The sequence below is a fragment of the Streptomyces sp. NPDC003077 genome (assembly GCF_040611095.1).
In the GTDB taxonomy this organism is placed as follows: domain Bacteria; phylum Actinomycetota; class Actinomycetes; order Streptomycetales; family Streptomycetaceae; genus Streptomyces.
Genome location: NZ_JBEXNM010000012.1, coordinates 1 through 55,792 on the forward strand (window position 1 = coordinate 1; position 55,792 = coordinate 55,792).

53 protein-coding genes (1 of these 53 cut by a window edge) are annotated in these 55,792 nt (G+C 71.2%); 22 read left to right on the forward strand and 31 right to left on the reverse strand.

The genetic code is table 11. From position 1 onward, the window contains the following. Positions 1-176: 176 nt before the first annotated feature. Both recO and ABZX96_RS11015 read left to right on the forward strand, forming a co-directional pair. Positions 177-923 (forward strand): DNA repair protein RecO, encoded by a 747-nt coding sequence (recO, locus tag ABZX96_RS11010; protein WP_355541393.1) that lies wholly within the window; start codon positions 177-179, stop codon positions 921-923. Between the two features lie 70 nt (positions 924-993). Continuing rightward, the gene (locus ABZX96_RS11015) at positions 994-1,812 is read left to right on the forward strand and encodes an isoprenyl transferase (protein ID WP_355541396.1); all 819 of its coding nucleotides are present in this window, start codon (positions 994-996) and stop codon (positions 1,810-1,812) included. A 120-nt stretch (positions 1,813-1,932) separates the two neighbouring features. Here ABZX96_RS11015 and ABZX96_RS11020 read toward each other — a convergent pair whose 3' ends face one another. The 4 genes from ABZX96_RS11020 to ABZX96_RS11035 all read right to left on the reverse strand — a co-directional run bounded on the left by ABZX96_RS11020 (position 1,933) and on the right by ABZX96_RS11035 (position 5,252). Then, positions 1,933-2,358 (reverse strand): Fur family transcriptional regulator, encoded by a 426-nt coding sequence (locus ABZX96_RS11020; protein ID WP_355541399.1) that lies wholly within the window; start codon positions 2,356-2,358, stop codon positions 1,933-1,935. A gap of 215 nt (positions 2,359-2,573) precedes the next feature. Then, complete coding sequence (locus ABZX96_RS11025; RefSeq protein WP_355541402.1) at positions 2,574-3,467, reverse strand: metal ABC transporter permease; 894 nt, start codon at positions 3,465-3,467, stop codon at positions 2,574-2,576. A gap of 1 nt (position 3,468) precedes the next feature. After that, complete coding sequence (locus tag ABZX96_RS11030; RefSeq protein ID WP_355541405.1) at positions 3,469-4,251, reverse strand: metal ABC transporter ATP-binding protein; 783 nt, start codon at positions 4,249-4,251, stop codon at positions 3,469-3,471. A gap of 14 nt (positions 4,252-4,265) precedes the next feature. Continuing rightward, the gene (locus ABZX96_RS11035; protein ID WP_355541408.1) at positions 4,266-5,252 is read right to left on the reverse strand and encodes a metal ABC transporter substrate-binding protein; all 987 of its coding nucleotides are present in this window, start codon (positions 5,250-5,252) and stop codon (positions 4,266-4,268) included. 154 nt (positions 5,253-5,406) lie between these two features. On the opposite strand from ABZX96_RS11035, the gene ABZX96_RS11040 reads away from it, so the two are divergent. Further along, the gene (locus ABZX96_RS11040; protein WP_355541411.1) at positions 5,407-6,789 is read left to right on the forward strand and encodes a glycine--tRNA ligase; all 1,383 of its coding nucleotides are present in this window, start codon (positions 5,407-5,409) and stop codon (positions 6,787-6,789) included. A 188-nt stretch (positions 6,790-6,977) separates the two neighbouring features. On the opposite strand, the gene ABZX96_RS11045 is transcribed toward ABZX96_RS11040, so the two are convergent. Next, positions 6,978-7,544, reverse strand: a complete 567-nt coding sequence (locus tag ABZX96_RS11045) for a hypothetical protein (RefSeq protein WP_355541414.1) — start codon at positions 7,542-7,544, stop codon at positions 6,978-6,980. 186 nt (positions 7,545-7,730) lie between these two features. Here ABZX96_RS11045 and ABZX96_RS11050 point away from each other — a divergent pair, with 186 nt between their 5' ends. Both ABZX96_RS11050 and ABZX96_RS11055 read left to right on the forward strand, forming a co-directional pair. Continuing rightward, positions 7,731-8,984: a sensor histidine kinase gene (locus ABZX96_RS11050; RefSeq protein ID WP_355541416.1), complete on the forward strand. Its 1,254-nt coding sequence runs from the start codon at positions 7,731-7,733 to the stop codon at positions 8,982-8,984. A gap of 8 nt (positions 8,985-8,992) precedes the next feature. Beyond that, the gene (locus tag ABZX96_RS11055) at positions 8,993-9,628 is read left to right on the forward strand and encodes a response regulator transcription factor (RefSeq protein ID WP_355541811.1); all 636 of its coding nucleotides are present in this window, start codon (positions 8,993-8,995) and stop codon (positions 9,626-9,628) included. 103 nt (positions 9,629-9,731) lie between these two features. Here the strand turns inward: ABZX96_RS11055 and ABZX96_RS11060 are convergent, their stop codons facing one another. The 4 genes from ABZX96_RS11060 to ABZX96_RS11075 form a co-directional block, all read right to left on the reverse strand. Then, positions 9,732-10,313 carry a TetR family transcriptional regulator gene (locus ABZX96_RS11060; protein ID WP_355541419.1) on the reverse strand — a complete coding sequence of 194 codons (582 nt, stop codon included), beginning with the start codon at positions 10,311-10,313 and terminating at the stop codon, positions 9,732-9,734. An 84-nt stretch (positions 10,314-10,397) separates the two neighbouring features. Beyond that, positions 10,398-11,405, reverse strand: a complete 1,008-nt coding sequence (locus tag ABZX96_RS11065; RefSeq protein WP_355541422.1) for an aldo/keto reductase — start codon at positions 11,403-11,405, stop codon at positions 10,398-10,400. A 262-nt stretch (positions 11,406-11,667) separates the two neighbouring features. After that, positions 11,668-12,369: a GAF and ANTAR domain-containing protein gene (locus tag ABZX96_RS11070; protein ID WP_355541425.1), complete on the reverse strand. Its 702-nt coding sequence runs from the start codon at positions 12,367-12,369 to the stop codon at positions 11,668-11,670. A 106-nt stretch (positions 12,370-12,475) separates the two neighbouring features. Next, complete coding sequence (locus ABZX96_RS11075; RefSeq protein ID WP_355541428.1) at positions 12,476-13,198, reverse strand: response regulator transcription factor; 723 nt, start codon at positions 13,196-13,198, stop codon at positions 12,476-12,478. A 307-nt stretch (positions 13,199-13,505) separates the two neighbouring features. Here ABZX96_RS11075 and ABZX96_RS11080 point away from each other — a divergent pair, with 307 nt between their 5' ends. Genes ABZX96_RS11080 through ABZX96_RS11090 form a run of 3 tightly spaced genes read left to right on the forward strand, consistent with a single transcriptional unit; the run spans position 13,506 to position 16,442 of the window. Beyond that, positions 13,506-13,799: a circadian clock KaiB family protein gene (locus ABZX96_RS11080; protein WP_355541431.1), complete on the forward strand. Its 294-nt coding sequence runs from the start codon at positions 13,506-13,508 to the stop codon at positions 13,797-13,799. A gap of 2 nt (positions 13,800-13,801) precedes the next feature. Beyond that, a complete protein-coding gene (gene kaiC / locus ABZX96_RS11085) occupies positions 13,802-15,343 on the forward strand; it encodes a circadian clock protein KaiC (protein WP_355541434.1) in 1,542 nt (513 codons plus the stop codon). Further along, positions 15,336-16,442 carry an ATP-binding protein gene (locus ABZX96_RS11090; protein ID WP_355541437.1) on the forward strand — a complete coding sequence of 369 codons (1,107 nt, stop codon included), beginning with the start codon at positions 15,336-15,338 and terminating at the stop codon, positions 16,440-16,442. Before kaiC ends, ABZX96_RS11090 begins: the two co-directional genes overlap by 8 nt. Before the next feature lie 75 nt (positions 16,443-16,517). Here ABZX96_RS11090 and ABZX96_RS11095 read toward each other — a convergent pair whose 3' ends face one another. After that, positions 16,518-17,999, reverse strand: a complete 1,482-nt coding sequence (locus tag ABZX96_RS11095) for an MFS transporter (RefSeq protein WP_355541440.1) — start codon at positions 17,997-17,999, stop codon at positions 16,518-16,520. 102 nt (positions 18,000-18,101) lie between these two features. Here ABZX96_RS11095 and ABZX96_RS11100 point away from each other — a divergent pair, with 102 nt between their 5' ends. Beyond that, on the forward strand, positions 18,102-19,073 hold the full coding sequence (locus tag ABZX96_RS11100) for a helix-turn-helix transcriptional regulator (RefSeq protein ID WP_355541443.1): 972 nt from the start codon (positions 18,102-18,104) through the stop codon (positions 19,071-19,073). Between the two features lie 208 nt (positions 19,074-19,281). Here the strand turns inward: ABZX96_RS11100 and ABZX96_RS11105 are convergent, their stop codons facing one another. Continuing rightward, positions 19,282-20,739, reverse strand: coding sequence for an MFS transporter (locus tag ABZX96_RS11105; RefSeq protein WP_355541446.1), 1,458 nt, complete (start codon positions 20,737-20,739; stop codon positions 19,282-19,284). A 364-nt stretch (positions 20,740-21,103) separates the two neighbouring features. Between ABZX96_RS11105 and dusB the strand changes: the two genes are divergently transcribed. Together dusB and ppdK are read left to right on the forward strand one after the other, a co-directional pair. After that, a complete protein-coding gene (gene dusB / locus ABZX96_RS11110; protein ID WP_355541449.1) occupies positions 21,104-22,231 on the forward strand; it encodes a tRNA dihydrouridine synthase DusB in 1,128 nt (375 codons plus the stop codon). A gap of 570 nt (positions 22,232-22,801) precedes the next feature. Further along, complete coding sequence (gene ppdK, locus ABZX96_RS11115) at positions 22,802-25,540, forward strand: pyruvate, phosphate dikinase (protein WP_355541452.1); 2,739 nt, start codon at positions 22,802-22,804, stop codon at positions 25,538-25,540. 299 nt (positions 25,541-25,839) lie between these two features. Here the strand turns inward: ppdK and ABZX96_RS11120 are convergent, their stop codons facing one another. The 3 genes from ABZX96_RS11120 to ABZX96_RS11130 form a co-directional block, all read right to left on the reverse strand. Beyond that, positions 25,840-26,220, reverse strand: a complete 381-nt coding sequence (locus tag ABZX96_RS11120; RefSeq protein ID WP_355541455.1) for a hypothetical protein — start codon at positions 26,218-26,220, stop codon at positions 25,840-25,842. Positions 26,221-26,440: 220 nt separating this feature from the next. Further along, on the reverse strand, positions 26,441-27,334 hold the full coding sequence (locus ABZX96_RS11125; RefSeq protein WP_355541458.1) for a hypothetical protein: 894 nt from the start codon (positions 27,332-27,334) through the stop codon (positions 26,441-26,443). Between the two features lie 10 nt (positions 27,335-27,344). Beyond that, positions 27,345-27,815: a hypothetical protein gene (locus ABZX96_RS11130; RefSeq protein WP_355541461.1), complete on the reverse strand. Its 471-nt coding sequence runs from the start codon at positions 27,813-27,815 to the stop codon at positions 27,345-27,347. 718 nt (positions 27,816-28,533) lie between these two features. On the opposite strand from ABZX96_RS11130, the gene ABZX96_RS11135 reads away from it, so the two are divergent. Then, the gene (locus ABZX96_RS11135) at positions 28,534-29,601 is read left to right on the forward strand and encodes a winged helix-turn-helix domain-containing protein (RefSeq protein ID WP_355541464.1); all 1,068 of its coding nucleotides are present in this window, start codon (positions 28,534-28,536) and stop codon (positions 29,599-29,601) included. A 111-nt stretch (positions 29,602-29,712) separates the two neighbouring features. Here the strand turns inward: ABZX96_RS11135 and ABZX96_RS11140 are convergent, their stop codons facing one another. From ABZX96_RS11140 to ABZX96_RS11150, 3 genes are all read right to left on the reverse strand, one after another. Further along, positions 29,713-30,549, reverse strand: coding sequence for a carbohydrate ABC transporter permease (locus tag ABZX96_RS11140; protein ID WP_355541467.1), 837 nt, complete (start codon positions 30,547-30,549; stop codon positions 29,713-29,715). 62 nt (positions 30,550-30,611) lie between these two features. Then, a complete protein-coding gene (locus ABZX96_RS11145; protein ID WP_355541814.1) occupies positions 30,612-31,553 on the reverse strand; it encodes a sugar ABC transporter permease in 942 nt (313 codons plus the stop codon). A 32-nt stretch (positions 31,554-31,585) separates the two neighbouring features. Then, on the reverse strand, positions 31,586-32,854 hold the full coding sequence (locus tag ABZX96_RS11150; RefSeq protein ID WP_355541470.1) for an extracellular solute-binding protein: 1,269 nt from the start codon (positions 32,852-32,854) through the stop codon (positions 31,586-31,588). A 355-nt stretch (positions 32,855-33,209) separates the two neighbouring features. On the opposite strand from ABZX96_RS11150, the gene ABZX96_RS11155 reads away from it, so the two are divergent. The 6 genes from ABZX96_RS11155 (at position 33,210) to ABZX96_RS11180 (ending at position 40,043) form a co-directional block, all read left to right on the forward strand. Next, positions 33,210-33,656, forward strand: a complete 447-nt coding sequence (locus ABZX96_RS11155; protein WP_355541473.1) for a hypothetical protein — start codon at positions 33,210-33,212, stop codon at positions 33,654-33,656. An 85-nt stretch (positions 33,657-33,741) separates the two neighbouring features. Next, positions 33,742-35,118 (forward strand): VanZ family protein, encoded by a 1,377-nt coding sequence (locus ABZX96_RS11160; protein ID WP_355541476.1) that lies wholly within the window; start codon positions 33,742-33,744, stop codon positions 35,116-35,118. A 453-nt stretch (positions 35,119-35,571) separates the two neighbouring features. Beyond that, entirely contained in the window at positions 35,572-36,489 is a 918-nt protein-coding gene (locus ABZX96_RS11165; RefSeq protein ID WP_355541479.1) for a hypothetical protein, read from the forward strand. Next, positions 36,479-37,978, forward strand: a complete 1,500-nt coding sequence (locus ABZX96_RS11170; RefSeq protein WP_355541482.1) for a peptidoglycan-binding domain-containing protein — start codon at positions 36,479-36,481, stop codon at positions 37,976-37,978. Before ABZX96_RS11165 ends, ABZX96_RS11170 begins: the two co-directional genes overlap by 11 nt. Continuing rightward, positions 37,975-38,688 carry an ABC transporter ATP-binding protein gene (locus ABZX96_RS11175; RefSeq protein ID WP_355541485.1) on the forward strand — a complete coding sequence of 238 codons (714 nt, stop codon included), beginning with the start codon at positions 37,975-37,977 and terminating at the stop codon, positions 38,686-38,688. The genes ABZX96_RS11170 and ABZX96_RS11175 overlap by 4 nt, the downstream gene beginning before the upstream one ends. Next, the gene (locus tag ABZX96_RS11180) at positions 38,685-40,043 is read left to right on the forward strand and encodes an ABC transporter permease (protein ID WP_355541488.1); all 1,359 of its coding nucleotides are present in this window, start codon (positions 38,685-38,687) and stop codon (positions 40,041-40,043) included. The genes ABZX96_RS11175 and ABZX96_RS11180 overlap by 4 nt, the downstream gene beginning before the upstream one ends. 185 nt (positions 40,044-40,228) lie before the next feature. On the opposite strand, the gene ABZX96_RS11185 is transcribed toward ABZX96_RS11180, so the two are convergent. From ABZX96_RS11185 to ABZX96_RS11210, 6 genes are all read right to left on the reverse strand, one after another. Beyond that, the gene (locus tag ABZX96_RS11185; protein WP_355541491.1) at positions 40,229-40,969 is read right to left on the reverse strand and encodes an alanyl-tRNA editing protein; all 741 of its coding nucleotides are present in this window, start codon (positions 40,967-40,969) and stop codon (positions 40,229-40,231) included. Then, positions 40,962-41,099 (reverse strand): hypothetical protein, encoded by a 138-nt coding sequence (locus ABZX96_RS11190; protein WP_355541494.1) that lies wholly within the window; start codon positions 41,097-41,099, stop codon positions 40,962-40,964. Before ABZX96_RS11190 ends, ABZX96_RS11185 begins: the two co-directional genes overlap by 8 nt. A 55-nt stretch (positions 41,100-41,154) precedes the next feature. Further along, positions 41,155-42,192: a DMT family transporter gene (locus tag ABZX96_RS11195; RefSeq protein ID WP_355541497.1), complete on the reverse strand. Its 1,038-nt coding sequence runs from the start codon at positions 42,190-42,192 to the stop codon at positions 41,155-41,157. 349 nt (positions 42,193-42,541) lie between these two features. Next, positions 42,542-42,796, reverse strand: coding sequence for a DUF397 domain-containing protein (locus tag ABZX96_RS11200; RefSeq protein WP_355541500.1), 255 nt, complete (start codon positions 42,794-42,796; stop codon positions 42,542-42,544). Continuing rightward, positions 42,751-42,939, reverse strand: coding sequence for a DUF397 domain-containing protein (locus ABZX96_RS11205; RefSeq protein ID WP_355541503.1), 189 nt, complete (start codon positions 42,937-42,939; stop codon positions 42,751-42,753). The genes ABZX96_RS11200 and ABZX96_RS11205 overlap by 46 nt, the downstream gene beginning before the upstream one ends. Continuing rightward, on the reverse strand, positions 42,932-43,780 hold the full coding sequence (locus ABZX96_RS11210) for a helix-turn-helix transcriptional regulator (protein WP_355541817.1): 849 nt from the start codon (positions 43,778-43,780) through the stop codon (positions 42,932-42,934). Before ABZX96_RS11210 ends, ABZX96_RS11205 begins: the two co-directional genes overlap by 8 nt. 219 nt (positions 43,781-43,999) lie before the next feature. On the opposite strand from ABZX96_RS11210, the gene ABZX96_RS11215 reads away from it, so the two are divergent. Further along, entirely contained in the window at positions 44,000-44,446 is a 447-nt protein-coding gene (locus ABZX96_RS11215; protein WP_355541506.1) for an ATP-binding protein, read from the forward strand. 66 nt (positions 44,447-44,512) lie between these two features. On the opposite strand, the gene ABZX96_RS11220 is transcribed toward ABZX96_RS11215, so the two are convergent. The 4 genes from ABZX96_RS11220 to ABZX96_RS11235 all read right to left on the reverse strand — a co-directional run bounded on the left by ABZX96_RS11220 (position 44,513) and on the right by ABZX96_RS11235 (position 46,995). After that, a complete protein-coding gene (locus ABZX96_RS11220; protein ID WP_355541509.1) occupies positions 44,513-44,806 on the reverse strand; it encodes a hypothetical protein in 294 nt (97 codons plus the stop codon). Positions 44,807-45,178: 372 nt separating this feature from the next. Beyond that, positions 45,179-45,793, reverse strand: a complete 615-nt coding sequence (locus tag ABZX96_RS11225) for an RDD family protein (RefSeq protein WP_355541512.1) — start codon at positions 45,791-45,793, stop codon at positions 45,179-45,181. Positions 45,794-45,901: 108 nt separating this feature from the next. Next, positions 45,902-46,264, reverse strand: coding sequence for a DoxX family protein (locus ABZX96_RS11230; RefSeq protein ID WP_355541515.1), 363 nt, complete (start codon positions 46,262-46,264; stop codon positions 45,902-45,904). A gap of 161 nt (positions 46,265-46,425) precedes the next feature. Further along, the gene (locus ABZX96_RS11235) at positions 46,426-46,995 is read right to left on the reverse strand and encodes a cupin domain-containing protein (RefSeq protein ID WP_355541518.1); all 570 of its coding nucleotides are present in this window, start codon (positions 46,993-46,995) and stop codon (positions 46,426-46,428) included. A gap of 80 nt (positions 46,996-47,075) precedes the next feature. Here ABZX96_RS11235 and ABZX96_RS11240 point away from each other — a divergent pair, with 80 nt between their 5' ends. Then, on the forward strand, positions 47,076-47,927 hold the full coding sequence (locus ABZX96_RS11240; protein ID WP_355541521.1) for a LysR family transcriptional regulator: 852 nt from the start codon (positions 47,076-47,078) through the stop codon (positions 47,925-47,927). A 238-nt stretch (positions 47,928-48,165) separates the two neighbouring features. Here ABZX96_RS11240 and ABZX96_RS11245 read toward each other — a convergent pair whose 3' ends face one another. After that, a complete protein-coding gene (locus ABZX96_RS11245) occupies positions 48,166-49,101 on the reverse strand; it encodes an oxidoreductase (protein WP_355541524.1) in 936 nt (311 codons plus the stop codon). A 252-nt stretch (positions 49,102-49,353) separates the two neighbouring features. On the opposite strand from ABZX96_RS11245, the gene ABZX96_RS11250 reads away from it, so the two are divergent. Together ABZX96_RS11250 and ABZX96_RS11255 are read left to right on the forward strand one after the other, a co-directional pair. Beyond that, entirely contained in the window at positions 49,354-49,767 is a 414-nt protein-coding gene (locus ABZX96_RS11250; protein WP_355541527.1) for a hypothetical protein, read from the forward strand. Positions 49,768-50,217: 450 nt separating this feature from the next. Then, on the forward strand, positions 50,218-51,204 hold the full coding sequence (locus tag ABZX96_RS11255) for a peptidase (protein WP_355541820.1): 987 nt from the start codon (positions 50,218-50,220) through the stop codon (positions 51,202-51,204). A gap of 305 nt (positions 51,205-51,509) precedes the next feature. Here ABZX96_RS11255 and ABZX96_RS11260 read toward each other — a convergent pair whose 3' ends face one another. From ABZX96_RS11260 to ABZX96_RS11270, 3 genes are all read right to left on the reverse strand, one after another. Beyond that, positions 51,510-52,688, reverse strand: a complete 1,179-nt coding sequence (locus tag ABZX96_RS11260; protein ID WP_355541530.1) for a GDSL-type esterase/lipase family protein — start codon at positions 52,686-52,688, stop codon at positions 51,510-51,512. 469 nt (positions 52,689-53,157) lie between these two features. After that, positions 53,158-55,674, reverse strand: coding sequence for an ABC transporter permease (locus tag ABZX96_RS11265; protein WP_355541823.1), 2,517 nt, complete (start codon positions 55,672-55,674; stop codon positions 53,158-53,160). Next, on the reverse strand, positions 55,674-55,792 hold the 3' end of the coding sequence (locus tag ABZX96_RS11270; protein WP_355541826.1) for an ABC transporter ATP-binding protein. 559 nt of this gene lie beyond the right edge of the window; 119 of the gene's 678 nt are visible here — the last part of the coding sequence; its start codon lies beyond the right edge, outside the window — the gene reads right to left on this strand; the stop codon is at positions 55,674-55,676. Before ABZX96_RS11270 ends, ABZX96_RS11265 begins: the two co-directional genes overlap by 1 nt.

Below are 55,792 nucleotides of genomic sequence, written 5' to 3' on the forward strand. Positions count from 1 at the left end.
TCCGCCGGGGGGCCCCGGGGGTACCCCCCCCCCCGGCCCCCGCCCGCGTTCCCGGGAGCCCGCGCGGGGCTCCCGGAGCGCGAGGCCCGTACGGAATCCCGGAGCGGCCCGACCCGACGCGCGGGAAACCGCCCGCCCCGGGCCGGGTTCGCTCGCGCATACGGGAGAATGGGGCCATGAGTCTGTTCCGCGACGACGGCATCGTGCTGCGCACCCAGAAGCTGGGCGAGGCGGACCGGATCATCACCTTCCTCACGCGCGGCCACGGCCGGGTGCGCGCGGTGGCGCGCGGGGTGCGGCGGACGAAGTCCAAGTTCGGGGCGCGGCTGGAGCCGTTCTCCCACGTCGACGTGCAGTTCTTCGCGCGGGGCGGGGAGCTGGTCGGGCGCGGGCTGCCGCTGTGCACGCAGAGTGAGACGATCGCGGCCTACGGTGGCGGCATCGTGCGGGACTACGCCCGGTACACCGCCGGCACGGCCATGCTGGAGACCGCCGAGCGGTTCACCGACCACGAGGGCGAGCCCGCCGTGCAGCAGTACCTGCTGCTGGTGGGCGGGCTGCGGACCCTGGCGCGCGGCGAGCACGCGCCGCACCTGGTGCTGGACGCGTTCCTGCTGCGCTCGCTCGCGGTGAACGGTTACGCGCCCAGCTTCGACGACTGCGCGAAGTGCGGCCTCCCCGGGCCCAACCGTTTCTTCTCCGTCGGATCGGGCGGCGTGGTGTGCGGTGACTGCCGCGTCCCCGGAAGCGTCGTACCCTCCTCCGAGGCGATCGGACTGCTGAGCGCGCTGCTCACCGGCGACTGGGCGACCGCGGATGCCTGCGAGCCCCGGCACGTACGGGAGGGCAACGGGCTCGTGGCGGCCTATCTGCACTGGCATCTGGAGCGCGGCCTGCGCTCGCTGCGGTACGTGGAGCAGTGACGGCGGCGGGCCACTGCCACCGGCGACAACCATCACAGAACAGAACAGGCACAGAGGAGACGTGGGGCGCATGGCACGACGCGGGTTTCTGGGGCGCAACCGACGCGAGTACGAGACGCCCGAACCGCACCCTTCCGGCGCGCGTCCGCCGAAGATCCCGGGCGAACTGATCCCGAACCACGTCGCGATCGTCATGGACGGCAACGGCCGGTGGGCCAAGCAGCGCGGCCTGCCGCGCACCGAGGGGCACAAGGTCGGCGAGGGCGTCGTCATGGACGTGCTCAAGGGCTGCATCGAAATGGGCGTCAAGAACCTGTCGCTCTACGCCTTTTCCACCGAGAACTGGAAGCGTTCGCCGGAAGAGGTGCGCTTCCTGATGAACTTCAACCGGGACGTCATCCGGCGCCGCCGCGACGAAATGGACGCGCTGGGCATTCGCATCCGCTGGGTCGGCCGGATGCCCAAGCTGTGGAAGTCCGTGGTGCAGGAACTCCAGATCGCGCAGGAGCAGACCACCGAGAACGACGCCATGACGCTGTATTTCTGCGTCAATTACGGCGGCCGGGCCGAGATCGCGGACGCGGCGGCGGCGATCGCCGCGGACGTGCGGGCCGGGAAGCTGGACCCGGCGAAGGTGACCGAGAAGACGGTCGCGAAGTACATGTACTACCCGGACATGCCGGACGTGGACCTGTTCGTGCGGCCGTCGGGCGAGCAGCGCACGTCGAATTACCTGATCTGGCAGAGCGCGTACGCGGAGATGGTGTTCCAGGACATTCTCTGGCCGGACTTCGACCGGCGGAACCTGTGGGACGCCTGCCTGGAATACGCCCAGCGCGACCGCCGCTTCGGCGCGGCTCCGGCGGGCGACCCGGCGGTGGCGCAGTAGACGAAACGGGTGGCGGTTTCCCCCGCACGTGAGTCGTGTACGGGAAACCGCCACCCGGACGGAAATCGGTACCGAAAAGGAAATCGAAACGGGACGGAAATCAGGGCGCGCCCCGTCTCGTCACGACGACTCCGCGGCCTTCGCGCAGTCGCCGCAGGTGCCGAAGATCTCGATGGTGTGCGCGACGTCCTGGAAGCCGTGCTCGGCGGCGATCTGGTCGGCCCACTTCTCCACGGCCGGGCCCTCCACCTCGACGGCCTTGCCGCACGTCCGGCACACCAGATGGTGGTGGTGGTCCTCGGTGCTGCACCGGCGGTAGACGGCCTCGCCCTCGGTGGTCCGCAGCACATCGACCTCGCCGGCGTCGGCCAGGGACTGCAAGGTCCGGTAGACGGTGGTCAGCCCCACCGAGTCCCCCCGGTGTTTGAGCATGTCGTGCAGTTCCTGCGCGCTGCGGAACTCGTCCACCTCGTCGAGTGCCGCAGCCACGGCGGCCCGCTGCCGCGTCGACCGGCCGCGCACCGGAGATCCCGCGCTCGTCGCCACCGTTGCCTCCCTAGGAATTCGGGATGTCCCCCTGCCCATGCGTCCGGCCATTGTGCCAGGAAATGACCGGAACCCGGGTGGGCCGCTTACCACTCCCGTCACATTCGGCGCGATGGTCACGGTTGTCCGGCTGCCGACGGTGCGGTGGCCCGGCCCGCCCGGACGCCGGGCGGGCCCCGGGTCTCCCCGCGCGCCGGGTGGCGTCCGGGGCCCCGTCAGACGCCGACGTCGTCCATGGCGGCGCGGCTGCCGGGGACCTCCAGGGTGCACCGGTCGGGGGCCGCGGCGGCGCTCTTCGCCCGTTTTCTCGCCAGCGGCGCGGCGAGCAGGGACATCAGGGCGAAGACCGCGATGGCCAGCAGCACGATGCTGGCGCCCGGCGGCACGTCCGCGTAGAAGGACACGACCGTGCCGGAGAGGGTGACGAGCACGCCGATGCCGATGGCGAGGGCGAGCGTCATCGCGAACCCGCGGGTGGCCTGCTGCGCCGCCGCGACCGGCACCACCAGCAGCGCGCTGACCAGCAGCAGCCCCACCGCGCGCATCGCGACGGTGACGGTGACCGCGGCGGTGACCGCGAGCAGCAGGTTCAGGGCGCGCACCGGCAGGCCGGTGACCCGGGCGAACTCCTCGTCCTGGCAGACGGCGAACAACTGGCGGCGCAGCCCGAGGGTGATCGCGATGACGAACGCGGCCAGGACGGCCGTGGTCACCACGTCCTCGGTGGAGACGCTGTTGAGCGACCCGAAGAGGTAGCTGCTCAGGTTGGCGGTGGAGCCGCCGGGCGCCAGGTTGATGATCATCACGCCGCCCGCCATGCCGCCGTAGAAGAGCATGGCGAGCGCGATGTCGCCGCGCGCCTTCCCGTAGGAACGGACGAGTTCCATGATCACGGCGCCGAGCGCGGCGACCAGAACGGCCATCCACACCCGCGACGTCTGGAGCAGGAAGCCCAGGGCGACGCCGGTGAGGGCGACGTGGCCGATGCCGTCGCCCATGATCGCCTGGCGGCGCTGCACCAGGTAGATGCCGACGGCGGGGGCGGCGACGCCGACCAGGAGGGCGGCCAGCAGCGCCCGCTGCATGAAGGCGTAGTTCAAGATGTCCATGTCAGGTCAGCAGTCCTGTCCGGACCGGCCCTGCGGCCTGGTCGGCGTGCGGGTGGACGTGGTCGTGGCCGGGGAGGGCATGCTGCCCGACGGCCTCGGGGGGCGGGCCGTCGTGCGTCACGCAGCCGTCGCGGAGCACCACCGCCCGGTCGATCAGCGGCTCCAGCGGGCCCAGCTCGTGCAGCACCAGTAGGACGGTCGCACCGGCCGCCACCTGGGCCCGCAGCGTGTCGGCCAGCACTTCCTGGCTGGCCAGGTCCACGCCGGCCATCGGCTCGTCCATGATCAGGAGTTCCGGGGAGGAGGCCAGCGCGCGGGCGATCAGCACCCGCTGGTGCTGGCCGCCGGAGAGCGCGTCCACCGCGTCCCGGGCCCGGTCGGCCATGCCGACCAGCTCCAGCGCCCGGTGGACCGCCGCGCGGTCCGCCCGCCCCGGCCACTTCAGCTTCGTGCGGGAGAGCAGCCCGGAGGCGACGATCTCGCGGACCGTCGCGGGCACCCCGCCGGCGGCGGTGGTGCGCTGCGGCACGTACCCGACGCGGTGCCAGTCCTTGAAGCGCCGCCGCGGCGTGCCGAACAGCTCCAGCTCACCGGCGGTCAGCGGGACCTGGCCGACGATCGAGCGGACGGCGGTGGACTTGCCGGAGCCGTTGGCCCCCAGCAGGGCCACCACTTCACCGCGGCGCACCTCCAGGTCCACCCCGCGCAGGACCGGGCGCGAGCCGAGGGCCGCGCGCGCCCCGCGCAGGGATATGACGGGTTCGGCGCCGTTGTGCGTATTCATGGTGGGTCCTTCCGTCACTTGGCGCCGAGCGCCTTCCGCAGGGCCGCGAGGTTGGACTCCATGACCTTGAGGTAGTCCGTCCCCTTGGAGTCGTCGGTGATCCCCTCGATCGGGTCCAGCACGTCCGTCTTGACGCCGATGTCCTTGGCGAGCGTCTTCGCCGTCGCCGGGCTGGTGAGCGTCTCGAAGAAGACGGTGCTGACGTGGTGGTCCTTGGCCAGCTTCTGGAGTTCCTTGACGCGGCTGCCGCTGACGTCGCCGGACTCGGGGTCCAGGCCGCTGATGGCCTCCTCGACCAGCCCGTAGCGCTCGGCGAGGTAGCCGAAGGCGGCGTGGGTGGTGATGAAGGTGTCCGAGGACTTGTTCTTCAGGCCGTCGCGGAACGTGGCGTCGAGGCCGTCGAGCTTCTTGACCAGGGCGTCGGTGTTCTTGGTGTAGTCGGCCTTGTGGCCGGGGTCCGCGTCGGCGAACGCCTTGCCCACGCCCTTGGCGACCTGAGCGAAACGGACGGGATCCAGCCAGATGTGCGGGTCGTTGCCGCCGGCTTCGTGGTCATGGCCGTGCTCGTCGTGCCCGGCTTCGTGGGCGTCCCCGGAGCCGTGGGCGTGGCCGTCCACCTCGTCGCCGTGCTTCTCCAGCGTCGTCAGGGAGGCGGCGTCCACGGTGTGGCGGACGCCGGACTGCTCCACGACGCCGTCCACGGCGGGCTGCAGGCCCTTGAGGTAGACGATCACGTCGGACTCGCCGAGGTCGGCGGTCTGCCGGGGGCTCAGCTCCAGGTCGTGCGGCTCGGTGCCGGGGGAGGTCAGGGTGGTGACGGCGACGTGGTTCCCGCCGATCTCCTTCGCCAGGAACTCCATTGGGTAGAACGACGCCGTCACCCGGAGCCTGCCGTCGTTCTTGCCGTCCGCCGCGTCGGTCGAGCAGGCGGACAGGACGGGGACGGCCAGGACGCTGAGCGCGGCGAGCGCCGCGGCGGGGAGGTGACGTCGTACGTTCATGACACTCATTTTCAACAAAACTGGAAACGATTGTCAATTAATCTGATGAGTGAGCTGCGCGACGAAGGGCGCGCCGATACCGATTTGGCCCGGGGGGTACGGCCGCCGGTAACCTGAGTCATTCGCTGTTCGTCGTCGTAATGAAGAGAGCACCGTGGCCGCCGACAAGATCGACACCATCGTCAGCCTGAGCAAGCGCCGTGGCTTTGTATACCCGTGCAGTGAGATCTACGGCGGCCAGCGGGCCGCCTGGGATTACGGCCCGCTCGGCGTCGAGCTCAAGGAGAACATCAAGCGCCAGTGGTGGCGCGCCATGGTCACCTCGCGTGACGACGTCGTGGGCATCGACTCGTCGGTGATCCTGGCCCCCGAGGTCTGGGTGGCCTCCGGTCACGTCGCCACCTTCACCGACCCGCTCACCGAGTGCACCTCCTGCCACAAGCGCTTCCGCGCGGACCACCTGGAAGAGGCGTACGAGGCCAAGCACGGCCGCCTGCCCGAGAACGGCCTCGCCGACGTCAACTGCCCCAACTGCGGCAACAAGGGCCAGTTCACCGAGCCGAAGCAGTTCTCCGGCCTGCTCTCCACGCACCTCGGCCCGACGCAGGACACCGGCTCCGTCGCGTACCTGCGCCCGGAGACCGCGCAGGGCATCTTCACCAACTTCGCGCAGGTGCAGCAGACCTCCCGCAAGAAGCCGCCGTTCGGCATCGCCCAGATGGGCAAGTCCTTCCGGAACGAGATCACTCCGGGCAACTTCATCTTCCGCACCCGCGAGTTCGAGCAGATGGAGATGGAGTTCTTCGTCAAGCCGGGCGAGGACGAGCAGTGGCAGGAGTACTGGATGGAGCAGCGGTGGAACTGGTACCGCGACCTCGGCATCCGCGAGGAGAACATCCGCTGGTACGAGCACCCCGCCGAGAAGCTCTCGCACTACTCCAAGCGCACCGCGGACATCGAGTACCGCTTCCAGTTCGGCGGCTCCGAGTGGGGTGAGCTGGAGGGCGTCGCCAACCGCACGGACTACGACCTGTCCTCGCACGCCAAGGCGTCCGGCCAGGACCTGTCGTACTTCGACCAGGAGGCCGGCGAGCGCTGGACCCCCTACGTCATCGAGCCCGCGGCCGGTGTCGGCCGGGCGATGCTCGCCTTCATGCTCGACGCGTACGTCGAGGACGAGGCGCCCAACGCCAAGGGCAAGATGGAGAAGCGCACCGTCATGCGCCTTGACCCGCGCCTGGCGCCGGTCAAGGTCGCCGTCCTGCCGCTGTCCCGCAACCCGCAGCTCTCGCCGAAGGCCAAGGGCCTGGCGGCGGACCTGCGCAAGTTCTGGAACATCGAGTTCGACGACGCGGGCGCCATCGGCCGCCGCTACCGCCGCCAGGACGAGATCGGCACGCCGTTCTGCGTCACCGTCGACTTCGACACGCTGGACGACAACGCGGTCACCGTCCGCGAGCGCGACACGATGAAGCAGGAGCGCGTCTCGCTGGACCAGATCCAGTCGTACCTGGGCGGGCGACTGCTGGGCTGCTGAGGTCGTAGGGGGCTTGTCACGGGCCCTCGGACGGCTTGATCGCCGGTCGGCTCCGGGTTTTCCGGGGGCGGCCGGCGATCGGCGTTTCTCGGGGGCGATCGGTTTTCGGGGCGGTTGTTCTTCGTGGTTGTTCTTCGGCCTGTCGGCTTCTTCCGGGCCCGTCGGCTTCTTTCGGGTGGGCGCGTGCCTCATCCTCGTCCGGCGCACGACGCCCTCCGCGTGGCCAGCACCGCGCACAGGGCCGCCAGCGGGAGTTCGGCGCCCGCCGCCATCGCCAGCGCGGCCAGCAGCTCCGCCCCCGGCCCGGACGTCGCCACGTCCACGCACGCGTCGGCGGCCAGCAGCGCGGCGGCCACGCCGGCGGTGGCCCGGTGGCCCGGACGGCCGGTGGTGAGCCGGACGCCGGCCGTCAGCAGGCAGAGGGCCTCCAGGGAGTCCAGGGCCACCCACAGCGCCGCCTCCGCGGGCGGCAGCGTCCCGGCGAGGTAGCCCATCCACGGCAGCAGGGCCAGCCCGGCGAGCGTCAGCAGCCGCCCGTACCAGCGGTGGCGGGCCGTAGGGCCGGAGCAGGGGGCCCCGGCCGTCGCGTGCCACGTCCCGTGCGTCTCGCGCGCCGCCGTGGCCTCCGCGTGCCGGGTCCCGTCCGTCGCGCGCCGCGCTCCGGGCGTCGGGTGCCCCGCGCCGCGCGTCGCAGGCCATCCGGCGAGGCGCGAGCGGTGCGGCCGGGTCGGGGGGACGAGCGCGATGAGGGCCATCTCGGGGGTCTCTTCCGTGTCGGAGCGCGGTCGGTGGCCCCGGTGATCGGGGCACACCCCACACTTCCGTGCGCGGCGGCCCCGGTCCTCAACGCTGTTTTCACACTTGGGGTGGTACTGGTTTCACCATCGGAGCGGAGGCCAGGCGCATGGTGGCGCCCGACGGGCGGTGCCTACGGTGGGATCATGAACCTGCCACCCTGGGTGCGACCTGCCCTGACGCGGCTCCGGCGCGAGCTGCCCCGGCTGCGGCGCCCCCTGCTCCGGCTCCGCCGCGACCTGCTCTTCCTCGCCTCGGGGCTGCCGCTGCACGCCGTCACCGCCGCGCTGTTCTTCTGGGTGTACACGCTGCTGCTGGACGTCCTGGGGCCGGGCACGGAAGCGGCGACGCTGACGCTGCCGATCCCGGTGACCCTGCTCGTCGTCGCCGGGTACGGGCTGACCGAGGCGCAGCGGTGGAGGTTCCGGACGTGGTGCGGGGCGGACCTGCCGCGGCAGGGGCGCAGGAACGCGAAGCGGCAGTTCGGGTACCACTGGCTGATCGGCCCGCTGTTCGGCGTGCTGGAGGCCCTGGTCCTGGCGCTTTTGGCGGCCGGGCTGGTCGCGGGAACCTGTCTGCTGTGGATCTGGACGCTGGGCTGGGAGTGGCGGGTCAGCCATCACGGCTACTCCACGCAGGCCGCCTACATCAGCCTCGCGGGCCTGGCGGTGCTGGCGGTGGTGCCCGCGCTGGCCGCCGGGGTGACCCGGCTGGAGCTGCTGGTCGGCCGCGCGGTCCTGGGCGTGAGCCGGTCCGAGCAACTGCTGCGCCGCGTGGAGGACTTGACGGAGAGCCGGGCCGGTGCGGTGGACGCGGCGGACGCCGAGCGCCGCCGCATCGAGCGCGACCTGCACGACGGCGCCCAGCAGCGCCTGGTGGCCCTCGCGCTGAATCTGGGCCTCGCCAAGGCCACGCTCACGGACCTGCCGCCCGAGGCCAGGCAGGTCATCGACGAGGCGCACCGGGAGGCCAAGGAGGCGATCGAGGAACTCGGCAACCTGGTGCGCGGCCTGCACCCGGCGGTCCTGGACGAACTCGGCCTGGACGCCGCGCTGTCCGGCCTCGCCGCCCGCGCCCCGCTGCCCGTGCGCCTGCGGACGGACCTGCCCGAGCGGGCCACGCCGGCCGTGGAGGGGGTGGCCTACTTCGTCGTCTCCGAGGCGCTGAACAACGTGGCCAAGTACGCGGACGCCACCCGGGCCGACGTCACGGTGACGCGGCTGGGGGAGATACTGCGGGTGGTGATCGCCGACGACGGTGTGGGCGGCGCCGACCCGGCCGGGGGGAGCGGGCTCAAGGGGCTCGCGCAGCGGGTGCGCTCCGTGGACGGGGCCTTCCGGATCAGCAGCCCCGTGGGGGGCCCGACCATCGTGACTGTGGAGCTGCCGTGCACGCCGTGAAGCGCGCTGTGATCGCCGAGGATTCCGTCCTGCTCAGGGTCGGCCTGGTCAAGGTGCTGGAGACGGCCGGGTTCGCGGTCGTGGCCGAGGTGGGCGACGCGGAGGAGCTGCTGGCGGCGGTCGAGGAGCACCGGCCGGACCTGGCGGTGGTGGACGTGCGGATGCCGCCCGGCTTCACGGACGAAGGGGTGCGGGCCGCGCTCGTCATCCGGCGGCGGTGGCCCGGCACCGCGCTCCTGATGCTCTCCCAGTACGTGGAGGAGCGGTACGCCGCCGAACTGATCGCCACCAGCACCGAGGGCATCGGCTACCTCCTCAAGCAGCGGGTGGCGGACGTCGAGGAGTTCATCGAGGCGCTGCACCGGGTCGCGGACGGCGGCACCGCGCTGGACCCGCAGGTCGTCGCGCAGCTCCTGGTGCGGCGTGCCAGCGATCCGCTGGAGCGGCTGACCGGGCGCGAGCGCGAGGTGCTGGCCCTGATGGCGGAGGGCCGCTCCAACGCGGGGATCGCCGAGCGGCTGGTGGTGAGCGAGAGCGCGGTGGCCAAGCACATCAACAACATCCTGGCCAAGCTGGACCTGCCCCGGGCGGACGCCGACCACCGGCGGGTGCTGGCGGTGCTGCGGTTCCTGGGGGTGGGGTAGGGGAACGTCCGGAGGGTGGCGGCTGCTCCGTTCCCGTCCTCGTACGGGTGACCGTCCCGCCCGAACCCCGGCCCGTCTCCGTGGGACGGACGCGGGCCGCCCCTCAGGCGCGCAGCCCCCGCAGGATCAGCGCCCGTACCGACGCGAAGACGGCGTCCGTCTCCGGGCGGGACCACTCCGCGGCGTGGCACGGGTCGTGGAAGGCGGCCGTGGCCTCGAAGACCGCGCGGGCGCAGGCGGCGGGGTCGGGGGCGGCGAACGCGCCCTGCGCCACGCCGTCCCCGACGATCGTGGTGAGCTGGGCCGTCAGGTCGGCGATGTGGCGCTCCACGACGCCGCCGGTCTCGCCGATCAGCGTGGTGTACGTCGCGAACAGTTCGGGGTCGTCGCCCGCCTTGCGGCGCTTGGCCGCGAACAGGGCGCACAGCCAGCGGTCCAGCCGGTCCGCGGCCGGGCCGTCCTCGGCGGCGATGGACCGCAGCGCGTCCAGCGTCCGGTCCAGCCAGCGTGCCGTGACCGCCTCGCGCAGCGCCGTCTTCGTGCGGAAGTGCCGGTAGACGCTGCCGTGGCTCACCCCCAGGGCGCGGGCCACGTCGACGACGGTGGCCTTGGCCGGGCCGTAGCGGCGCAGCACGTCCTCGGTCGCTTCGAGGATGCGCTCGGGGGTGAGGGGGGCGGACGACATGGCGCGAGGGGGGCCTTTCGGGTCGGGTACGGCGCCGTCGGGGCGGGGCGCTCTGTAGGGACGGTACCCGGGCGTCCCGGCCGGTCAGCGCTCGCTGTCCAGAAGGGCCATCTGCTCCTCGTCGTACCGCGCGCCCGCGGCGGCGCCCGGCGGCACCGCGTGCTCGATGGCGGCCAGGTCGGCGGCGTCCAGCCGGACGTCCAGGGCGCCCAGCGACTCGGCCAGCCGGTTCCGGCTGCGGGCGCCGATCAGCGGGACGATGTCCTCGCCCCGGGAGAGCACCCACGCGATGGCGATCTGGGCGACCGTGGCGCCCTTCCGGTCGGCCACCGCGCGCAGGGCGTCCACCAGGTCGAGGTTGCGCCCGAGGTTGCCGCCCTGGAAGCGGGGGCTCATGCCGCGGAAGTCGCCGGGTTCGAAGGCGTGGTCGCGGGCCAGGTGGCCGCCGAGCAGGCCGCGGGAGAGGACGCCGTACGCGGTGACGCCGATGCCCAGCTCGCGGCAGGTGGGCAGGATCTTGTCCTCGATGCCGCGGGAGAGCAGGGAGTACTCGATCTGGAGGTCGGCGATCGGCGCCACCGACGCGGCCCGGCGCACGGTGTCCGCCCCCACCTCCGACAGGCCGATGTGGCGGACGTGGCCGGCCTGCACGGCCTCGGCGATGGCGCCGACGGTCTCCTCGATGGGGACGTCCGGGTCGACGCGGGCGATCCGGTAGATGTCGATGTGGTCGGTGCCCAGCCGCTGGAGCGAGTAGGCCAGGAAATTGCGGACGGCGGCGGGGCGGCCGTCGACTCCGATGAAGGCGCCCTCGACGGAGCGCAGCGCGCCGAACTTCACGCTGGTCAGGGCCCGTTCACGGGCGGCGGCGGGGGCGGTGCGCAGCGCCTCGTTGACGAGCAGTTCGTTGTGGCCCATGCCGTAGAAGTCGCCGGTGTCCAGCAGGGTGACGCCGGCGTCGAGCGCGGCGTGCACGGTGGCGATCGACTCGGCGCGGTCGGTGGTGCCGTACAGGGCGGACATGCCCATGCAGCCGAGGCCGAGGGGGAAGACGCGGGGGCCGTCGGTGCCGAGCGTGCGGAAGGCGGGCATGAGGGGTCTCCTCCGGTCGGTGGTCACGGCCGGGGAGCCGGCCGCCCCTCTACTGTCACCTACCGACTGACAGATTTCAATAACTGTCACTCGATGACAAGGGGAGAGAGACGCGGGTCACAGCAGCGCGGGCAGGAGGAAGCAGCCGGCCCGGCGCGGACCGGCCGTCACCTCTGTCACACCCACCGGAACGGTGGCGCCAAGCGGCCCCCCCCGCCGGGGCGGGCGGGGATCGTGACGGTCCGGGCGGGGGGGCGCCGGGTCAGGGACTGTGGCGGGTGCGCACGACCTCTCGCGCCGTGTCGTGGAGCTTTGCCTGATGGTCGCGTGCGTGCTGACGCAGGTGGTCGAACGCCTCGTCGACGGAGACCTGACGCACGGCGGAGATCACGCCCTTCGCCTGCTCGATGACCACCCGGCTGGCCAGCGCCTGCCGCAACTGCCCGACCAGCCGCCTCATTTCGCCGAGGGAGGCGGAGTGCGCCAGATAGGCGGTGGCCATGTCGTTCAGCAACCGGACCGCCGTCAGATCGTGGGACGGCCAGGGGCGGGCGGCCGTGTCATAGAGATCGACGGTCCCCAGCACCCGGTCGCCGGCGCGCAGCGGCACGCTGGCGAGGGCCACCACGCCCAACCCGCGCGCCACCTCCTCGTACGCGGTCCAGCGCCCGGAGGCCCTGGTCAGGTCGACCACCACCACCGGGCTCACGGACCGCAGCGCGTCGGCGCACGGGCTGACGCTCAGGCGCTCCTGCGCTTCGCCGAGCGCGGTGGCCGCCCCGTCCAGGGCGTCGGCGAGCCGAGGACGGTCGTCCACCAGCAGGGACACGCCCGCACTGCGCAGCCCCAAGGTGCTCGCGCCGCACCGGGCCAGCTCGTGCAGCACGTCGCCGACCGGGGGGAGCGCGGCCAGCGTGGTGGCGAACCGCGACGTCTCCGCGAACAGCACATCCTTGTCGGCCATCGGCCGGACGCCCCTTTCCTTTCCTTCACCACGTACGGCGTACCGATGCCTACGGTAGGAGCGGTGACGAGGGGCGCTGAACCCGTGGATGGGCCGTTCGCACCCCTCAGATGGGCCGAGTGCGGGTGCGCGGGTCCCGGGTGTCCGGACGGTCTCCGGGGACGGGGTCCAGCAGCCCTTCCCGGATCGCCGTGACGACCGTTTCGAGCTGGCTGTGCGCGTTCAGCTTGTGCATGACGCTCTTGATGTGGCCGCGGGCCGTGTGCGGGCTGATGACCAGGCGTTCGGCGATGGCCTTGGGGCCCAGTCCCTCCCCGAGCAGCCGCAGCACCTCCAGTTCCCGCGCGGTGCAGCGGTCCCGGCCCCGCCGGGCAGGGGAACGCACCGGCCGCTCGGCACCGGGCGGGCGCGGCTCGTCCCCCGGCACCTCGGCCAGTGCCACGAGCGTGCCGCCCGCGACCAGCAACGGCCCGGTGGCCGGGGCGCGGATCGCGGCGAGGATGTCCGGGAGCGCGCTGTCCTTCGTCAGGAACCCCGCGGCACCGGCCGCCGCCGCGGCGGCGAGCAGCCGGGGACGGGGGTCCCCGGTCAGGATCAGCACGCGCAGCGCCGGGGCGGCCCTCTTGAGCAGCGAGGTCCCCGCGATGCCGTCGGTGCCGGGCAGGTGGACGTCCATCAGGACGACGTCGGTGCCCGTCCGCGCCAGGGGCAGTGCCTGCTCGACCGTGTCCACGGCGCCCACGCACTCCAGGTCGGGCTGGGCGCCGATGGCCAGTTCCAGCGCGTCGGCCAGCGTCCGCTGGTCCTCGACCACGAGCACCCTGGTCATCGTCGACCCCTGCCGTGTCTGCGGTGGTCCTCTGCCGTGTCCGCGGTGGTCCCCGCCGCACCGGGAACGGGCCCGGTCCCGGAGCGACGATCCGCCCGGGGCCGAGGTGGTCCCCGCCGCACCGGGAACGGACGTCTTCGAGCCTAGGCCCGGCCGTCGGCCCGGCGCTCCTGTTGGGCCGAAGACGGCCACCGCTCTGGTTTCGGGCCGAAGACGGCCGCCGCTCTGGCGACCGGTTTCCGGGCGGAGGACAGTGGAGGCAGGGGCGGGCGGCGTACGGGGATCGCGAGGGGAGGTGTGCCCTCAAGTGACCACGTACTCCTTCGTTCTCTACGTCGCGGGACAGACCCAGCGTTCTCATGAGGCGCTGGAGAACCTGCGGGCGCTGTGCGAGGCCCGTCTACGGGGGTACTACGAATTGACCGTCGTCGATGCCGTCGAACGGCCCGAGCTGGCGGAGCGGTGGCGCATTCTCGCCACGCCCACCGTGGTCCGGTTGCGCCCCGTGCCCCAGCGGAGGGTGATCGGAGATCTGTCGGACCAGCGCCGCGCCGCCCTCGCCCTGGGCCTGCCCAATCCGGACGAGTTTGGAGGCGCGTGACCATGGCCGCCGGTGACGACACGCTCGCGCGGGTGCCCACCAGCATCAACGGCTTCGACCGGGTGGCGCTGGGCGGCCTGCCCAAGGGCCGGTGCACTTTGGTGACGGGTACGGCGGGCAGCGGGAAGACGCTGTTCGCCGTGGAGTTCCTGGCCCGGGGGCGGCAGCGGTTCGGCGACCCGGGGGTGTTCGTCACGTTCGAGGAGCCGCCCGCCGACATCCGGCGGAACGCCGCCTCGCTCGGCTTCGACATCGCGGCCTGGGAAGCCGAGGGCGCCTGGGCGTTCGTGGACGCGTCCGCCGACATCACCGAGGAGGGGCCGACGGTCGGCACCTACGACTTCGGCGCGCTGGTGGCGCGGATCACCCACGCGGTGCGCAGCACCAGGGCCACCCGGGTGTCCCTGGACTCCCTGGGCGCGATCTTCACCCGGTTTCCCGACAAGGCGGTCGTCCGGCACGAACTGTTCCGGATCGCCACCACGTTGGAGAACCTCGGTGTCACCTCCGTCCTGACCGCCGAGCGGACGGACGAGTACGGCGGCATATCGCGGTACGACGTCGAGGAGTTCGTGCTGAACAACGTCATCGTCCTGCGGAACGGGCTGCACCGCGAACGCCGCCGCCGGACCGTGGAGATCGTCAAGCTCCGGGGGGCGCCGCACCGCACCGGGGAGTGGCTGTTCACCATCGACCCGCGGGACGGCATCGTCGTCATCCCCCTCGCGTTCCTCCCCTTCGACAAGGGGTCGGTGCGGCGCGACCGGGTCTCCTGCGGGATCCCGGAACTGGACGACATGTGCGGCGGGGGCTTCTTCCGGGACGCGGTGGTCCTGCTCTCCGGCCCCACCGGCGTCGGCAAGACGCTGACGGCGCTCAGCTTCATGATCGCGGGCGTCGACGCGGGCGAACGCTGCCTGCTCTACACCTTCGACGAGACCGAGGAGCAACTGCGGCGCAGCATCGCGGGCTGGGGCGTGGACCTGGCGCAGATGGACGCCACGGGGCTGCTGAACGTGGTGTCCGAGTACCCGGAGACCTCCTCCCTGGAGGACCACTTCATCCGCATCCGGCGATCGGTCGACGAGTTCCGGCCGCAGCGACTGGTCATCGACACCCTGTCCGCGCTGGAGCGCATCGCCACCCCGCGGGCGCTGCTCGACTTCGTCATCGCCCTGGGCGCGGTGCTGCGCCCGCAGGGCGTCACCACGCTCCTCACGGCGCTGCCCGGCCAGCTGTATCCGGGGCCGGGCAGCCCGTCGATCGCCGGGCAGGTCGCGAGCCTGACGGACGTCGCCATCCTGCTGCGCTACATCGAGTCGCCGGGCCACGTCGGGCGCGCCGTCACCGTGCTCCAGACCCGCGGCTCGGCCCACGACCACCGGGTCCGCGCGGTCACCATCGACCACACCGGCCTGCACGTGGGCGCTCCCCTGCGGGGGGTGTCCAACATCCTGGCCGGTTACGGGAGCCCGCTGATGGACACCAGGCCGTGGCCCGCCGGCACGGCCGAGGGCACCCCGCAAACGGAACCGCATGAATGACGCCGTCGCCCCGGGCCCCCGCTCCCCGTCACCCGGAGAGCGGGAGCCCGGCGGGCCGGGCCACGACGACATCGTGCGGGCGGTCCTGGCGGCGTCGGCGGACGGCATCGTGGCCGTCGACGAGCGGGGCGTCATCCGCTACTGCAACCCGGCCGCGACCGAGCTGTTCGGCCGCCCGGTCGACGAACTGACCGGCAGTGACCTCGGCTCGCCGCTCGCCGTCGGGGAGGCCACCATCGACCTGGTGATGCCCAGGGGCGGCAGCCGCGTCGTGGACATGCGGGTCACCACGACGATGTTCGAAGGCGAGCGGCTGCACGTCGTCGCGCTGCGGGACATCACCCGGCGGCGGCAGGCGGAACGCGAACTGGAGGAGGCGCTGGAGCGGCGCAACGTCGTCGTCGCCGTCGCGGCCCACCAACTGCACAACCCGCTGGCCACCATCGGCCTCCTGGTCGAGGTGCTGCGCGACCGCCGCGCGGCGGCCGGCGCGGCGCGGCGCACCGAGATCCTCGCCCGGATCGCCGAGCGCGTCACCCACCTCCAAGGACTCGTCCGCAAACTCCTCACCGCCTCCCGGATCGACGCCCACGAGGCACGCGGCACCCCCGAGCGCGTCCCCGTCCTGGGGTTCCTCATCGAGCGGCTGGCCGACCTCGGCGAACGGGCGGAGTCCGTCCGCCTGTCCTGCGGGAACGGACCGCGGGCGTATGTCGACCGGGTCGCCTTCTCGGAGATGCTCACGAACTACCTGGAGAACGCCCTGTCCTACGGCCGTCCGCCGGTGGAGGTGCGGGCCGAGGAGAGGGACGGGGAGAGGGCCGAGGCGTGGGGTGAGGAGGGGGACGAGGAGAGCGGTGGGCGCTGGGTGGACATCACGGTGCGCGATCACGGCCCGGGGGTGGACTCCGACTTCGTCCCGCGCCTGTTCGAACGGTTCAGCCGCGCCCCCGCCCACGAGCGGGGGACCGAGGGGGCGGGGCTGGGGCTGTGGATCGTCCGCAACCTGGCCCGCGCCAACGGCGGCGACGCGTGGTACGAGCCGCGGCCGGACGGCGCGTGTTTCCGCCTGCGGCTGCCGGGGGCGGGGAAGGGGTGAGGCCCAAGGGGGCGGGACCGGGGCACGGCTCGCGACCCGCGAGGACCGGCGCCCGGCCGCCGCGCCCCCGCCCCCTCACCGCACCGTGCGCGGCAGCCGCAGCGACAGCACCGTCGTCACGACCACCACGGCAAGCTGCGTCAGCAGGACCGTCACCAGCGCATCCCGCATGTTGAAGGACGGCAGCAGGGAGAGGAAGAGCGTGCCGAGGGTGGCCACGCCCAGGGCCATACCGGACTGCTGGCTGGTGACGAGGACGCCGCCGCCCACCCCGGCCTGCGCGGCGGGCAGTTCGCTCAGGACGAAGCGCATCAGGACGGGCATCACCAGCCCCTGCCCCAGCCCCAGCACCGTCATGCTCGGCGCCAGCCCGGCCATCGACACGCCGGGCCAGCCGGCCTGGACGGTCAGCACCAGCAGGACCAGTCCGGTGCCCTGGATCAGCGACCCCACCGTGACCACCCGCCGCCCGAAGCGGCTCACCAGCCGGGGACCGGCCAGGGACGAGGCGAAGAACGCGGCGCACAGCGGCACCAGCGCCAGCCCCGCCGCCATCGGCCCGTACCGCAGCCCGTCCTGCAAGGCCACCGCCACCACGAACATGAAGCCACCGAAGCCCAGGGTGAACGGCACCACCACCACCAGCCCCCGGCGCACCGAGGGGATGCCCAGCAGCGACGGCGGCACCAGCGGCGTCCGGCCGCTCCGCTCGGCCCGCCGCTCCACGGCCACGAACGCCGCCCCCGCGAACGGGAAGACGGCCAGCAGCAGCCACGACCACAGCGGCCAGCCCGCCGCCCGGCCCTCCGTCAGCGGCAGCAGCAGCGCGACCAGGGTGACCGCCAGCAGCACCGTCCCCGGCCCGTCCACCCGCGCCGGGTGCGGCGAGCGGCTCTCCGGGACGGTGCGCAGCGCCAGCAGCAGCGCGCCCAGCGCGATCGGCACGTTGACCAGGAACACCGAGCGCCAGCCCGTACCGGCGAGGTCCGCCGCGACCAGCAGCCCGCCGAGCACCTGGCCGAGCGCGCTGGCGACCCCGGCCGTGCCGCCGTACAGGCTCAGCGCCCGGGCCCGGCGCTGCCCGCTCGTGGCGGCCTGGATGGTGGCCAGCACCTGCGGCAGCAGCAGCGCCGCCGCGGCGCCCTGGGCCACCCGGGCGGCCACCAGCGTCCAGGCGTCCGGCGCGACGCCGCAGGCGAGCGAGGTGACGCCGAAGGCGGCCAGCCCCCACAGGAACAGCCGGCGCCGCCCCACCATGTCGCCGAGCCGCCCGCCGAGCACGAGCAGCACCGCGTACGCCACGCCGTAGCCCGCGACCACCATTTCCAGCAGCGCGGGACTGGCGTGCAGGTCGCGGCCGATGGTGGGCAGGGCGACGTTGACGATGAAGAAGTCGATCATCGGCAGCGCCGCGCCGAGCAGCACGGTCGCCAGACCGAGGCCGGTCAGTTTGGGGGCGGCGGAGGAGGCGGGCGGTGTGGCGGGGGAGGGGGTGGAGGAACGGGAGGGGGACGGGGGTGCGGACGGGATCGGTGTCGGTATGCGGGTTTCGCTCACGGTGACGACGATCCCGGCTCGCGTAAGGGGGTACCAGAGTGTCCTTATCCTGGTACCCGGGCTACCTGGCAACCGGCTGACGCCTGCGGCAAGCTGGTGTTCATGACCGTGCCCTCGACCATGACCCCGGGCGCCACCCGGCCGCGGACCCCGGCCGCAACGGCCCGCCCCACCGCTCCGCCCGCCGCCCCCACCCGCCCGGAACACGGATCGGCGCGCGGCGAGGCGGAACTGCGGCGGGCCGAGCTGGCCGCCTTCCTGCGCAGCCGGCGCGAGCGGACCATGCCCGAACAGGTCGGGCTGCCGCGCGGCCGGCGCCGCCGTACGCCGGGCCTGCGCCGGGAGGAGGTCGCGCAGCTCGCGACGGTCGGGGTCACCTGGTACACGTGGCTGGAGCAGGGCAGGGACATCCACGTCTCGCCCCAGGTGCTGAGCTCCATCGCACGGGCCCTGATGCTGGACCGCGCCGAACGGAACCACCTCTTCGCGCTCGCCGGCGCCGCCGACCCCGAACCGGACCGGAGCTGCACCGGCCTGCCGGAGGGCACGCTCCAGCTCCTCGACCAGCTCGGACCCTACCCGGCGGTGATCCAGAACACCCGGTTCGACCTCCTCGCCTACAACCGTTCCTACGGGCGGCTGCTGTGCGACCTGGACGCGGTCCCCCCGGAGGAACGCAACTGCCTGTGGCTGGCGTTCACCCATCCCGACTGGCGCGCCGCGATCACCGACTGGGACGAGACGGTGCGCCTGCTGGTCGCCAGGTTCCGCGCCTCGACGGCCGGGAACGTCAGCGAACCGGCCGCGAAGGCGCTGGTGGCCCGGCTGGCGGAGGTCTCCGAGGACTTCCGGCGGATCTGGGCGCGGCACGAGGTGGTGCAGCCGACGAGCAAGTGCAAACTCTTCCACCAGGCCGACGTGGGCCTGCTGCGGGTGGCCACCACCTCCCTGTGGACCGGTCCGCAGTTCGGCCCGCGCATGATCGCCTACACCCCGATGGACGAGGAGACGCGCGTCCGGCTGGACCGGCTGCACGCGCTGGCGATGGGGGAGGGGCAGAGCGCCGGGGGGTGAGGGGGCCGGGGAGCCGTCGCGTCCGTCGTCAGCCGCTCACCCGAGGGTGAGAAGGGCGGCCGGGGGCGGGTCAGCCGCTCATCCGACGGCAGGACGGGGTGACGACCACCGGGGACGCGGAGCCGCTCACCCGAGGGCAGGACGGGCGGTCGGAGGCGGTAGGGGCGGTCAGCCGCTCACCCGACGGCCGAGGCGGCGAGGCTCCCGCTCACGCCCCCGCACGCAGCGTCGGCTGCGCCGGTCCGGCGTCCGCCGGTTCGCCCAGCAGGGCGGCCGTGCGCTGCGCGGTCTGCTTGGCCCACCGGCCGCTCGTCAGCGCGCCGAGGACGAGGACGGCCAGCCCGCAGCCGGTGATCACCCACCAGGCGGGGCGGCTCGCCTGCACGAAGGCGTCCGGCCCGGTCCGCGCGCCGCTGGCCAGCACCGCGCCGATCACCGCGACGCCGAGCGACTGGCCCACCTGCCGACTGGTGGACGCGACCGCGGCGGCCACGCCCGCCTGCGCCCGCGGCATCCCGGAGACGGCGGTGTTGGTGATGGGCGCGTTGACGAGCCCGAAGCCGATGCCGAAGACGACGTACCCGAGGAAGAGCAGGGCGGTGCTCGACTCGGCCTTGAAGGCCGCGAACAGCAGCCCGCTCACGCTCAGCCCCGCGCCCGCCAGCAGCAGCGGCAGCCGCGGGCCGGTGGCGCCGACCAGGCGCCCCGAAAGCGGCGCGCAGATCAGCGTCATCGAGGCCATGGGCAGCATGTAGAGCCCGGCGTGCAGCGCGGAGAGCCCCCGCACGTTCTGGAGGTAGAGCGTGTTGACGAAGAGGAAGCCGCCCAGCGCGGCGAACGCGCAGACCGCTATCACGGTGGCTCCGCTGAACGGCGCGCTGCGGAAGAACCGCAGGTCGATGAGGGGTTCCCGGCGCCTGCGCTCGTACCAGACCAGACCGGCGAGCGAGAGGACGGCGAGCCCGGCGCACCCCAGGATCGCGGGCGAGTCCCAGCCGGAGCCGGGCGCCTCGATGATCGCGTACGTGAGGGAGCCGAGCAGCAGGATGATCAGCGCCTGCCCGACCGGGTCCATCCGGCGGGGCTTGGGGGCGCGCGACTCCGGCACGTACCTCAGGGTCAGGAACAGGGCGACCGCGCCGATGGGGACGTTGAGCCAGAAGATCGAGCGCCAGTCCACGGCCTGCACCAGGAGGCCGCCGACGATGGGCCCGGCCGCCATGCTGATGCCCACCACGCCGCCCCACACCCCGATCGCGCGGGCCCGCTCGCGGGGCTCGGTGAAGGTGTTGGTGATGATCGACATCGCCACCGGGTTGAGCATCGACCCGCCGACGGCCTGCACCATCCGGAAGACCACCAGCCACTCCAGGCTCGGCGCGAGGCTGCACAGCAGCGAGCCGAGGGAGAAGACGACCAGTCCGGTCGTGAAGACCCGGCGCCGCCCGAGCCGGTCGGCGGTGGAACCGGCCAGCATCAGCAAGGACGCCAGGACGAGGGTGTAGGCGTCGATCGTCCACTGCATCCCGGACACGGAAGCGCCCAGGTCACGCTGCATGGAGGGCAGCGCGACGTTCAGGACGGTGTTGTCGAGGCTGACGATCAGCAGGCTCATGCAGCAGATCGCCAGGACGAGCCACCGCCTCTGTCGAGTCGGCTCAGGCATAGGTGAACCGTACAACGATTTCGCCTGGTGAGCGCCGCGAGGGGCCTGCGGGCGACGGGTGGTCCGGGTCCGGGTGGCCGGGCGCGTCTTCGCCCGGGCGGCCGGATGCCGCGCGGGCTCGTCGTCCGAAGGCGTCCGGACTTCCCGCAGACCCCTCGTCCGAAGGCGGCCGAACCCCGCCCCACCCCCCTCCCACCAGCCCCTTTCCCGCCGCCCGCCCGGCACCGCCCACCGGTGCGGGACAATGGGAGGTCGCTGAAGCCAGAACCCGCATCCGTCCCCGTTTCGCAGTCCATCCCCGTCCCCGTCCCCGTCCTCGTAACCCGTCCCGTCCCGTACGCCGTCGAGAAGGAACCCCGCATCCATGACCTCGCTGCAGATCGGCCCGCACTCGGTGCAGCCCCCGGTGGTGCTCGCGCCGATGGCCGGCATCACCAACGCTCCCTTCCGGACGCTGTGCCGGGAGTTCTCCGGGGGCAAGGGCCTCTTCGTCAGCGAGATGATCACGACGCGGGCGCTGGTCGAGCGCAATGAGAAGACCATGCAGCTCGTCCACTTCGACGAGACCGAGAAGCCCCGGTCCATCCAGCTCTACGGCGTCGACCCGGAGACCGTCGGCAAGGCCGCTCGCATGATCGTCGAAGAGGACCTGGCCGACCACATCGACCTGAACTTCGGCTGCCCGGTCCCCAAGGTCACCCGCAAGGGCGGCGGCTCGGCCCTCCCCTTCAAGCGCCACCTGCTGCGTTCCATCCTGCGCGAGGCGGTGACGAACGCGGGCGACCTGCCGGTGACGATGAAGATGCGCAAGGGCATCGACGACGACCACCTCACCTACCTGGACGCCGGGCGGATCGCCGTCGAGGAGGGCGTCACGGCCATCGCCCTGCACGGCCGCACGGCCGCGCAGCACTACGGCGGCACGGCCGACTGGGAGGCCATCGCGCGCCTGAAGGAGCACGTCCCGGAGATCCCGGTGCTGGGCAACGGCGACATCTGGTCGGCGGAGGACGCGCTGCGCATGGTGCGCGAGACCGGCTGCGACGGCGTGGTCGTGGGGCGCGGCTGCCTGGGGCGGCCGTGGCTGTTCGGCGACCTGGTGGCGGCGTTCGAGGGCACGGGGGAGTACCTGCGGCCCACGCTCAAGGAGGTCGCCGTGGTGATGCGGCGGCACGCGGAGCTGCTGGGCGAGTGGCTGGGTGACGAGGCGCGCGGCGTGATCGACTTCCGCAAGCACGTCGCCTGGTACACCAAGGGCTTCTCGATCGGCTCCGAGCTGCGCAAGAAGCTGGCGATCACCTCGTCCCTGGCCGAGCTGGACGCCCTGCTGGACGAGCTCGACCTCGATCAGCCCTGGCCGGCCGGCGCCGACGGCCCGCGCGGGCGCACCTCCGGCAAGAACCGGGTGGTCCTGCCGGACGGCTGGCTGAACGACCCGTACGACCGCACGGGCGTCGCGGCGGACGCCGAGCTGGACACCTCGGGGGGCTGACGGGCTCGCGCCGAGGCCCCGGCCCCGCCGTGTGCGGGACGCCCCGGCGCCCTGCCCCCGCCCTGTGCCGGAGGCCCCGGCGACCCGGCTCTCCCCCAGCGACCCCGGATCGATCCCTCCCCGCCCATATGAGCGCGACGGTGCCCCGCACCGTCGCGCTCACGCGTTTCGGGTGCCGTCAGGGCCCCGAAAGCGCCCCCGTCAGCGCCCCGGAACGCCGCGCTCCGCCCCCATTCCCGGCGTGATTCTCGCCACGCCTGATGGGGGTTGCGCTCACATGAGCACCCCAACGAGGGCTCCACTACTCCAAGTAGTGGCACTGGGTGCCACGCGCCATAACTTCAAACGATCAACTCATACATCGCACTCCGTGCAAGGAATCCACCTTTCCGCTCACTGCTCGTCGCCATGCATTCATGATCCGAATGCAGTACTCATTCACTCTTCACTTTCGATCTGCTGGCTCCGAGCGGGTTACAGGCCCATGTCGACCAAGTGGACGTACCCAGAAACCTTCGATCTGGGTATGTTCCTCGCCGTCAGGGCAGCCCGTCGGCAGGAGTCAGTCCCGTGTCGAATACACAAGATCTCCACACAAACCCGTCTGAGTCCGCGAAGTTCGTCTACGACTTCACCGAAGGCAACAAGGACCTCAAGGACCTCCTCGGCGGCAAGGGAGCGAACCTCGCCGAGATGACCAACCTCGGGCTTCCCGTCCCGCCGGGCTTCACGATCACCACCGAAGCGTGCAAGGTCTATCTGGAGAGCGGCGAGGAGCCGGCGGCACTCCGTGCCGAGGTTTCCGCCCACCTGGAGGCACTTGAGGCCTCGATGGGCAAGAAGCTCGGCGACCCGGCCAACCCCCTCCTGGTCTCGGTCCGTTCGGGCGCCAAGTTCTCCATGCCCGGCATGATGGACACCGTCCTGAACATCGGCCTGTCCGACGCCTCGGTGTCCGGACTCGCCCAGCAGGCCGGGGACGAGCGGTTCGCCTGGGACTCCTACCGCCGCCTCATCCAGATGTTCGGCAAGACGGTGCTGGGCGTGGACGGCGACCTCTTCGAAGAGGCGCTGGAGGAGGCCAAGCAGGGCAAGGGCGTACGCGTCGACATCGAGCTGGACGCGGACGACCTGCGCGCCTTGGTGGACCGGTTCAAGGGCATCGTCACCAAGGAGACCGGCCGGGACTTCCCGCAGGACCCCCGCGAGCAGATGGACCTCGCGATCCGTGCGGTCTTCGACTCCTGGAACGGCGAGCGCGCCAAGCTCTACCGCCGTCAGGAGCGCATCCCGGGCGACCTCGGCACCGCCGTCAACGTCTGCTCGATGGTCTTCGGCAACCTCGGCCCGGACTCCGGCACCGGCGTCGCCTTCACCCGCGACCCCGCCAGCGGCCAGCAGGGCGTCTACGGCGACTACCTCCAGAACGCGCAGGGCGAGGACGTCGTGGCGGGCATCCGCAACACCGTCCCGCTCGCCGACCTCGAAGCCATCGACAAGTCGTCCTACGACGAGCTGATGCGCATCATGGAGACGCTGGAGACGCACTACAAGGACCTGTGCGACATCGAGTTCACCATCGAGCGCGGCAAGCTGTGGATGCTCCAGACCCGCGTCGGCAAGCGCACCGCGGGCGCCGCCTTCCGCATCGCCACCCAGCTCGTGGACCAGGGCCTGATCGACGAGGCCGAGGCGCTCCAGCGCGTCACCGGCGGCCAGCTCGCGCAGCTGATGTTCCCCCGCTTCGACGACGGCGCCAAGACCGACCTGCTGGGCCGGGGCATCGCCGCCTCGCCGGGCGCCGCGGTCGGCAAGGCCGTCTTCGACTCGTACACCGCCGTCAAGTGGTCCCGCTCCGGTGAGAAGGTCATCCTCATCCGCCGCGAGACCAACCCCGACGACCTCAATGGCATGATCGCCGCCGAGGGCATCCTCACCTCGCGCGGCGGCAAGACCTCGCACGCCGCCGTGGTCGCTCGCGGTATGGGCAAGACCTGCGTGTGCGGCGCCGAGGAGCTGGAGGTCGACACCAAGCGGCGCTGCCTGACGGCGCCCGGCGGGGTCGTCGTCCAGGAAGGCGACCTCATCTCCATCGACGGTTCGACCGGCAAGGTCTACCTGGGCGAGGTGCCCGTGGTGCCCAGCCCCGTCGTGGAGTACTTCGAGGGCCGCATGCACGCCGGCGCCGACGACGCGGACGAGCTGGTCAAGGCCGTGCACCGGATGATGGCGTACGCGGACCGGATGCGCCGCCTGCGGGTGCGCGCCAACGCCGACAACGCCGAGGACGCGGCCCGCGCCCGCCGGTTCGGCGCCCAGGGCATCGGCCTGTGCCGCACCGAGCACATGTTCCTCGGCGAGCGGCGCGAGATGGTCGAGCGCCTGATCCTGGCCGACACCGACGCCGACCGGGAAGCCGCGCTGGCCCAGCTGCTGCCGCTCCAGAAGGCCGACTTCGTCGAGCTGTTCGAGGCGATGGACGGTCTGCCGGTGACGGTGCGCCTGCTGGACCCGCCGCTGCACGAGTTCCTGCCCGACATCACCGAGCTGTCGGTGCGCGTCGCGCTCGCCGAGTCCCGCAAGGACGCCAACGAGAACGACCTGCGCCTCCTCCAGGCCGTCCACAAGCTGCACGAGCAGAACCCGATGCTGGGCCTGCGCGGCGTGCGCCTCGGGCTGGTCATCCCCGGCCTGTTCGCGATGCAGGTGCGGGCGATCGCCGAGGCGGCGGCCGAGCGCCGCAACGCCAAGGGCGACCCGCGCGCGGAGATCATGATCCCGCTGGTCGGCACGGTGCAGGAGCTGGAGATCGTCCGCGAGGAGGCCGAGCAGGTCATCGCCGAGGTCGAGCGCGCCCACGACGTGGAGCTCAAGCTCACCCTCGGCACGATGATCGAACTGCCCCGCGCCGCCCTGACGGCCGGCCAGATCGCCGAGTCCGCCGACTTCTTCTCCTTCGGCACGAACGACCTGACCCAGACGGTGTGGGGCTTCTCCCGGGACGACGTGGAGGCCAGCTTCTTCACCGCGTACCTGGAGAAGGGCATCTTCGGCGTCAGCCCGTTCGAGACGATCGACAAGGACGGCGTGGGCTCGCTGGTCCGCTCCGCCGTCCAGGCGGGCCGCGCCACCCGCCCCGACCTCAAGCTGGGCGTGTGCGGCGAGCACGGCGGCGACCCGGAGTCGGTGCACTTCTTCCACGAGGTGGGCCTGGACTACGTCTCCTGCTCCCCGTTCCGCATCCCGGTCGCGCGCCTTGAGGCGGCGCGCGCCGCGGCCGAGTCGCAGCACGGCAGCGACAGCCGCTGAGCCGGTACGGGGACCGGTGGAACCTACGCGCCGCCGATCCCCGTACCCCCACCGGAGCCACCAGCGGGGCTACCCCGACCCTCAGCCCCGCTCTTCCGCTCCGGAACCCAGCGAGGGCGGCACCTTGTGCGGAGGTGCCGCCCTCGTGCTTTCGCGTGTTTCGCGTTCGCCGGGGGCCGACCGGGCGGGGCGCGCCGGTCGGACGGCTTTCGGAGCGTCAGCCGCGGACGGTGCCGCGGGCGTCGGCCACCGTGTCCGGCGTCCCGGCGGGAACGCGAGACCTCACCCGGCGGTCGACGTCACTCGTCGTCCTCGCAGGCGACGAACCGGCTCTCGATCCACGCGGCCTTGCCCAAGCGCGGCACGACGACGAGCGTCCAGTGCTTGCCTCCGTACTCCGCGCGCTGGATCCAGTAGCCGCGATCGCCCTTGACGGAGATGCCGAGGACGGGCGACTCTGGGTAGATGCCCTGGCGGTACTCGGCGCCGTCGATCAGTGCTATGCATGCGTGGTACTGAACGTCCTCCGTGGTCGCTGCCTGCCGTGTCGTGGCGGCCTGCGCCGGTGCGGCGGGCTGCGCGGCGGTGGCGACCCCGGGCATCAGCGCGAGCCCGATGCCGGCGCCCGTCGCCAGCAGAGCGGTCGTGATCCCGGCGCGTCGTGTCGCGGACTTCGACATGGTGTTTCCTCTCGTTCGCGGCGCGCCCGGAGCGGCGCGCCGTCGGGACACGGACACCCCGATAGCCATATCGAAAACCGCACAAGCGACTGATTTACCTGGTTTGGGGCTTATCAGTTGGAAAGGTGCGACAGATGCCGTCATAGTGCCCACGCACGGGACGGCTCGCCGCGCGCCCGTTACGCGGGGTCGCCGACACGCGCGCCCCTGGCCCCACGCGTCACGTCTCCGCCGCCCCGGTCCCGCCCGGCACCCCTCCGTCCTCCACCGACACGGTGACCAGCACCGATTCCGTCGTCCCCGTGGCGCGCAGCGCGTCGAGGACAACCTCGGTCGTCCAGGCCGCCACGTCCGGGGACCACTCGCGCGCCCGGCAGCCGAAGGCCATCAGGGGCCGCATCCCCTCCGTCTGCACGGCTCCCGTCAGCGGCCGGGCCAGGCCCGTCGGCAGCGGGCCGGACGAGAGCACGTCCGCCGGGAGGATGCCGGTCAGCGCCAGGCGTCCGTAAGCCGACTCCTGGGTGTGCTTGCGGACCAGGGGCGCGCGGTCGGCCCCGTCCGCCTCCCGGCCCGACACGGTGACGGTGAGCCCGGCGGCGCCGTCCGGATCGGCCAGCGCGAACCAGTCGGCGGCGCCGGCCAGCACCGCGGCGGCGTCCGGCGCCAGGTGCGGCGGCGCCACGGTGTGCAGGCCGGTGAGGCGGAAGCGGCCCACCCGGCGCAGGACGTCCCCCAGCACGGTCGCCACCGGCAGGACCGGGAGCCGCTGCCCCCGCAGCCCCCGGGCGGCGCCGACCTGGAGCCAGGCGACCTCCCGGACGCGGCCGTCCTGCGTCCAGTCGCCGCCCGCGTCGTGGTGGCTCCAGCGGCGGCCGTCCAGCTCCCCGGCGGGCCCCAGGTGCGTGGAGCTCCAGCCGTACGCCTCGGCTCGCTGCACCGCGAGCCCGAAGACGTCCGGATCGAGGTCGAACTCGGCGCTCGCGCGCGCGATCCAGGGGTGGAGGACGAGGACGCCGTGCACGCCCATGATGAGCGTGGGGTCCTGGACGTCCGGGGCTTGCGCGGCGTCTGCCGCGTCCGCGTCATCCGTGGGGCTGTTCAGAGCATCGGGCACGGCACCATCCCTACCCACTCACGCCGCACGCGACGGACACCACTTCCGTCGTGGCCTTCTCGGGCGTGTCCAGCTCGCCGATGATGTCCACGTCGATGAGGCTGCGCCAGCGCGTGGGGTGCGCGTTCGCGCAGACCTTGCGGACGTTGGCCCGGCGGGCGCTGCCGCCGCCCGGCTTGACGATCTTCGAGCCCGTGGCCACCGTCTTCCACTTGCCCCGGCCGTGCCGGACCTGAAGGGACACGGTGACCTTCGCCTTCTCCGCCGTGGTGCCCCCCTTGACCCTGCGCCACCAGCCGTGGGCGGAGGCCGTGCGCGGCGGGGTGCTGGAGACGTGGACGTGATCGCCGTCGGTGATGAAGGCGCCGCTCACCGCGGGGGCGGTGACGGACTCGTGCGGCACCACGGGGGCGGCCGAAGCCGGGGGCGCGCCGACGAGGAGGGGGACGAGGATCGTGGACAGGACGGCGGCTGCGCGCATATGGCGGCTCCACGGGGTCGTGTCAGGGGTGTGCCGAAGACGGTCCTGTCATGTCCGCTGCGCACGGGCCTCATTCACCCCGCCGGGTGAGTTCGTTCGTTCGAAGCCCGGTGCACCCACGGCGACGATCAAGGCGCAGCCGCGACGGCGGTCAAGGCGCACTCATGGCAATGGTCAAGGCGCACCCATGGCAACGGTCAAGGCGCACTCATGACGGCGATCGGGCACACCCGCGACGGCGATCAAGACGACCAATAATCCGCACAGACGTACGAAATCCCGCCCGCGCCGGCGACGGAAAGCAACCCGTTTCCGCCTGCCTTATCCGCCGTGCAAAGGCCAACTCGCCGCATCGGCAGGTTGGTTGAGCGTTCCGCGATTCGCTCCGCCGCTCAACCAAACGAGGGCGGCACCTGTGCGGAGGTGCCGCCCTCGCTTTTCTCCGGACTCCCCCCTCGGGAGTTGCCGCCTTCCATGTCGGCCTGGTCGACGGCCTTCGACAGAAATGCCGAGTGGTCGGTAGTGGGCTCGTCACCCCCCACGGGATCGAGCTCGCCGGGCCATTCGCATCGCTGCCGAATTGAGTAACAGCTTTCCGTGTACGCGAAGGTGGCGCGACCCCTTTCAAGTCTGGCCAAAAGCGCGTGGTGACAGCCCGTGTCGGCATGCATACTCAACATTGCCGGGGGCGGCTACGGATGTTGATGGTGGGGGTTCGGTGTTACGTGTCCATTTCTCTGGACCCGATCTGGCCCGCGTGCGGATTGCCGCACGCCCGGACGTGCTGTGGGAGACCGTCCTCAGTTTCCACCGGCTCCGCGACAGACGGTCCGACGCGACGCTCAGCAATTGGCGCAACGAAACGCGAGCCCGGTTGAATGGTGAAACACGGGTGCTGGCGCCGCTCGTTCCCACCCGGGGCTATTTCCCCGATTTCCTGACGCCCGGCGAAGGGTTGCTGGGCCTCGGCGAGGCGCTGGAGGCGGTGCGGGCGACGCCCGCCGAGCGGGTGCACGCGGAAGTCTCGCGGCTGCCCGCCGTGCGGCCCCTCCCGTCGTGGGTCCAGGCCCTGCGGGACGGCGAGGCCGCGCCGCTCGGCCGGCTCAGCACGGCCCTGCGCAACTACTACGAGGCTGCCGTCGCCCCCTACTGGCCCCACCTACGGGCCCGCATCGAGGCGGACCGCGCCGCCCGGGGGCGCGCCCTCCTGGACGGCGGCGCCGACAGCCTGCTCGCCTCCCTGCCGCCGACGATGCGCTGGCGGCCCCCCGTCCTGGAGGTCGACTACCCGGCCGACCGGGACCTCCACCTGGGCGGGCGGGGCCTGCTGCTCCTGCCGTCCTTCTTCTGCCGCGGGATGCCGGTGACCTTCCAGGACCCGGACCTGACGCCGGTCCTGGTCTACCCCGTCGAACGGACCCCGGCACGCCCCGCGACGGCCCCGGCACCCTCGCACTCCCTCGGGCGGCTCGTGGGACGCACCCGTTCGGCGATACTCCAGGGCATCGGCGGCGGCTGTACGACGAGCGAACTGGCCCGCCGGGTCGATGTCTCCCTGGCGTCGGCCAGCCAGCACGCGACCGTACTGCGGGACGCCGGCCTCCTCTTCACGCTGCGGCACGGCAGCGCCGTCCTCCACACCCTGACGCCGCTGGGCGCCGCGCTCCTGCGGGGCCAGGCACCGGAGGTGGGCGCCGAGACGGGGACGCACCTCGGCCCGCCGCCCCCGAGGGAGCCCGCCCCCGGCCAGGAGAAGGGGGCCGGGGAACCGGTGTGCTGCCCGTAGGGGATGCCCCGGGAGCGGGCGTTGCCGCCGGTGTCGGGAGGGCGACCCGTAGGGGACCCCGTAAGGAACTCCCGTAAGGCACGCAACGCACCCCCGTGACGCACCCCGCCCTCAGTCATCGATCCCCGTCCGCTCCACCCCCGCCACGATGTACCGCTGGAGCAGCAGGAACACCAGGATCAGCGGCGCGATCGAGACGGCCGCGGCGATGAACAGCTCGTGCAGGTCGACGCTCTGCGCGGTGGTGAACGTCGACAGCGCGACCTGCACCGTCCACGCCTCCCGGTCCTGGCCGATGACCAGCGGCCACAGGAAGGAGTTCCAGGCGCCGATGAAGACGATCGTGCCGACCGCCGCGAACACCGGCCGCGCGTTGGGCACCACCACCCGCCAGTAGGTGCGCCAGTAGCCCAGGCCGTCCACCCGCGCCGCGTCCTCCAGCTCCTTGGGGAAACCCAGGAAGAACTGCCGGAAGACGAAGCAGGCGAACGCGCTGAACAGGGTGGGAACGATCAGCCCCCGCAGGGTGGAGATCCAGCCGAGGGACGACACCAGCACGAAGCTCGGCACGAACGTCACGGCCGCCGGGACCATGAGCGTCCCGAGGATCGCGTAGAAGACGACGTTGGCGTGCCGGTACGGGATGCGCGCCAGCCCGTACCCGGCGAGCGAGGCGAGCAGCACCGTGCCGACGGTGGTGGCGACCGCGATCACCGCGGAGTTGAGCAGCGAACGGGCCAGCGGCAGCCGCGGATCCTCGAAGACCTCGGTGAGGTTGGACCACTTCAGCTCGCGCGGCCAGAACGTCCAGTCGGGCGCGGTGATGTCCGCCTCGGTGGCCAGCCCGTTGCGCACCAGCAGGTAGAAGGGGACGAGGAAGAGCACGGCCAGGACGATGAGCACGACCAGCCGCAGCGCGCGGCCGGCCCGGGTCAGGGCATCATGCATCGGTCAGCCTCCCTTCCGGCCGAGGCGGAGCACCACAGAAATCGGGAAGTCGCCCATCACCGTCACTCCTCCCTCCTCCCGAGCCCGAACCAGCGGGCCTGCACCACGGTGGCCACCGCGATGATCAGCGCCAGGATCACCGCGCCCGCGCTGCCCAGCCCGAGGTTCTGCTCCTGCCCGAGCGCGGTGTAGTAGAGGTACACCAGCGGCGGCCGGGCGTACGGCGGGTAGCCGCGGGCATCCGAAAGCAGGTTGTAGAACTCGTCGAACGCCTGGAACGCGTTGATCACCAGCAGCAGCACCACGGCCACCGACGTCGCCCGCAACTGCGGGAAGGTGATGTGCCGGAAGGTCTGCCAGCCGGGCCGGGCGCCGTCCACCGCCGCCGCCTCGTACAGCCGCGGCGAGATCCGCTGGAGCCCGGCCAGGAAGAGGATCATGTAGAACCCGGCCTGCAACCAGAGCCGGACGGTGACGATCACCAGCCAGTACCACGGCGGATCGGTCGTGGACAGCCAGGCGGTCTGCTCCGCCCCGAACCACCCCAGCACCGTGTTCGCCAGCCCGAACCGCACCCCGTTGAAGATCGACAGCTTCCAGACGAGCGCCGCCACGACGTACGAGCACGCCGTCGGCAGGAAGAACACCGACCGGAAGAACGCCTGGGCGAACCGCAGCCGGTTGACCATCAGCGCCAGCGCGAGCGAGAGCACGTACGTCGCGGGCACGATGAACGCCGTGAACAGGCCGAATGTTCCGAGGCTGCTGAGGAAGGCGTCGTCGCCCAGCATGGTCACGTAGTTGTCCAGCCCGACGAAGTCCGTCGGGTTCACGGTGTTGTGCGCGTCGAAGAAGCTCAGGTAGACGCTCCAGGCCAGCGGCACGTACGTGAACAGCGCCAGCCCGGCCGCGAACGGCCCGACGAACACCCAGAACCACAACGTCCGCCGCTGCGTCCCGAGCAGCCGGCTCCCCGCCCGCCCGGCCGCTTTCCTCCCGGGCAGCCCCGCCCGCCCGGCCGCTTTCTCCTTCCTCGTCACTGCTTCTTGGCCCGCAGAAGCTCGGAGTTCACCGTCCGCACGACACCGCGCAGCTCGCTCTCCGGGTTGGCGCCGTCCTTGATGATCCGGTTGAGCGCGTCCTGGTAGGCGGTGCGGCTGACCGGCGTCCACAGCAGCGGTTCGGCGTCCCCGTACTCGGTGGCGTACCGGACGATGTCCGCCGCCGGTCCCTCCTGGAGCGGCTTGGCCTTCTTGGCGAGCGAGATCCGGGCCGGGATGTGGAACCCGTACGAGAGGGAGAAGTCCTGCTGGTAGTCCGCCCGGTCCACCCACAGCCACTTCACGAAGGCCTTGGCCTCCTTCTGGTGCTTGCTCCGGGCGCCGACGGCCGCCGCGTACGCGCCCACCGGCACGGACGGGCGCCCGCCCGGCCCGTCCTTCGGGAACGGCAGCACCCCGAAGTCGTCCTTCAACGCCGCTTTGACCTGCGGCAGCGCCCACAGCCCGGACCACTGCATGGCGGTGAGCCCCTGGATGAACGCGGACGGGTCCGACCAGTCCAAAGGCGCCCCGAGCAGCAGCGACTTGTCCGCGTACAGCTGACGCAGCTTGCCGAGCGCGCGGGCGGCGGCCGGGTCGTCGAACCCCACCCGGCCGTCCTCGGTGATCAGACTCAGCCCGGCCGCGAACAACGGCGTCCCGCCCAGCACCCCCGCCCCGCCGTCGTTCCCCAGGAACAGCCCCTTGACCTTGTCGTCCCGGTGGCGCTCGGTCAGCGTCTTCGCCGCGTCGACCAGCGCGTCCAGGGTCTGCGGCGGCTCCACGCCCGCCGCCTTCAGCAGGCTCTTGCGGTAGAAGAGCACCTGGGTGTCGATGGTCTGCGGGATGCCCCACACCTTGTCCTGCCAGATCTTCGGCGCGAGGACGGCCCGGTTGAAGTCGTCCTTCACCCCCTCGATCTCGGCGGTGAGATCGACGACCTGCCCGCACCGGATCTGGTCGAGATGCGGCCCGTCCGACTCGAACACATCCGGCCCGGAGTCCGTCAGCAGCGCGGCGGCGGTCTGCCGGTCGTAGTCCCCGGGCCGCCACTGCACGGTGACCTTCGCCTTCTTGTACGCCGCCGCGTACCGCCGCACGGCCTGCTCGGTCCCCGCCTCCCCGTACTGGTGGTACCACTGACTCAACGCGGGCCCCGAACTACCGTTCTCCCGACCGGTGTTGGACCCACAGGCCGCCAGCGCACCCGCCACCGCGACCCCGCCACCAACGGCCAGCAACCGCCGCCTGCCGATGTCCTTCATCCCTCTTCGACCCCCTGCGCGATCGTCGGCCTTGCGCGATAGGTAGTGGATCACCGCTGCGAGCGTTCCACTTTGCCGGACGGGTGTGAAGAAGGCGTGTCGGGAGTGTGGCGCGAGGATCTTGGGCGGGGCGGCGGGGGTGAAGAGCGGCGGGCGGAGTCGTGCGGGGGCGGGAGGGGGCGGCTGGGCTGCGGAGTTGCACATCTGTCAAGAGAGCTTCTTCGGTCAGAGGGAACGCTCCACGCCAAAGTGATCATGACACTTGCATGCTTGCGAAATTGCTACATACATTCACTTGGCGGCGGCGGTGAACGCGCCGCTGTGTGCGATCTGATCCGACCCGAAGGAGGCAACCATGAAGGCTTCGACGGTCTCGCGGAAAAAGGTCCGCGCTGTCAGTACTTTGTCCGCACTGATTGTCGGCGGAAGTCTCTTCACCGCCGCGCCCGCTCAGGCGTACACCAGTTGCCCGAGCAGCGGCTACTACGACAGGGCCAACGTGTGCTCGCGCCTGGACAACGGAATTCTTGGTCACCACGTGTATTTCAACAGCTCCTCGTACACCAAGCGCGTGGTCACCGACTATTACAAGAGCGGTGGCGGCGCGATCAACCGGCGCCTCGGCTCCAGTGGCCCGTTCAACGGTTACGGCACCCAGTGGGGCGCGTGGGGCAGCCAGTCGTCCGGAACCAGTAGCTGGGGCAAGAACTACAACGACAACCTGACCAACTGTCGCACCACTCAGGGCCTCATGGAGGCGGGTGGGACAATTTACAAAACTCCTTTCACCGGCTCCTGCTGATCGTGCATTCTGATGCCGCCCGTCCCTCTCTCCGCGAGCGCGAAGAGAGGGACGGGCTGTCGCATGCCAATTCCCGAAAGTCGACATGCTCTACACTTATTTCGCCGGCCAGCAATTACTTGTCGTCATCACGCTCGTGCTGTGCCTGGCCGTCGCGGTCGTCACCTACCTCGTCGGGCGCCGGCGCCTGCGTCAACCGGTTGCGTCCGCGCTGTTCGCGTCCTCTGTCGTGGGCGCGCTGTGCCTGGTCTTTTCCGGCTCCAGCGGCAACGCGCTTCGCACATGTGTGATCAACCGGCAGATCACCGAGGCTTTCCTCAACGATCAAGGGCTGCTCAATGTCGCCCTCTTCGTTCCCTTGGGATTCTTCGGACTCCTGGCCACCCGCCGCCCGCTGGCCATCGTGCTCGGGGCGCCCGCGCTGTCGGCCACCATCGAGGTCTCGCAGGCGCTGATCCCGCCGATCGCGCGCAACTGCGACAGCAGCGACTTCGTCGCGAACACGATCGGCGCCTGGCTGGGTGTGGTGCTCGCCTGGATCGCGGTACGGATCAGGAAGTCGGCACCGGGGGAATTCCGCCGCGACGCGCGCCCGATCGCCTGGACGGCCGGTTCGGTCCTTTGCCTGAACGCCGTGGCCAGCGCCGTCTGGATCACGCCGAATTTCATGGATTCCAGTACGGTCCAGTACGCGACATCGGAAATGAAGGACGCCGCTCGGCGCCACGTGTCCCAGGCTTTCGGAGACCACTACCGCATAGGGAAGGTCTCCTACGACCCGACCAGCCGCGCCCTGTACATAGGCTTGGACGGAGGCATGGCGCACCTTTCCTGGCCGGATCAGAAGGAATTCAACGTCAGTCTTGTGTCCTACCAGAAGGGAATCAAGCCGGGGGACGTGGGATCCTTCCCGGTGGCATCCGCAGTGGGCGCTCCGACGAATGAAACGGAAGCGCGGAAGATCGCCGTCGAATACGCCACCTCGCACTACCCGAAGGCCGTGGAAGGCGCGAAAATCGACAGCTACGACATCGCCGACGGGCGACTGGGGTGGGGCATTTCCTGGCGTAGGACCGTGGACGGCGTTCTGATGCCCATGCGACTGGACCTCGCCATCGACCGAAAGGGCCAGGTCAGCGATCTCCTCATCCGGGACATCCCCGACCCGAGGCACCTTCCGAAACCCAGGCTGAACGAGAAGCAGGCGAAGGAACTGGCGCAGAAGGACCCGAACCTGCCGGAATCCGTGACGCGCATCGGGAAGGGAACGCTGCTCGCGCGGAGCGATACAGGGGAGGACCCGAAGGTTGTGTGGTTGTTCCCCACGGGAATCGGCGAGGAAGAAGGCCCGGTCGTCGCCGTGGACGCGGTGACGGGACGCCCTGTCGACAACGCCCAGGAACTGAGCCCTCAAAGGCAAAGCGAGGACACCGGAGTCACCACGTCGACGGAAGGCCACTGAAGGAGAGGCCACGGGGGGCCGCCACCGCCGCAGCGGAGCGACGCTCGGTAGGAACCAGCCATTCCGTGGCGCCGACGCCAAAGGTGTGTACTGGACGAACCTTTGCGTGGGGAGCTTCGTTCTGCGGGTGCCAGGTTCCGTCATGGATATGAAGCCCCTTCCCCGCGCCTCCGCAGGGCTTTCGGATGGTTCCGGTCGCTGTGCGTGCCGAGGTCGTATGCGCTCTTTGGCTGGAGATCCATTCCAGCCAAACAAGCGGTGACCGCGACCAGTTGTGGCACTTGTGTGAAAGATTCGGCGCGAAGGCGCCACGTCGTCGCCGGAGATATGGGCGATGCAGCCCTAAGAGTGGCGATGGTGTCCGCGCCAGTCGAGCACCGCCTCCGGCCCAACAGACAGGTGCGCACGGAACGCGCCCGGAAAACGGGCTGACGGGCTGAGGATGGCGACTCAGTGACTCAACGATCAAGGGCGGGCCGGCACCTCATCCTGGCCGTGTCCCTCGCGGTCTTCGCCGTGGGCTGTGCCGACCAGGGTGACGAGGAGGGCGCTCCGCCGCTCGGGGACGTACCCACCATCACCAGGAGCGCCGACATACCGGCTCTGCCGTCCGAAGGGCTGCGGCTCACGAAAGAGCAGTACGTGACGTTGATGCGAGCCAACCGCATCGCCGTCAACCAATGCATGGCGCAATTCGGGTTCGGTGCCTACTCGCTCGTGGAAGGCGGGGACGACCCGGCCTACATCGAAGAGGTCTATCCGAAGCGCTCCCGCCTGTTCGGAGTCGTCGACGAGGACGAGGCCGCGACGCGCGGTTACCAGCCACCCCCCACCACGGGGTCCGGCAAGACGAAGACGGGCCTGAAAGACCCGTCCGCGGCGGAACAAGCCGTATTCGACGGGACGAACGCGGGCAAGGTCGTCGGCGGGAAGAAGGTCCCTGCCGGCGGGTGCGTCAAGCAGGCCGACGACGCGCTGTTCGCCGGCGGGAATTCCAAGGACGACGTCCTGTCGCGCAACGAGTTCGTCCCCCTCGAAGAGAAAGTCCGGGCGGACGAACGGCTGCGGGACGCCTTCGGTAAATGGAGCGCCTGCATGAAGGAATCCGGGTACTCCTACGAAAAGCCCATGGACGCGGGCAACGACAAGAAGTGGGGACGCGGCGGTACGCCGTCGGCAGCGGAGACGGCCACAGCGCGGGCCGACGTGGCGTGCAAGAAGAAGACCAACGTCGTCGGCGTCTGGTGGGCCGTGAAGGCCGCGTACGAGAAACAGAAGATCGACGCCGAGGCCGAGCACTTCGCCAGTGTGCGCAGGACCCGGGAAGCCGTGATCCGGAACACCGCGCGGATCGTGGCCCATGGCAGGTGACGAACACACGGAAGCGCGAGGTGAGGGCGGGCCGGCGCTGGACCGCCGCCGGCGACTGGTGCTCTGGGTTGCGGCCACGGCAGTGCTGCTGTCCGCCGGCGGACTGGTCGCGACCTCGTTCATCAAGTCGCCGGAACAGGCCGCGGCCGACACCAGGCCCCCTGCGCCGGATGTCCTCACCGCCGAGGTGCAGCGTCGCGTTCTGCGGGACACGGTGGTTCTGAGAGGAACGGTCACCGCCGGGCAGACCGTGGATGTCATCCCGACCGCAGGTGGTGGGGACGCCGTGGGGAAGCCCGTGATCACCAAGCTGCCGGTCAAGGTGGGAGACGGGGTACGGACGGGCGACCTGCTGGCGGAGATATCCGGGCGGCCCGTGTTCGCGCTGCCCGGCGACGTGCCCGCCTACCGGGACATCAAGCCGGCGTCGTACGGGCACGACGTGCGCCAGTTGCAACTCGCCCTGAACCGGCTCGGCTTCAACACCGACGCCGATCCTGACGGGACCTACGCGGAGGCGACGAAGAGGGCGGTGTCGGCGTTCTACGCGTCCCGGGGCTACCCGGCGCGGCAGGCGTCCGAGGACGGGGCGAGGCAGGTGGAGGACGCGCAGGACGCGGTGACCCAAGCCGAGCGCACCTTGCAGGACGCGCAAGACGCGCAAGACGCGCAGGACGCCCAGGAGGAGCCGCAGGGTGGTCCCCCGGCGGCGCCGTCCCCCTCGGAAGGCGCCGCACTGGGCAAAAAGGAGAAGCCCACACGCGGTGATCAGGGAAGCTCCGGCGCGCGAGACGTGCGGCGGGCCCGGGAGGACCTGGCCAAGGCACGCACGCGGTGGCGTGCGGCGGTGGCGGCGAACGGTCCGATGGTGCCCGCCGGTGAGCTGGTGTTCGTGCAGGACTTCCCCGCCCGCGTGGAGGCCGTCGCCGGACGCGTGGGTGCGGAGGCGACGGCGAAGGTGCTGACCGTCTCGGCCGGACGTCTCCTCGTCAAAGGGCAGTTGGCGGTGCACGAGAAAGACCTGGTACGGGTCGGGCAGAAGGTGGAGATCCTTTCCGAGCTGACCGGTGATCGCGTGAGCGGTGAGGTCGCCTCGGTGGGGCAGGCCCCGGGACGCCCCTCGTCGGCGGAAGGGGAAGGCGGCGGTGACGCGGCCGGCCAGGCGCAGCCGGGCGACGGTGCCGGATACGAGGTGGTGGTCACGCCGGACAAGCCGCTGGATCCGCGGTTCGCCGGACAGGACGTACGGCTGACCGTGCAGTCCGCCACGTCCAAGGGAGCGGTCCTGGTGGTGCCGGTGTCGGCGGTCTCGGCGACGGCGGACGGGCGCACGGTGGTCACCGTCTACCGGCGTGGGCAGCGCGTACCGGTGGAGGTGACACCGGGATCGGTGGGAGACGGGTCCACGGAGATCCGCCCCTTGAAGCCGGACGCGGTGAAGGCAGGCGACAAAGTGATCGTCGGCGTGAAGAACGGCGGACGCACGTGAGCGCGCCACCGGTGATCGAATTCCGGGAGGTCGGCCTCACATACCCGGGGCCGCCTCCGGTCGTGGCTCTGCGCCCTGGCGACCTGACGGTGGCACGAGGGGAGTATGTGACCGTCGTGGGGCCCTCCGGCTCGGGCAAGTCCACCTTCCTCAACATCGCCGGGCTGCTCGACGCCCCCTCGACGGGGAGCTACCTGCTGGACGGGCTGGACACCGCCACGCTGTCCGACGGGGAACGCACCGCCCTGCGCGGCCGGCGCATCGGCTTCGTGTTCCAGTCCTTCCACCTCCTGCCGCACCGCAGCGCTGCGGAGAACGTGGCGCTCGCGATGCTGTACGCCAAGGACGAACGGTATGGCGGGCACCGTGCCGCCGCCGAACGCCGGAAAGCGGCCCGCGAGGCGCTGGAGCAGGTCGGCCTGGGCCACCGGCTCGACGCGTTGCCCACCCGCCTGTCCGGCGGTGAGCGGCAACGGGTCGCGATCGCCCGCGCCTTGATGGGCGGCCCTTCGCTGCTCCTGTGCGACGAGCCCACCGGCAATCTGGACACGGCGACCGCCGCGTCCGTCCTCGAACTCCTCGACCGGCTGCACAAGGACGGAATGACCATCGTTCTGATCACCCACGACCCGGAGATCGCCTCCCGAGCCCGGCGTGTGATCACCATCCGGGACGGAGTCCTGAGCGAGTCGTCGGCGGTGGGCACATGAGGCTGCGCAAGAGCCGGCGAGCGGGCGCCGGTGCCGTGGCCGCACCGCTCGATGCGGAGCCGGGCGATGCCGCCGAGCACGCAGCGACGAAGGCCGACGCCGCGAACAGCGGCAGCACGACGAACGCCGCCGTGCCTCCGCGTGTCCCGTCTTCCTCGCTCGCCCTGCGTGACCTGATGTCCGAGTCCCTCGCCGGTGTACTGCAACGTCCGGCCCGCAGCGCGCTGACGATGCTCGGCACGGTGCTGGGCGTGGGCACCTTCGTGGCCATCCTGGGGCTGACCGCAACCGCGTCCTCCCAGATCGACACCCGCTTCAGCGTGCTGTCCGCGACAGAGGTGACCGTCGAGGACACCGGCGGCGACGAACGCGAACAGGTGCCGATCTCCTTCCCCCAGGACGCCGACCGCCGCGTGGAGCGCCTGCACGGTGTCGAGGCGGCCGGGATCTTCTGGACGGTCCCGCTCGGCGGAAGTGGACGGGTCCGCTCCGCGCCCGTGGGAAAAGCCGCCGAGGGAGAACGTATCCAGGTCACCGCCGTATCGGCGGGAACGCTTGAGGCGGCGGTCCCGACGCTCGCCGAGGGCCGGGTCTTCGACGCATGGCACGACGGAGGAGCGCAGCAGGTCGCCGTCCTCGGTTCCGGGACGGCGGCCCAGCTCGGCATCACGACCCTGGAGACCCGCCCGGCCGTGTTCATCGACGACCAGCCCTTCACCGTCGTGGGCATCGTCAGCGAGGTCAAGCGCAAGCCGGACCTGCTGTCATCGGTCATCGTCCCGCGCACCACGGCCTTGAAGATCTGGGGCCCGCCCTCCAGCGACCGGGCCAAGATGCTGATCTCCACGAAGATCGGCGCCGCCCCCCAGATCGCCAGTGAGGTGGCCCTCGCCCTCGACCCCACCCACCCGGAACGCTTCAAGGCCATCCCACCGCCGGACCCCAAGACGCTGCGCGGGCACGTCACCTCCGACCTCAACCAGCTCTTCCTTCTCCTGGCCGGCATCAGCCTGGTCATCGGCACCGTCGGCATCGCCAACACCACTCTGGTCGCGGTGCTCGAACGCACCGGGGAGATCGGACTGCGGCGCGCGCTGGGCGCCCGAGGGCGGCACATCACGGCGCAGTTCCTCGCGGAGTCGGCGGCGCTGGGGCTCCTGGGCGGACTCGTCGGTACGTCCCTCGGGGTCGTGACCGTGGTCGGTGTCGTCCTGGCGCGTGACTGGACGCCGGTCATCGATCCCGTCACGGTGATCGCCGCTCCTGCGATCGGCCTGCTCACGGGTGTGCTCGCCGGCCTTTACCCGGCCTGGCGAGCCTCACGAATCGAGCCCGCCGAGGCCCTGCGGCGGTGAGGCCCTCCGCACGGGGGAAACACGGGGCGTACACGTCCATTTCGGCGGCGCCGAGGCATATCCGGTCCGGAGCCGGGGGGCCGATCCGCCATTTCAGCGTATGGCGCAGGCGGAGGACATCCGGGTCGGCGATGAACTTCGCCCGGTCGTCCTGTGAGAACCGTCGGGTGTCGACCGGCTCTCTGCTACCGCTCCGCGTTCCGGTCCAGTTCGACGTAAAGGCGGGTGCCGCCCTTGCCCTTGGTGCGGCGGCGGACCGTGATCCGGCCCTGTATTTCCTTCGGGTGGTGGACGTGCGTGCCGCCGCAGGGGATCTCGATGTCGCCCGAGCGCCAGATGAAGACGTCGTGGGTGCCGGGGAGACCCGTGATGGTCGCTTCCGGGGACGCGGCGAGCAGCGCGATCACACGGTCCTGAATGCCGGGTACCGCCTCGGTGGGGATCGCGCTCCCGAAGTCGAAACGAGCCGAGCTGTCGCTGATGTTGCACCCTCGGGTCGTCCGGGCCAGGCCTTGGGATTCGAGGTACTCGCCGGTGGCGTGGAAGAGGAAGTGCGCCAGGGTGTGCATCTGCATGTTGCGGAAGCGGCGGTCCCAGTCGATTTCCATGGTGACCTGCTCGCCGACGGTGAGTGTGCAGGGTTCCTCGAATTCGTGGCAGAAGACGGACTCGATGGTGGCCACTTCCCCGTTGGGGAGTTGGAAGGGCCGCCCGCCGGCCTTCTGCACGTCGATGACGCGAGCGCCGTTTATTGTGCCCTGATCGGCCACCTGCCCGCCGGATTCCGCGTAGAAGATGGACCGGTCGAAAACGGCGTAACGGCCGCTGACGGAGAGGACGGTGGCGGTCGCCGTCGTGCCGTACTGATCCTCGTGGTAGAGCTGTTCCGTGGGCGGGCACGCGCTCCACAGGGCCGGTTCAATCATCGCTCTCTCCCCATTTCAGTAACGTGGTGCCGTAGAGACCGCCGCCGTCGGCGAAGAAGGTGAGGATGTCGCCGTCCGTGCCGGGGCCGAAGTCGGACGCGACTTGGCGGGCGCGGCGCCCATAGAACATACGCCGGATGATCCCCGGGCACTGGTTCCTCTCCCCGCCGGCTCGGTTTCCGGGTTCATTTCCGGCTCTCCAGCAAGTGCTTGGCCCAGTAGATGGAGACGAGCAGAACGCCGATACCGGCGATCTGGACCAGGCTGAGCCACTGGTCGAAGAGGAACAACCCGTAGACGGCGGCGGCGACGGGTTGCAGCAGGACGAAGACGGCGGCGAGTTGCAGCGGCAGGAACTTCACCGCGTGCGCCATCAGCGTCTGCCCGAGCACCTGCGAGGTCACGGCGAGCGCGACGAGGACGAGCCAGCCCTTGGCGCTCGTCGGGAAAACGCTCTCGCCCATCACCGCCGCCACCGCGAAACAGACCACGGCACACACGAGACTGAGCCCGGCCATGATGCGCGTCGCCTCGTACCGTTCGCGCAAGCCCTTGGCCACGACGAGGAAGAGGGCGTAGAAGACGGCGGTGGTCAGCGCGAGCAGGTCACCGCGGAGATGGTCCGGGTCGAGGCCCGTTCCGAGAATGACGAGGACGTAGAGACCGGCGAGAGCGAGCAGCGCGGGGAACACCAAGCGCCACGGCACCCGGTCGCCGAAGAGGAGGAAACACAGCGGCGCGATGATGAACGGCACGAGGTTGGCGAGCAGGTTCGCCTCGGCGAGTGAGGTGTAGAGGAACGAGATGTTCCACAGGCACAGGTCCGCCGCGAGGAAGATGCCGCCGAGCGCGATCAGCAATTGGTCACGCCGGCCGATCCGATGGGTTTTCACCCCGTCGGCGCCCGCGTCATTCTCGTTTCCGTTCCTTTTCGGGGACGACTTACGGGACATCGCCAGCGAAATGCCGAGCAGCAGCGGCGCGGCGAACAGCGAGCGGTACGCGCCGGTGGCCACCGGACCGGCCTCGCTCCACCGTACGAAGACGCCCCCCAGTGCCAGGCAGCAGACCGCGAACAGCACCATTGCCTGGTAGCGGCCACGTCCGCGCGACGCCGGTGCCTCTGCGGCTTCGGGAGCCGACGCGGCGGCCTCTGGCTCGACCGGCGTCGTCGAGGCGCGTTCCGTCAGCGTCTCGATTTCGCTGACATTCTTGGCCGACATGGAGATCGTTGTACTCATCAAAGAGTGTGACTGACAAGCCAAGGCAGCCTTCACGATTCCATAAGCGGCTCTTGGATGCGCCCGGAATGCCCGAGCTGTCACGCCGAGATGCCCGAATGATTCCCTTCGGCTCGCGTGCTGCGGCACGGATTCCGTCCGGGAAAAGTCTCGCCCCTTGTCGCGTACCTTCCGGACTTCCGCCGCCCTCTTGATGTATGCGCGGACGGCTCCTTACTCTCGCCCGCCATCTCCGTGCGCTGCGCGCCGTGGCATGGACCGGTGCCTTCCTCGCTGGTGGTGCGGGTGGGGCCGGGGGAGTTGGAGGGGGTGGCGGGCTGGAGAGGGCCGGTTATGGGCCCGGGGTGAAGTGGCCCCGAGTCAGGGCGGTGGTGAATGCGGTCCAGGCGGTGGGCGTTGTTTGGATGGTGGGGGCGGTAGGGTTTTTGGAGTCGCGTATGGCGATGAGGTGGGGGTGGGTGGTGGAGACTTCCACGCATTCGAGCTCGGCGTCGCTGTAGCTGGATTTGTGAAAGTGGAAAACTGGCGCTGAGGACTGAGTCACCTCAGTTCCCCTCGGCTCAGAGCGGCATTGAATGATTCCCACGCTTCAAGGGAGATCCGGACGATGGGCTCGGTGGGGCGCTTGGAGTCACGTATGGCAACGACGTCAGGCAGATTGGTGGCCACTTCGACGCACTCGTGGTCGTGATCGCTGTGACTGGACTTCCGGAAGTCGAACTTACGCATCGGGTCGCAGTTCCTTACTGAGCGCGCTGATGAAAGAGCGGGAATCGCGCTCACTGAGTGCTTCCTCTGTGATTTTATCGAACCGTTCACCGTGTTCGGCAGCCTCTCTGCCCCCTTCGATCCATGCCTGAGTGCGGGGGATCTCCATGTAGACCACGTCCATCGCTCCCGGCTCCGTAAACGAGATGATGTTGAAGCCGCATCCCATGCCTAGTTGGGCCCCTGCGCTGAAAGGCAGCACTCGCACGGATACGTTGGGTTTTTCGTCTATGACATGGGTCAGGTGCTTGAGTTGCCCATGCATCACCTCGGACCCGCCGACAAGGTTTCTGAGAACGGCCTCGTAGATCACCGCTTGCAGGAAGAGTGGTTTCTCGCCACCCAGGCGCCGTTGTCGGGCGATCCGCGCTGCTACGAACTGGTCATCTGGATTCAGGGCGCGTACGTAGCGCTCGGTTTGCAGCAAGCCGGGGATGTAAGCGATTTGCCAGGTCTTGATCGCTGTGGCGGCGCTCTCCAGGGTGACGTACTCCCTCATGGCCGGCGAAACGCCAGAGTCGTTCCACCACCCCTTCGCCTTCCGCCGCTCCCGATCGATCCGCGCCAACTCCAGCAATCCGCCGACCGCTGCCGGGTCCTGTACCCCGTACAGCTCGCACAGAATGCGGATGTCGGGATCGCGGATGGGCACCCAACCCCGTTCCATCTTCGCGATCTTGGCCGTGGACGCTGTAAGCACTTTGGCGGCTTGGGGTTGAGTCAGGCCGGCGGCAGTGCGGAGCTTCAGGAGCTCGCCGCCGAGTCTGCGGCCCAGGACGGTTGAGGTGCTGTTGCCTTGCATGGTTTGACCGGTTGTCACGACGCAACTCCTCCCGGTGATCGGAGACAGTGTGCTGCCGTGGCATCCCCCGGGGCAACTCGATCGGTTGATATTTCCTGAGCTGAGCTTGAATGGATCTCGCTCGCACCCCTACGGTCCGTAACGACCTGCTAGCGCAGCGTCCGCCAAGCGGCGCAGTGGTGCCTGGTGCGCGCTGCTCGATTCCGGAGGTGGCCGACGGTGATCGCCCCGTTCGACCCGGCAGAAGTCGTTCTCAAAGAGGACCTACTCGACTACACCCCGTACCCCAAGAGCGTCACGCTTGCCCGCCATCGGACGGCGCGGCTCGTCTGCGAGTGGGGGTACCGGCAACTCGCCGGGGACGCCGCCCTGTTGCTCGCCGAGCTGGCGACCAACGCGATCCGGCACGGCAGCGTGCGCGGGCGGCTCGTCCGCGTCCATCTCACGCTCACCCGCGAGGTGTTGCGCATCGCGGTGTCCGATCCCCGGGGCGAGGCCGTGCCCTGCCCACGCGCGGCGTCGCCGGAGGACGGGGACGGGCGTGGGCTGGTCCTCGTGGGCGCGCTGGCCGCGCGGTGGGGCGTGCGCGAGCGTGAGGTCGGCAAGACGGTGTGGTGTGAATTGGACGTGTGCGGTCGGCAGACCGAAGCGAAAACGCACGCGTAGGCAAACGATCGTGCTGCCCGCCCGTGTTGTACGGCGGGCGGGCAGCACGTAGGGATAGCAGAGGTATTACGGGGTGCCGTAGAGCCACAGGTGGTAAGTGCCGCTCTTGTTGCGGCAGTCGTACTTGTCGATGTTGCTGGCCTGCGCGTAGTACCGCCCGACGGAAACGCAGGTTCCGTAATCCCGGAACCTTTCGCCGGTGTCGAACCACCGCTTGGCCTTCACCGTCAGGTCCTGTGCGCCGACGGCGGACGTGGACGAGGCGGTGGCCGGGGAAGTGGCCGCCTGGGCGACCGTGGGGGCGGTGAAGGCGGCGACGGCGGCGAGGCCGGCCACGGCCGCGGCTATGCGTTTGCGCATGCGCTATCTCCTTGTTGCAGGGCTTGGTGGGGTGTCAGCCGGCGGAACGCCTGTCGCGGCGAGCGCTGCGTATGGCGGGTCGCGGCGACATCTCGCGGTTTCTGGCGTCGGAGCGAGCCAACGTGCCGGGCGACCGGTGAGCGCCGGGATCACCCGGCGGCTGACGGCACCAAAGCTGGCCGACGTGTGGTCGGTGAGGCAACGGTTCCGTCCCGTCCCGGACAGTCGGTCACCGTCCGGCCTGGTCAGGGGCTTGTCCGAGTGCGTCCGGATTCTCGTCCGGGTCCTCGTCCGGAACCTCGTTCGGAACCTCGTCCGGATGTCGTCCGGAGTGGACGGACCGCCCCGCCGAACCCATCGAGAGAGGGAGTGTCACGCGCCGGTCAGGCCCAGCGCCCGCATGTCCCGCAGGGCCACCATCCGTACGCCGCACAGGTCGTCCGGGTCGTCCTCCAAGTTGAAGACCGACGCGATCAGCCAGACCAGGAGGAACCCGAACCCGGCCAGCCAGCGCTTGAACAGGCGCGGAAGGCGGGGGCGGGTGCCGGTCTTTTCGAGGACGACGCGGGCGCGGCAGATGTACTTGCCGACGCTGGCGCCGATCAGGCGCGTCAGGACGACGTGGTTGAGGAACGACAGGCCCAGGCCGCAGCCCGCCATGGCAAGCCAGTCCTTGGGGAACTCCAGGTGCGTGGTCACGCGCGCGCCGATGACCACGACGCCGAGGACGAAGGCGACGCAGAGCCCGTCGATGAGGATCGCGCCCGCGCGGCGGAGGTCCCCGGCGGATTCGGGTATGCGCGGGGGCGGCGGGGGCTGGGGCGCGTACTGACCGGGGAACTGCGGTGGGTGCGGACCCGGTGGCGCGTACGGGGCCGGTGGCCCGTATGGGGACGCCGACTGCGGCGGGTGCGGGGCCGGTGCCTGTGGCGGGTACGGCCCGGGGGCGTGGTGGGGGCCGGGCTGCGGGCGGGTGTGGTCGTACATGGGGGTGGATCTTGCCATGGGGGATCGGCGGTCTTGGGGGTGAGCGGGGTACGCCCCTGGCGTCGGGCAGGCCCGCAGACGCATGAAGCGGTCGGGACCGCTGCCCGATCACAGCCAACCGGTGGCCGGCCAGATGGTTGCAGCCGCGGCGGCGATGAGCGCGACGTTGAGCACGACCTGGCGGTCTTCGCCGGTCAGGTGCACGGTGATCGCGCCGATCTGGAGGAGCAGAAACCCGATGGCCGAGGCCAGGGAGAGCCAAGGCGCGATGCCGGTCGCCGGGGGCAGGAGCAGTCCGACGGCGCCCAGCACTTCGATCGTTCCCAGCGCCCTGACGGCGGGCAGCGGTATGCGGTCCACCCAGGCCATCATCGGCCGGAGCAAGTCGCGGCTGCGGACCACCTTGACCCCGCCCGCGTAGAGGTAGAAGGAGGCGAGCGGTCCGGCAACGATCCAGTAGGCGATGGTCATGATTTCCCTTCGTGGTCACCGCTGGTGGGTGACCCGCCGGTCCCAGGGGAGCGCCTGGGACCGGCACGTGAGCGTGTGTGAGCGACCTGGACGCCGAGCGGTGGGAGCGCGTGGGCTGTCCCGGTCCGGTGGCGGGCGGCCTGGGGCGTCGGCCCGCCGCTTCAGGCGAAGTCGGTAGCGGGCTCGGTGGCGTAGCGGCTCATCGTGTGCGCGCCGGCCTGGGGCGTCAGCGGCCTGCCGTCGGCGGTCATGCTCTGGAGGTCCCGGAAGTACTGCACATACAGGTCGGGGGTGAACAGGCTGAGCATGACGGCGGGGCGGTCGGTCGGGTTGGCGAAGGTGTGCGGGGCACCGCGCGGGACCATCACGAAGGTGCCCGCGACCGCCTCGTGGTCCTTGTCCCCGACGGTGAACCGCACCGTGCCGGAGAGGATGTAGAAGCCCTCGTCGTGCTGGGCATGGCGGTGCTGCGGGGGGCCGGGGGTGTGCGGGGCGAGGACGGACTCGGTGACCCCCAGGCGGTGCCCGGTGTGGCTGCCGTCTTCCAGGACGCGCATACGCGTCGTGCCCATGGTGATCGTCTCGCCGTCGTCGGGGCCGACCACCGATACGGCGGGGACTGCCCGCGGTTCACTGGTTTTCGCTTCGTCGGCCTTCGTTTCGTCAGTCTTCGTTTCGTCGGTCTTCGCTTCGTCGGTCTTCGCTTTGTCGGTCTTCGCGTCGTCGGTCATGCTCCGAGTCCACCGCCAGGGCCCTGCGAGTGTCCAAGACCTGTTCCGGCACGCCGATACCCTGCGGGTATCGTCGCAGCGTGGAGCTACGTACCCTGCGCTACTTCGTGGCGGTCGCCGAGGAACTCCACTTCGGCCGGGCCGCCACCCGCCTGCACATGAGCCAGCCGCCGCTGAGCCGGGCGATCAAGCGGCTGGAGGCGGAGATCGGTGCGCTCTTGTTCGCCCGCGCGCCCGCCGGGGTCACGCTCACCCCTGTGGGGGCGCTGCTGCTCGACGAAGCGCGGGCCCTGCTCGATCAGGCCGACCGCGTCCGCGTCCGCGTGGCCGCGGCGGCGGGCGCCACGACCCTCACCATCGGCATCCTGGGCGACGGCACCGACCCCGGCATCGCCAGGCTGGCGGCCGTCTACCGCCGACGCCACCCCGACATCGACATCCGCGTCCGCGACACCGACCTGACCGACCCGACCTGCGGGCTGCGCGCCGGACTGGTCGATGTCGCCCTGACCCGTGCGCCGTTCGACGACGCCGCCCTGACGGTGCGTGAGCTGCGCACCGATCCGGTCGGTGCGGTACTGCGCACCGACGATCCGCTGGCCCGCCGCGACCGCCTGAAGCTGGACGATCTGGCCGACCGCCGCTGGTTCCAGTTCCCGCAGGGAACCGACCCGATCTGGCAGTCGTACTGGAACGGCGGCAAGCCGCGCGAGGGCCCGGTGGTGCGCGTCGTCCAGGAATGCCTGCAGGCCGTGCTCTGGAACAGCACGGTCGGTTTGGCCCCACTCGGCCACGACCTGCCCGAGAACCTGGTCGCGGTCCCGCTGGTCGACATGGCGCCGAGCCGAGTGGTCGCGGTGCAGAACGAGGGCGACGCCAACCCGTTGGTCCGCTCGTTCATCGAGATCGCGATGGCCGCGTTCCGCCACTGAGCATCTACGGAACCAGCTGGGCAGCACGGCCCGGGCCTCAACGAGTTGGCCCCGCGCGGCACATCCATTCGGGGAGCTTGTCGGCCTCTGCCGGGGGCGCCGCTTGCTGGCCTCTATCAGGGGCGCTTGTCGGCCGCGTCGAAGGTGTTCTCCCGGCTGTGGGCCTTCTTCGCGGGCGCAGGACCGCCGTCCGCCCCCCGGCCGCGGGCGCTGGGGCGGACGGCGGTCCTCGGCGGCGTCAGACCGTCTCGCCGAAGTCGTACGTCACGCCCGTCAACTGCTCGGAAGCCGTCCACAGGCGCTCCGACGTGGTGTTGTCGGTGGTCCAGGGGGCGCGGAAGGACGTGGACGGGCCGCCGCGCAGGCCGGTGCGGGGGCCGATGAACGCGTTCGGCTTCATGTGGGGGGCGGTGGCGGCGCACAGGATGGACAGGGCGCCGGTCTCCGCCGGCTGGCCGATGATGCGGTTGACGACGAGGACGGCCCGCTCGGCGGACTTGCGGCCCTCCATCCGTACGGCGGTCGTCTGGAGGTTCGTCCGGGCGTAGCCGGGGTGCGCGGCGGTGGCGAGGACCGGGGAACCGGCGCGGGCCAGGCGCCGGGAGAGTTCGTGGGTGAAGAGGAGGTTGGCGCTCTTGGAACGGCCGTAGGCGAGCCAGCGGCGGTAACCGCGATCGCCGTTCAGGTCGTCGAGATTGACGTTGGCCAGGGCGTGCATGCCGCTGGAGACGGTGACGACCCGGGCGCCCGGCGTGGCCGTGAGCCGCGGCAGGAGAAGGCCGGTGAGGGCGAAGTGGCCCAGGTGGTTGGTGCCGAACTGCATCTCGAAGCCGTCGGCGGTGTGGCGGAGGGGGAGGGCCATCACGCCGGCGTTGTTGATCAGGAGGTCGAGACGGTTGCCGTCGGAACCGTTCAGGTCGGCGGCGAAGGCCCGTACGGACTTGAGGTTCGCCAGGTCCAGCGGCCGGAACTCGGCCTTGGCGCCGGGGACTTCGGTGCGCAGGCGTTCGGCCGCGGCGGTGCCCCGCCCCTCGTCACGGCAGGCCAGAACGACGCGTGCGCCACGGCGGGCGAGTTCGCGGGCGGTGATGTAACCGATACCGCTGTTGGCGCCGGTGACGACCGCCGTGCGGCCCGTCTGATCGGGGATGTGGTGGGTGTTCCAGCCGGTCACGCCTGCATCAGCTCCTCCGTCGGGGGGAACAGCGTACGACGGGGGGTTGGGTGTTCGGGTGGTGTGGGGCGGGGGTGCCGGGCTGCTCCCTTGAGGTCATGAGGTGGCCGGGGGCGCCTGTGGCGTGGCTAGGGACGCCGGTGACATGGCTGGGGGCGTCTGCGACGTGGTCGGGGGCGCCTGTGACGTGACTGGGGACGCCTGCAACGTCGCTGGGGACGCCTGTGACGCGGGCCGCGTACCCTCCCTTCGGTGCCCCGACACCCGAAGAAGCCCCGCCGCCTGGTCGCCGACGGGCGTGCGTACCTGTGGACGCTCCGGCACCGTCATCGGGTGTCCGACGACGGCCGGTCCGCGGACTGCCGCCAGATCCTCACGCTGTACCCGCAACCGGCCGGGTCCGGGGGACCGCTGCGCATCGTCTTCGTCCAAGGGCCGGGCCGGTACGTTCCGGGCGGGTTCCCCTTGGGGTCCGGGGACGTGGGGGACGTCCGGGGCGGCTCGCTGAACCTGCACGAACCGGGTGCGGTTCGGGCCTTGCTCGACGCGGCGTCGGACCGTGGCTGGCGGCCGGGGGAGCGGCGGGGGGTGGAGGTCGATGGGTGGTCGCTGCTGGAGGCGGCGGTCGCTGCGCGGGCGGGGGGTGACGGGCCCTCGGATGCGTAACAGGAGTGGACCGCTGGTACGGGTGGATGGCCGGGCGGGGGCCGGGGGAGCGGCTGACATGGCCTGACGCGCTCCTGACATCCGTGTCACCAAGTGGCATGCTTCTCGGGCTGCTTGTGAGGCGCCGCCCGTAGGGCGTGCCGTTCCGTGCCACGACGCGCTATTCCGTGGCCGGTCGCCGCGCCGGGTCACGTTGCCCGTCCCGGGCGTCCGATGGGTCGTCGTCTCGTGAGCCGCGTCCGCACCGCTCGTCTGCCAGCCGCCGGTCTCCGCCGTTGCCGGTCGATGCTCTCCCGGCCCGGTGGGTGCCCGCCGACGCGTCTCGTCGGTGGACCGGCTCCGTGCGGTCGCGTGCTTCGTGCGCGGCCTTCGCAGAAGGAGTTACGCGTGAGACGCAATACCACCCCTCGCAACCGGCGCGTCGCGGCCCGGGTCCTCCTGGCCACGGGAATGGCGCTCGGTTTCGCCGTGCCGACCGCGTCGGCCGGTGCTGCCACACCCGTCGAGACGCAGGCCCCGCCCACGTCCGAACCGGCCTCCGCCGCCGCACAGGAGCGGGCCGCCGCGTACTGGACCCCGGAGCGGATGCGCGCCGCCACGCCGCTCGATCTGATGCGCGACGCCCGTGAGGCACTCACCAAAGCGGCGAGTAAGGCCAAGGGCGACGGCGCGCAGGCGGTCCGTTCCGGGGCCGAGCGCGTCGTGAAGCCGAGTGACGCGCGCGCCTCCTCCAAGGGCGACGTGTCCGTGCGCGCCTTCCCTGAGGGCGGTGATCCGTGGACCGGTGGCGGCGAGGTCACCAAGACCGCCGGCCGGGTGTTCTTCACGTACCAGGGGCGCGAGGCGTCCTGCTCCGGGGACGCGGTGACCAGCGCCAACAAGAGCACGGTGATCACCGCCGGGCATTGCGTGAAGCTCCAGGGGAGCTGGCACACCAACTGGGTCTTCGTTCCCGGTTACGACAACGGGCAGGCGCCGTACGGGAAGTGGGCCGCGACCAAGACGCTCAGCACTCCGCAGTGGACGGCGAGCGAGGACATCAACTACGACGTGGGCGCCGCGGTCGTCGGCCCTCTGGAGGGCAAGCGGCTCACGGATGTGGTCGGCGGTCAGGGACTGGCCTTCAACTCCGGCTACAACAAGCCGATGTACGCCTTCGGCTACCCGGCGGCGGACCCGTACGACGGCACGAAGCTGATCTATTGCAGCGGCAACACCAAGAAGGACTTCCTGCTCTCCCGCGATCACCGCTTGGGGTGTGACATGACGGGCGGGTCGAGCGGTGGTCCTTGGTTCACCCAGTTCGACGAGGCCACGGGGAAGGGCCTCCAGGCGTCGGTGAACAGCTTCGGGTACGTCTTCCTGCCGAACAACATGTTCGGCCCGTACTTCGGTGACGACGCGAAGAAGCTGTACGAGGACGCGCAGGGGTCCTGACCGGTCCGGGCACGGGCGCGCGCCGCGGGGCCGGGTTGGGGGGTCCTGGGGCGCGCGCTGTCCGTGGTTCGGGGAGCCGGTGGGTTCTCGGGGAGCCGGTGCTTGTGGCGAAGACGGCTCACCGGCGCCGGTTCGGCGAGTCCGCGATGCCGTTGACAGTGTCTACGGTGGAGACGCGCCGCCCTGAACGGCCGCAGCGGCACACCGGTTGTCGGTGTGCCGCTGGTTCGCTGGTTCGCTGATGTCGAGTTTGTCGGGTCAGCCTGTGATGGGCCGCGTGGACCGGTGGGGTCGACGCGATCGCCTCATGCCGAGGCGGCGGGCTGAAGGCGCATGTCGCGGGGGTCGGCCCCTGAGTTGTTGAGGCAGGAGTGGTTTCCGGGAGCCTGGCCGAGTTGCAGGCCCAGGCAGGTGCCCAGAGCGAGCTGGCCGTAGTAGTTCGGGTGCAGGGACTCCTGGCGCTGTCCCTGTCCGTGGCCGGTGGTCACGAAGCGGACCCATTCACTGGTGCGGCCTGATGGCTGTTGGCCGGGCCCGGCATGGGCGGTGGTGGTGGAGCAGAGCTCCCGGCCTTCGAAGGCGCGGGACAGGTCGAGGAACTCCGCACCGGCTGTGCGGGCGGCGTCGGCGAGGGTGGTGCTGATCTCGGGGACGAGTTCGTCGTGGGCCCAGGTGAGGTCCTTGTCGAAGAAGGGGCAGCCGCCTTGCGTCAGGCGGTCGTACCCCTCTCCCGGGTAGCGCACCCGCGCGCCGTCGGGCAGGGGCGAGGGGTAGGACTGCAGGACCAGGCGGTAGCTGCCTTTCGGGTGGCCCGCTCGGTCCATGGCGGTGGTGACGTCGGCCAGCGCCTTGACGGCCGCCGTGCGCATCGCGGGCAGCCGGTTCTTGACCTCCGGCGCCGTGGTCGGAGCGCAGGGGGTGGCTCCGAACGGCTTGACGAAGTTCTGGGCGCACTCGGTGATGACGCCCTCGAAGCCGAGGTCGTTGCCGCCGACGGAGACGACGACCGCGCGGACGGGCTTCCCGGTCACGGCGTCCTGGAGCTGCCGGGCCTGGGACGGTTCGCTCTTGAAGGGGCTGCCGCCGTTCTCGGGCAGCAGGATCGCGGTGGAGGTGGCGCCGGAGCAGGCGAGGTTGAGCCGAGGGCCCTGAAGGGGCGCGGAGTTGACTTCGGCGCTGTCGGAGCGGTTGCAGGCGTCGTCGTAGGACGTGCCGTACACCCGGCGCGGATCGGTCGTGTTCGTGGCGGGGTCGAAGGCGCGGTCGGTGTGCGCGTAGCCGTCGGCGCTGTCGTTGCTGTTGCCCGCCCAGCGGCCCGCCTCACCGGAGATGAAGCTGTCGCCCAGCGACACCACCAACGGCTCGCCCGCGGCCCTGCTCTGTGCGTGTGCGGGACTTGTCGGCGTGATGCCCGCCATGCACAGGGCGGCACTCGCCGCGACGGTCATGGCCACCAGGCCCCGTCGGTACCAAGAAGGATTCATACGTTGTTGAATCCTCAGCAAAGCGGAGAAATATGTTTTCGTGACCACATAGCCCCTCCAACGAGCGCAATGCGGCTTGGTTGTTGACGGTTGGCGCGGTCAGGTCGTCGGCTGGGTCGCGGCCGATCACATGCGCACACGTCTCCGCCGATGCCGGAGGCTGCCGCCCGAAGCGGCGGAGGGACTCCGTCGGCACGATCGCCGCCACGGGCAGCGCACGGCCGTCGACCTCGGCGTCCGGCCTGCTGTCAGTCCGCGACGTGCTGTTACTGCGCCTCTCGCCGTTGATCCGGCCGGGCGGCACGCCGATCAACGAGGGAGCCAACGAGGGAGGCCGAGTGGCACGCCGATCAACGACGAAGTCGGCGCGGGCATTTTGGCGGGGACCGGTTCGCGGGTCTCGTCTCGCCCAGTGCACCGTCCGTCCGGGTCCGCGTCCGGGTCCGCGTCCCGGCCCCCGCCCCGGTACTCAGACGCTCCGTCGTCGCGTCGTCCACCAGGTGACCAGCGCGCTCGCCCCCGTCGCCAGGACCAGGCAGCCCAGGCAGGCCGCGGCTACGACGGGTCCGTTGAGACGCAGGCCCACATTGGTATGGGTGGCGTCGGAGAACCCCGCCGCCATGCCGGCGAGCGGTGGCAGGGACACCAGCAGGCCCAGGCCCGCTCCGACGGCGACGACGAGCGAGGTCTCGCTCACGGCGAAGGAGAGGAGTTGCCGGACGGTGCCGCCCGCCGACGCCAGGACGGAGAAGTCGCGTCGGCGCGCGTGCGCGGCCATGGCCATGCTGTTGACCACGGCGATGGCGCTGTAGCCGACCGCGAGGATGACGAGGACGAGGGCCAGGTTGTCCGTCAGGCGGGCGTCGGTCTCGTAGTCCTGGAGCGCGTAGCTCGTGGCGTCGTGGACGGCGGTGCCGGGGAGGGCGGTGGAGGGCCGGTCGTCGGCCGGGATGAAGATGTCGTCGGTCAGAGCGGCCGGGTCGTGCTTTCTGAGCTGGGCGCGGGACATCACGAAGTCGCCGCGGGCCGGGTCGTCGGGCAGCACCTTGGCGATGCGGACGGTCACCGTGCGGCCGTCGGCCATGCGGACGGGGCGGTCCTGTCCGGCGCGGACGCCCAGGTGTTCGGCGAGGGTTCGGCCCAGGACGGCTTCGCCGGGGACGTCCCAGCGCGGGTCCCGCGAACCCAGCGCGTCGACGACGGTCAGGGTGCCGTCCGTGCGCCGGACGAAGGCGCGGCTCAGCAGTGCGGAGCGGCCCGGCGGGGTGGCGTCGACGATCTCGTCGCTGTGGCCGGGGGTGCCCTTCGGGGTGACGATCACCTGGCCGTGGAGCTTGAGCGCGTCAGCGGCGGGATACGCGACGCGCATCGTTTCCACCGCGCCGGTCAGCAGCACCGCGAACCCGACGGCGGCGATGACGGGCGCGGCCATGGACGCCACGCGGCCCGCGTGCGCCCGCACATCGGCCCGGACGAGCATCGGCACGGCCGAGGCGCTCCGGGCGAAGGGCGCGGTGACGGCACGGCTGACCGGGGCGATGAGGACCGGCGCGAGCAGCGCGGCGGCGGCGATGAGGGCCATGGCGGTGACGAGGGCGGCGCTGATTCGCGCGTCGCTGCTGGCGAGGGCGGTCGTCACGGCGAGCACCACACCCAGTCCCAGCAGGAACAGGCCGACGATCAGGCGTCCGCGGCCCGGCAGGCTCCACAAGCCCAGCCCGGCGCTCCGGCGTCCGCGTCCCGGCACGGACTGGCCAGCGATCCGGCTTCCGCGGCCCGACAGGCCCAGCCCGGCGCTCCGGCGTCCGCGGCCCATGCCCCGGTCGGTGTTCGCGCCGTCGCGCAGCGCCTCCAGCGGGGCCACCCGGGCGGCCGTCCGCGCGGCGGCCCAGGCGCCCACCACGCTCACGCCGACGCCGACGGCGGAGGCGACCAGCAGCGGCCAGGAGGAGATGTGGATCTCCAGGTCCGGCGGGGCCACGTCGAGGCGGACCAGCCAGTTCCGCAGCGCGGACGCGACGGCCGCCCCCGCGCCGCAACCGGCCACGGAGGCGAGCACGCCGATGGCCGCGGCCTCGCCGAGCACCATCCGGCGCACCTGCCGGGGGCTCGCGCCGATCATGCGCAGCAGGCCGATCTCGCGTCGGCGCATGCCCGTGGCCAGGCTCAGCATCGAGGCGACGACGAAGCCCGTGGTGAACAGTCCGAGTGCGGCCATGGCGGTGAGGAGCTGGGTCCCGAGGAAGCGCCGGTGCTCCGCGTACGCGGGTTGCACGGCGGCGCGGTCGTCGCCGGAGAGGGCCGTGCCGCCCTCGCCCACGATCTTCCCGGCCCGGTCGGCCAGCCCTTCGACCGAGGTGTTCCGGCCGGACAGCAGCGCCAGCACGCCGACCCCGGGATGCCGCGCGCGGGCGAACGCGTCGGTGAAGTAGTAGCCGGGTCCGTCGACGGTGCCCACCACCTCGAAACCGGTGCGTCCCGCCGCGAGGTTGATCGTCACCTGCTGCCCGACGGCGAGGCCCAGGGAGCGGTCCACGACGACCTCGCGGGAGGCGGCCGGGGCCCGCCCGGCGGTCAGCCGGTAGGGCGCGAGCGCGGCGCTGGACCAGCCGTGCCCGGCCTCGGCGGTGGCGTCGTCGTCCGTGTCGCCCGGGGCGGCCAGGGGCTCGTCCCGCACGAACGCCTGGGCGTAGAAGGAGCGGTCGGTGACGACGCGGGTGACGCCGGGCACGGCGGCGAGTTCGCCGGCCAGCCGGTGCGCCTCGGCCGGGCTCCAGGGGACCCGGTCCGCCAGGGCCCCGTTCTGGTCGGTGGCCTGCCGGGGGAGGACGAGCACGGACGCGGCGGCCAGCCGAGGCCGCGTCGTGGGACGGGACGAGTCGTGAACGATCAGGGCGGCGGCGACGAGGGCGACGCCCGCGGTCACCGCCACGAACGCCGCGAGCAGGCCGCTCCACCGTTCGCGGAGGTTGGCGAGGACGAGCATCACGCCTCCAGCGTTGTCATGTGGGCGGCGACGGCGGCGGCGTTGCGGGCGGCGGGCTCCGTGCGGTCCAGCGGGAATTCGTCGGTGACGCGTCCGTCCTTGAGGAACACCACCACGT

Excerpts from the sequence above, each read along its gene's own strand:
- ABZX96_RS11130 (WP_355541461.1), bottom strand. The coding sequence starts at position 27,815 with ATGCGCGCAGCCGCCGTCCTGTCCACGATCCTCGTCCCCCTCCTCGTC.
- ABZX96_RS11190 (WP_355541494.1), bottom strand. The coding sequence starts at position 41,099 with ATGTTCTATGGGCGCCGCGCCCGCCAAGTCGCGTCCGACTTCGGCCCC.
- ABZX96_RS11255 (WP_355541820.1), top strand. The coding sequence starts at position 50,218 with ATGGCGCTCGGTTTCGCCGTGCCGACCGCGTCGGCCGGTGCTGCCACA.
- ABZX96_RS11265 (WP_355541823.1), bottom strand. The coding sequence starts at position 55,674 with ATGCTCGTCCTCGCCAACCTCCGCGAACGGTGGAGCGGCCTGCTCGCG.
- ABZX96_RS11070 (WP_355541425.1), bottom strand. The coding sequence starts at position 12,369 with ATGGCCGACAAGGATGTGCTGTTCGCGGAGACGTCGCGGTTCGCCACC.
- ABZX96_RS11075 (WP_355541428.1), bottom strand. The coding sequence starts at position 13,198 with ATGACCAGGGTGCTCGTGGTCGAGGACCAGCGGACGCTGGCCGACGCG.
- ABZX96_RS11045 (WP_355541414.1), bottom strand. The coding sequence starts at position 7,544 with ATGGCCCTCATCGCGCTCGTCCCCCCGACCCGGCCGCACCGCTCGCGC.
- recO (WP_355541393.1), top strand. The coding sequence starts at position 177 with ATGAGTCTGTTCCGCGACGACGGCATCGTGCTGCGCACCCAGAAGCTG.
- kaiC (WP_355541434.1), top strand. The coding sequence starts at position 13,802 with ATGGCCGCCGGTGACGACACGCTCGCGCGGGTGCCCACCAGCATCAAC.
- ABZX96_RS11155 (WP_355541473.1), top strand. The coding sequence starts at position 33,210 with ATGAAGGCTTCGACGGTCTCGCGGAAAAAGGTCCGCGCTGTCAGTACT.
- ABZX96_RS11150 (WP_355541470.1), bottom strand. The coding sequence starts at position 32,854 with ATGAAGGACATCGGCAGGCGGCGGTTGCTGGCCGTTGGTGGCGGGGTC.
- ABZX96_RS11225 (WP_355541512.1), bottom strand. The coding sequence starts at position 45,793 with ATGTACGACCACACCCGCCCGCAGCCCGGCCCCCACCACGCCCCCGGG.
- ABZX96_RS11030 (WP_355541405.1), bottom strand. The coding sequence starts at position 4,251 with ATGAATACGCACAACGGCGCCGAACCCGTCATATCCCTGCGCGGGGCG.
- ABZX96_RS11065 (WP_355541422.1), bottom strand. The coding sequence starts at position 11,405 with ATGCCCGCCTTCCGCACGCTCGGCACCGACGGCCCCCGCGTCTTCCCC.
- ABZX96_RS11090 (WP_355541437.1), top strand. The coding sequence starts at position 15,336 with ATGAATGACGCCGTCGCCCCGGGCCCCCGCTCCCCGTCACCCGGAGAG.
- ABZX96_RS11180 (WP_355541488.1), top strand. The coding sequence starts at position 38,685 with ATGAGGCTGCGCAAGAGCCGGCGAGCGGGCGCCGGTGCCGTGGCCGCA.
- ABZX96_RS11220 (WP_355541509.1), bottom strand. The coding sequence starts at position 44,806 with ATGCGCAAACGCATAGCCGCGGCCGTGGCCGGCCTCGCCGCCGTCGCC.
- ABZX96_RS11015 (WP_355541396.1), top strand. The coding sequence starts at position 994 with ATGGCACGACGCGGGTTTCTGGGGCGCAACCGACGCGAGTACGAGACG.
- ABZX96_RS11195 (WP_355541497.1), bottom strand. The coding sequence starts at position 42,192 with ATGTCGGCCAAGAATGTCAGCGAAATCGAGACGCTGACGGAACGCGCC.
- dusB (WP_355541449.1), top strand. The coding sequence starts at position 21,104 with ATGACCTCGCTGCAGATCGGCCCGCACTCGGTGCAGCCCCCGGTGGTG.
- ABZX96_RS11050 (WP_355541416.1), top strand. The coding sequence starts at position 7,731 with ATGAACCTGCCACCCTGGGTGCGACCTGCCCTGACGCGGCTCCGGCGC.
- ABZX96_RS11140 (WP_355541467.1), bottom strand. The coding sequence starts at position 30,549 with ATGCATGATGCCCTGACCCGGGCCGGCCGCGCGCTGCGGCTGGTCGTG.
- ABZX96_RS11205 (WP_355541503.1), bottom strand. The coding sequence starts at position 42,939 with ATGCGTAAGTTCGACTTCCGGAAGTCCAGTCACAGCGATCACGACCAC.
- ABZX96_RS11260 (WP_355541530.1), bottom strand. The coding sequence starts at position 52,688 with ATGAATCCTTCTTGGTACCGACGGGGCCTGGTGGCCATGACCGTCGCG.
- ABZX96_RS11105 (WP_355541446.1), bottom strand. The coding sequence starts at position 20,739 with ATGCCTGAGCCGACTCGACAGAGGCGGTGGCTCGTCCTGGCGATCTGC.
- ABZX96_RS11185 (WP_355541491.1), bottom strand. The coding sequence starts at position 40,969 with ATGATTGAACCGGCCCTGTGGAGCGCGTGCCCGCCCACGGAACAGCTC.
- ABZX96_RS11230 (WP_355541515.1), bottom strand. The coding sequence starts at position 46,264 with ATGACCATCGCCTACTGGATCGTTGCCGGACCGCTCGCCTCCTTCTAC.
- ABZX96_RS11060 (WP_355541419.1), bottom strand. The coding sequence starts at position 10,313 with ATGTCGTCCGCCCCCCTCACCCCCGAGCGCATCCTCGAAGCGACCGAG.
- ABZX96_RS11025 (WP_355541402.1), bottom strand. The coding sequence starts at position 3,467 with ATGGACATCTTGAACTACGCCTTCATGCAGCGGGCGCTGCTGGCCGCC.
- ABZX96_RS11170 (WP_355541482.1), top strand. The coding sequence starts at position 36,479 with ATGGCAGGTGACGAACACACGGAAGCGCGAGGTGAGGGCGGGCCGGCG.
- ABZX96_RS11120 (WP_355541455.1), bottom strand. The coding sequence starts at position 26,220 with ATGTCGAAGTCCGCGACACGACGCGCCGGGATCACGACCGCTCTGCTG.
- ABZX96_RS11210 (WP_355541817.1), bottom strand. The coding sequence starts at position 43,780 with ATGCAAGGCAACAGCACCTCAACCGTCCTGGGCCGCAGACTCGGCGGC.
- ABZX96_RS11100 (WP_355541443.1), top strand. The coding sequence starts at position 18,102 with ATGACCGTGCCCTCGACCATGACCCCGGGCGCCACCCGGCCGCGGACC.
- ABZX96_RS11235 (WP_355541518.1), bottom strand. The coding sequence starts at position 46,995 with ATGACCGACGACGCGAAGACCGACAAAGCGAAGACCGACGAAGCGAAG.
- ABZX96_RS11160 (WP_355541476.1), top strand. The coding sequence starts at position 33,742 with ATGCTCTACACTTATTTCGCCGGCCAGCAATTACTTGTCGTCATCACG.
- ABZX96_RS11035 (WP_355541408.1), bottom strand. The coding sequence starts at position 5,252 with ATGAACGTACGACGTCACCTCCCCGCCGCGGCGCTCGCCGCGCTCAGC.